At 41.7% G+C, this 57,671-nt stretch carries 47 protein-coding genes, 1 tRNA gene and 1 pseudogene (2 of these 49 running past the window's edge); 19 read left to right on the plus strand and 30 right to left on the minus strand.

Translation table 11 applies throughout. The annotated features are described in order from the left end of the window. The 3 genes from RMZ43_RS16805 to RMZ43_RS16815 all read right to left on the minus strand — a co-directional run. A protein-coding gene (locus RMZ43_RS16805) for a TonB-dependent receptor plug domain-containing protein (RefSeq protein ID WP_322652504.1) crosses the window boundary here: on the minus strand, positions 1-641 show its start. Its footprint begins 1,453 nt before the window's first position; only the first 641 of its 2,094 coding nucleotides appear in the window; the start codon lies at positions 639-641; its stop codon lies off the left edge, out of view. A gap of 216 nt (positions 642-857) precedes the next feature. After that, positions 858-1,403 carry a hypothetical protein gene (locus tag RMZ43_RS16810; protein ID WP_322652505.1) on the minus strand — a complete coding sequence of 182 codons (546 nt, stop codon included), beginning with the start codon at positions 1,401-1,403 and terminating at the stop codon, positions 858-860. A 12-nt stretch (positions 1,404-1,415) separates the two neighbouring features. Then, positions 1,416-2,285, minus strand: coding sequence for a hypothetical protein (locus RMZ43_RS16815; protein WP_322647188.1), 870 nt, complete (start codon positions 2,283-2,285; stop codon positions 1,416-1,418). 321 nt (positions 2,286-2,606) lie between these two features. On the opposite strand from RMZ43_RS16815, the pseudogene RMZ43_RS16820 reads away from it, so the two are divergent. Next, positions 2,607-3,313, plus strand: a pseudogene (locus RMZ43_RS16820) (Uma2 family endonuclease). An 11-nt stretch (positions 3,314-3,324) separates the two neighbouring features. Here the strand turns inward: RMZ43_RS16820 and RMZ43_RS16825 are convergent. The 4 genes from RMZ43_RS16825 to RMZ43_RS16840 all read right to left on the minus strand — a co-directional run bounded on the left by RMZ43_RS16825 (position 3,325) and on the right by RMZ43_RS16840 (position 7,341). Then, positions 3,325-4,248, minus strand: a complete 924-nt coding sequence (locus RMZ43_RS16825) for a tetratricopeptide repeat protein (RefSeq protein ID WP_322652506.1) — start codon at positions 4,246-4,248, stop codon at positions 3,325-3,327. A gap of 189 nt (positions 4,249-4,437) precedes the next feature. Beyond that, complete coding sequence (gene petJ / locus RMZ43_RS16830) at positions 4,438-4,773, minus strand: cytochrome c6 PetJ (protein ID WP_322652507.1); 336 nt, start codon at positions 4,771-4,773, stop codon at positions 4,438-4,440. Positions 4,774-5,207: 434 nt separating this feature from the next. Next, positions 5,208-5,714 (minus strand): GNAT family N-acetyltransferase, encoded by a 507-nt coding sequence (locus tag RMZ43_RS16835; protein WP_322647191.1) that lies wholly within the window; start codon positions 5,712-5,714, stop codon positions 5,208-5,210. 454 nt (positions 5,715-6,168) lie between these two features. Beyond that, positions 6,169-7,341 (minus strand): RpoD/SigA family RNA polymerase sigma factor, encoded by a 1,173-nt coding sequence (locus RMZ43_RS16840; protein WP_322647192.1) that lies wholly within the window; start codon positions 7,339-7,341, stop codon positions 6,169-6,171. A 799-nt stretch (positions 7,342-8,140) separates the two neighbouring features. Here RMZ43_RS16840 and priA point away from each other — a divergent pair. Beyond that, positions 8,141-10,807, plus strand: coding sequence for a primosomal protein N' (priA, locus tag RMZ43_RS16845; protein ID WP_322652508.1), 2,667 nt, complete (start codon positions 8,141-8,143; stop codon positions 10,805-10,807). Positions 10,808-10,943: 136 nt separating this feature from the next. Here the strand turns inward: priA and RMZ43_RS16850 are convergent, their stop codons facing one another. Beyond that, the gene (locus tag RMZ43_RS16850) at positions 10,944-11,618 is read right to left on the minus strand and encodes a response regulator transcription factor (RefSeq protein WP_322647194.1); all 675 of its coding nucleotides are present in this window, start codon (positions 11,616-11,618) and stop codon (positions 10,944-10,946) included. A 97-nt stretch (positions 11,619-11,715) separates the two neighbouring features. Beyond that, positions 11,716-12,819, minus strand: coding sequence for a sensor histidine kinase (locus RMZ43_RS16855; protein ID WP_322652509.1), 1,104 nt, complete (start codon positions 12,817-12,819; stop codon positions 11,716-11,718). An 885-nt stretch (positions 12,820-13,704) separates the two neighbouring features. On the opposite strand from RMZ43_RS16855, the gene kdpA reads away from it, so the two are divergent. The 4 genes from kdpA to RMZ43_RS16875 all read left to right on the plus strand — a co-directional run bounded on the left by kdpA (position 13,705) and on the right by RMZ43_RS16875 (position 20,014). Further along, positions 13,705-15,390 carry a potassium-transporting ATPase subunit KdpA gene (gene kdpA, locus RMZ43_RS16860; protein WP_322652510.1) on the plus strand — a complete coding sequence of 562 codons (1,686 nt, stop codon included), beginning with the start codon at positions 13,705-13,707 and terminating at the stop codon, positions 15,388-15,390. Positions 15,391-15,953: 563 nt separating this feature from the next. Beyond that, complete coding sequence (kdpB, locus tag RMZ43_RS16865) at positions 15,954-18,059, plus strand: potassium-transporting ATPase subunit KdpB (protein WP_322652522.1); 2,106 nt, start codon at positions 15,954-15,956, stop codon at positions 18,057-18,059. A gap of 43 nt (positions 18,060-18,102) precedes the next feature. Then, complete coding sequence (gene kdpC, locus RMZ43_RS16870; protein WP_322652511.1) at positions 18,103-18,702, plus strand: K(+)-transporting ATPase subunit C; 600 nt, start codon at positions 18,103-18,105, stop codon at positions 18,700-18,702. A 154-nt stretch (positions 18,703-18,856) separates the two neighbouring features. After that, positions 18,857-20,014 (plus strand): universal stress protein, encoded by a 1,158-nt coding sequence (locus RMZ43_RS16875; RefSeq protein ID WP_322652512.1) that lies wholly within the window; start codon positions 18,857-18,859, stop codon positions 20,012-20,014. A 4-nt stretch (positions 20,015-20,018) separates the two neighbouring features. Here the strand turns inward: RMZ43_RS16875 and RMZ43_RS16880 are convergent, their stop codons facing one another. The 3 genes from RMZ43_RS16880 to RMZ43_RS16890 all read right to left on the minus strand — a co-directional run bounded on the left by RMZ43_RS16880 (position 20,019) and on the right by RMZ43_RS16890 (position 24,347). Beyond that, complete coding sequence (locus tag RMZ43_RS16880) at positions 20,019-21,515, minus strand: carotenoid oxygenase family protein (protein WP_322652513.1); 1,497 nt, start codon at positions 21,513-21,515, stop codon at positions 20,019-20,021. A 133-nt stretch (positions 21,516-21,648) separates the two neighbouring features. After that, entirely contained in the window at positions 21,649-23,064 is a 1,416-nt protein-coding gene (locus RMZ43_RS16885) for a folate/biopterin family MFS transporter (RefSeq protein WP_322647200.1), read from the minus strand. A 488-nt stretch (positions 23,065-23,552) separates the two neighbouring features. Continuing rightward, complete coding sequence (locus tag RMZ43_RS16890) at positions 23,553-24,347, minus strand: hypothetical protein (protein WP_322652514.1); 795 nt, start codon at positions 24,345-24,347, stop codon at positions 23,553-23,555. A gap of 586 nt (positions 24,348-24,933) precedes the next feature. On the opposite strand from RMZ43_RS16890, the gene RMZ43_RS16895 reads away from it, so the two are divergent. From RMZ43_RS16895 to RMZ43_RS16910, 4 genes are all read left to right on the plus strand, one after another. Next, on the plus strand, positions 24,934-26,190 hold the full coding sequence (locus RMZ43_RS16895) for an anhydro-N-acetylmuramic acid kinase (protein WP_322652515.1): 1,257 nt from the start codon (positions 24,934-24,936) through the stop codon (positions 26,188-26,190). A gap of 134 nt (positions 26,191-26,324) precedes the next feature. Next, positions 26,325-26,771, plus strand: a complete 447-nt coding sequence (locus RMZ43_RS16900) for a hypothetical protein (protein WP_322652516.1) — start codon at positions 26,325-26,327, stop codon at positions 26,769-26,771. 219 nt (positions 26,772-26,990) lie between these two features. Beyond that, entirely contained in the window at positions 26,991-28,004 is a 1,014-nt protein-coding gene (locus RMZ43_RS16905; RefSeq protein ID WP_322647204.1) for a glycosyltransferase family 2 protein, read from the plus strand. Positions 28,005-29,155: 1,151 nt separating this feature from the next. Continuing rightward, on the plus strand, positions 29,156-30,709 hold the full coding sequence (locus RMZ43_RS16910) for a serine/threonine-protein kinase (protein WP_322647205.1): 1,554 nt from the start codon (positions 29,156-29,158) through the stop codon (positions 30,707-30,709). Between the two features lie 463 nt (positions 30,710-31,172). On the opposite strand, the gene RMZ43_RS16915 is transcribed toward RMZ43_RS16910, so the two are convergent. The 5 genes from RMZ43_RS16915 to abc-f form a co-directional block, all read right to left on the minus strand. Next, on the minus strand, positions 31,173-31,370 hold the full coding sequence (locus tag RMZ43_RS16915; RefSeq protein ID WP_190732564.1) for an NblA/ycf18 family protein: 198 nt from the start codon (positions 31,368-31,370) through the stop codon (positions 31,173-31,175). Positions 31,371-32,026: 656 nt separating this feature from the next. After that, the gene (locus tag RMZ43_RS16920) at positions 32,027-32,752 is read right to left on the minus strand and encodes a Stp1/IreP family PP2C-type Ser/Thr phosphatase (protein ID WP_322652517.1); all 726 of its coding nucleotides are present in this window, start codon (positions 32,750-32,752) and stop codon (positions 32,027-32,029) included. A gap of 26 nt (positions 32,753-32,778) precedes the next feature. Further along, on the minus strand, positions 32,779-34,464 hold the full coding sequence (locus RMZ43_RS16925) for an ABC1 kinase family protein (protein WP_322647207.1): 1,686 nt from the start codon (positions 34,462-34,464) through the stop codon (positions 32,779-32,781). Between the two features lie 194 nt (positions 34,465-34,658). Continuing rightward, positions 34,659-34,985, minus strand: a complete 327-nt coding sequence (locus RMZ43_RS16930) for a DUF6825 family protein (RefSeq protein WP_322647208.1) — start codon at positions 34,983-34,985, stop codon at positions 34,659-34,661. A 151-nt stretch (positions 34,986-35,136) separates the two neighbouring features. Then, positions 35,137-36,789, minus strand: a complete 1,653-nt coding sequence (gene abc-f / locus RMZ43_RS16935) for a ribosomal protection-like ABC-F family protein (protein ID WP_322652518.1) — start codon at positions 36,787-36,789, stop codon at positions 35,137-35,139. A gap of 522 nt (positions 36,790-37,311) precedes the next feature. Between abc-f and RMZ43_RS16940 the strand changes: the two genes are divergently transcribed. Next, on the plus strand, positions 37,312-38,013 hold the full coding sequence (locus RMZ43_RS16940) for a Uma2 family endonuclease (RefSeq protein ID WP_322652519.1): 702 nt from the start codon (positions 37,312-37,314) through the stop codon (positions 38,011-38,013). Positions 38,014-38,025: 12 nt separating this feature from the next. Here the strand turns inward: RMZ43_RS16940 and RMZ43_RS16945 are convergent, their stop codons facing one another. Continuing rightward, a complete protein-coding gene (locus RMZ43_RS16945; RefSeq protein WP_322652523.1) occupies positions 38,026-40,752 on the minus strand; it encodes a CBS domain-containing protein in 2,727 nt (908 codons plus the stop codon). Positions 40,753-41,324: 572 nt separating this feature from the next. Here RMZ43_RS16945 and psbZ point away from each other — a divergent pair. The 6 genes from psbZ to RMZ43_RS16975 all read left to right on the plus strand — a co-directional run bounded on the left by psbZ (position 41,325) and on the right by RMZ43_RS16975 (position 46,695). Continuing rightward, positions 41,325-41,513 (plus strand): photosystem II reaction center protein PsbZ, encoded by a 189-nt coding sequence (psbZ, locus tag RMZ43_RS16950; RefSeq protein WP_109008404.1) that lies wholly within the window; start codon positions 41,325-41,327, stop codon positions 41,511-41,513. 188 nt (positions 41,514-41,701) lie between these two features. Further along, positions 41,702-42,280 carry a 6,7-dimethyl-8-ribityllumazine synthase gene (gene ribH, locus RMZ43_RS16955; protein WP_251959137.1) on the plus strand — a complete coding sequence of 193 codons (579 nt, stop codon included), beginning with the start codon at positions 41,702-41,704 and terminating at the stop codon, positions 42,278-42,280. Positions 42,281-42,434: 154 nt separating this feature from the next. Further along, positions 42,435-42,506, plus strand: a tRNA-Gly gene (locus tag RMZ43_RS16960). 659 nt (positions 42,507-43,165) lie between these two features. Then, positions 43,166-43,573, plus strand: a complete 408-nt coding sequence (locus RMZ43_RS16965; RefSeq protein WP_100901502.1) for a hypothetical protein — start codon at positions 43,166-43,168, stop codon at positions 43,571-43,573. Between the two features lie 4 nt (positions 43,574-43,577). Then, on the plus strand, positions 43,578-44,843 hold the full coding sequence (locus RMZ43_RS16970; protein WP_322647212.1) for a glutamate-5-semialdehyde dehydrogenase: 1,266 nt from the start codon (positions 43,578-43,580) through the stop codon (positions 44,841-44,843). Positions 44,844-45,123: 280 nt separating this feature from the next. Further along, a complete protein-coding gene (locus RMZ43_RS16975) occupies positions 45,124-46,695 on the plus strand; it encodes an alkaline phosphatase D family protein (protein WP_322652520.1) in 1,572 nt (523 codons plus the stop codon). 46 nt (positions 46,696-46,741) lie between these two features. Here the strand turns inward: RMZ43_RS16975 and RMZ43_RS16980 are convergent, their stop codons facing one another. Beyond that, positions 46,742-46,894 carry a hypothetical protein gene (locus RMZ43_RS16980; RefSeq protein ID WP_322647214.1) on the minus strand — a complete coding sequence of 51 codons (153 nt, stop codon included), beginning with the start codon at positions 46,892-46,894 and terminating at the stop codon, positions 46,742-46,744. A gap of 592 nt (positions 46,895-47,486) precedes the next feature. Between RMZ43_RS16980 and RMZ43_RS16985 the strand changes: the two genes are divergently transcribed. Further along, positions 47,487-48,338 (plus strand): universal stress protein, encoded by an 852-nt coding sequence (locus RMZ43_RS16985; protein WP_322647215.1) that lies wholly within the window; start codon positions 47,487-47,489, stop codon positions 48,336-48,338. A gap of 80 nt (positions 48,339-48,418) precedes the next feature. Here the strand turns inward: RMZ43_RS16985 and psbM are convergent, their stop codons facing one another. The 5 genes from psbM to RMZ43_RS17010 all read right to left on the minus strand — a co-directional run bounded on the left by psbM (position 48,419) and on the right by RMZ43_RS17010 (position 51,431). Then, positions 48,419-48,535: a photosystem II reaction center protein PsbM gene (gene psbM, locus RMZ43_RS16990; RefSeq protein ID WP_138497365.1), complete on the minus strand. Its 117-nt coding sequence runs from the start codon at positions 48,533-48,535 to the stop codon at positions 48,419-48,421. A gap of 161 nt (positions 48,536-48,696) precedes the next feature. Further along, a complete protein-coding gene (locus RMZ43_RS16995; RefSeq protein WP_322647216.1) occupies positions 48,697-48,993 on the minus strand; it encodes a 2Fe-2S iron-sulfur cluster-binding protein in 297 nt (98 codons plus the stop codon). A 185-nt stretch (positions 48,994-49,178) separates the two neighbouring features. Further along, a complete protein-coding gene (locus RMZ43_RS17000) occupies positions 49,179-49,316 on the minus strand; it encodes a photosystem II reaction center protein K (protein ID WP_006195022.1) in 138 nt (45 codons plus the stop codon). A 122-nt stretch (positions 49,317-49,438) separates the two neighbouring features. After that, positions 49,439-50,542 carry a tRNA guanosine(34) transglycosylase Tgt gene (tgt, locus tag RMZ43_RS17005; protein ID WP_322647217.1) on the minus strand — a complete coding sequence of 368 codons (1,104 nt, stop codon included), beginning with the start codon at positions 50,540-50,542 and terminating at the stop codon, positions 49,439-49,441. Between the two features lie 436 nt (positions 50,543-50,978). Further along, on the minus strand, positions 50,979-51,431 hold the full coding sequence (locus RMZ43_RS17010; RefSeq protein ID WP_322647218.1) for a hypothetical protein: 453 nt from the start codon (positions 51,429-51,431) through the stop codon (positions 50,979-50,981). Positions 51,432-51,818: 387 nt separating this feature from the next. Here RMZ43_RS17010 and cobS point away from each other — a divergent pair, with 387 nt between their 5' ends. Then, complete coding sequence (gene cobS, locus RMZ43_RS17015; RefSeq protein ID WP_322656044.1) at positions 51,819-52,592, plus strand: adenosylcobinamide-GDP ribazoletransferase; 774 nt, start codon at positions 51,819-51,821, stop codon at positions 52,590-52,592. 240 nt (positions 52,593-52,832) lie between these two features. Here the strand turns inward: cobS and RMZ43_RS17020 are convergent, their stop codons facing one another. From RMZ43_RS17020 to RMZ43_RS17045, 6 genes are all read right to left on the minus strand, one after another. Then, entirely contained in the window at positions 52,833-53,288 is a 456-nt protein-coding gene (locus tag RMZ43_RS17020) for a PPC domain-containing protein (protein WP_322647220.1), read from the minus strand. Positions 53,289-53,376: 88 nt separating this feature from the next. Next, positions 53,377-54,054, minus strand: coding sequence for a ComF family protein (locus RMZ43_RS17025; RefSeq protein WP_322647221.1), 678 nt, complete (start codon positions 54,052-54,054; stop codon positions 53,377-53,379). 30 nt (positions 54,055-54,084) lie between these two features. Continuing rightward, positions 54,085-54,576 (minus strand): GNAT family N-acetyltransferase, encoded by a 492-nt coding sequence (locus RMZ43_RS17030; protein ID WP_322647222.1) that lies wholly within the window; start codon positions 54,574-54,576, stop codon positions 54,085-54,087. Between the two features lie 237 nt (positions 54,577-54,813). Next, positions 54,814-56,130, minus strand: coding sequence for an alkaline phosphatase PhoX (locus RMZ43_RS17035; RefSeq protein WP_322656045.1), 1,317 nt, complete (start codon positions 56,128-56,130; stop codon positions 54,814-54,816). A 678-nt stretch (positions 56,131-56,808) separates the two neighbouring features. Beyond that, a complete protein-coding gene (locus tag RMZ43_RS17040) occupies positions 56,809-57,213 on the minus strand; it encodes a VOC family protein (protein ID WP_322656046.1) in 405 nt (134 codons plus the stop codon). A gap of 18 nt (positions 57,214-57,231) precedes the next feature. After that, positions 57,232-57,671, minus strand: partial view of a tRNA-(ms[2]io[6]A)-hydroxylase gene (locus RMZ43_RS17045; protein ID WP_322656047.1) — the 3' portion only. The gene runs 157 nt beyond the window's last position; 440 of the gene's 597 nt are visible here — the last part of the coding sequence; its start codon lies beyond the right edge, outside the window; its stop codon occupies positions 57,232-57,234.

Here is a 57,671-nt window from a genome sequence, read left to right on the forward strand (position 1 = left end):
TAACCTTCCTTGGTGATAATATTTACAACTCCTCCAAAAGTTGAAGAACCATATAAAGCGGAGGCTGTGCCACTATATAATTCTACTCGTTCAATAGCCTCTACAGGAATGCTATTTAGGTCAGTTCCACCATGATAAGTGTTGACATTATTGTTAATTGATCTGCCATTAATCAAAAATACAGACTGATTAATTGAGGCTCCCCGATAGTATGTACCTGTGTGAATATCTGCACCATGACCTACATCATTGATAGCAAAACCAGGCATTCTTTTTAAAATATCAGCTAAACTTGTAGCGCCTTGCTTTTGAATTTCTTCTTTATCAATTACGTAAGTTGGAGTAGATTGAGGTAAGTTGTCTGGTTCTGCGATGACTTCTATAGAAATGTCTGCATCATCGCTCGGAGTTTGCTCTGTTTCTGGCTGATCTGGATTAACTTCACTCGGTGCAGATTGTTGAGTTAATAATTCAGCATTAGTGACGGGTAGCTCAATTTCACTCAAACTCGGAATATCTAAAATAATTTCGGTTGATTCATCAGTATTTATTTGCTCAATTTCACTTTCAGCAGCAAAGCCAGGAGACGCTATCAGTAAACTCGGTAAAGCAACTGTTAGCAACAAAAAATCCTTTTTCACGTTCTCTTTCACACCAACTAAAAATAGCCACCACGTAGTATTGTTGCTGTAATAGTAAAATCATGTCAAAAGACACGCTGTCATATTTCTACGGTTAGATTCCCGATTTCTCTGAGAGTTCGGGTAATTTTGTTGTTCAAAAATAATCAAGTAGGGCTATAGCAGTTTTTAATTGCGTGAATTATGTCCAATTTTTATAGATACAACTTTATAGTTTTAAAAACAATTTTTACTCGCAAGTCTAATGAGAAAACGCAGAGCTTCATTTACTGCTTCCGAATTGGGAAACATTTCTGCAACATCAGGCTCTAAAAAAATTATCAACTTTTCAATATCATTTAAATAATTTTCAGCATTATTTGTATAAATCTGATTTGATTGAGTTTTATGTTGTTTTATACTGATTTGATAAGATGGAGCATTTAATTTATTAACAAGTGATTCCCAACTACTAACTTTCAGGTTAAAGTGAGCCTTTGCATTCCGTAATGTTTTAAACTGTTGCTTTAGAATATCAATAGTATAAATATGCTTTTGAGATACCTGGCTTTCTAGATTAAGGTCTGACTCAACCATATCAACTACTTCAGTAATAAGTCGATCATGGTTTTCGGCAATTTGAGCAGCAGCCCCTAAAATTTTAGAAGTTACTTTTATTTGTATATCAGTCTCTTGTTTAAGGCGATCGGCAATACTGCGAATTTGATCTCCCAACCTCGCTTTACCTTGTTTTTGCGTCGTTGGAAGTGATTTTTTACTCATGAGTATGCTTATTTATTCAGAAAGTATATCTTTAATAGCCAGCCAGATGCGTTTAAACTTTTGTACCAAACCCATAGGATTGTTGGTTGTTTCTTCTTCTACCGAATCAACTAGAGATTGAATCCGATCCATACGCTCTGCTACAACGTAAAGACTGTTTACTGCTTCATCTTTACTTTCTAACGATTCACGCAGTAAAACAACCATCTGGGCAATTTCCCGTTTTAGTCGTTCATTCTCGGTTTTTCGGCGAGTTTCCCAGCCCTTAATACTAGCTTTGGAACGTCGCTCATGCTTGAGTTCTGCTTTAGTTTCATTGTATAAACCTAAATACATTTCTCGTTCAGAGTTTACTACCTCATATTTGGTAAGTAATTCAGTCCCCCTCGCTTTTTCTTCGTTATAGAGGCATAGCGTTTGTTGATGACTTTGTTGTTCATCAACATAGAACTGATAATTTAGAGTGGCTCGCTCTTTTAGCTCATTAGCTTCGAGTTGGCAAGTTTGGATCTCTTGCTGGTGAGCATGAACTAGTTGGGATATTTTCGCTTTTTCTTCGTTGTAAAGGTAGAGCGTCTTTTGATGATTTTCTTGCTCATCAATATAAAAGCGAGAATTTTGAGCGATACGCTCTTTTAGATCATTAGCCTCGATTTGGTAAGTTTGAATCTTTTGCTGAACATGAACTAGCTGTGATGCAGCTTCTTTTGCACGTTGTTCTGCTTCATCGCGTTGAGATGCAACTTCTGCAAAATTGGCGCGAACAGTCATCAATGAAAGTTTAAGCTCATGATAAGAAACTGGTTCTTTCTGCCGTGAGCGAGGATGATTAACAGCATTGTCATAATTAGAATCTTTCCGATCTCCTCTCTTCATTGTCATAGTTTAAGTTCCTATATGAACATTTGTCATATTGAAGTATAAATATTGACTTTAGCCGAGATGAATTAATTTAAGTGTGATCTCGGTTCTACTGGTAATATGATCTCAATCTGTCTTGAAATATCTTTTATTCTGTCTCAAGCGCTCAAATTCCTAGACGTGCGCTCTCCAAGAGGTAAAGATATTCGGCTTCATAAGCAAGCTAGGCTCCAAAAGGTGAAGGGGAATAAGCTTCAAAGTCCCTTACCTTGTAGCAATTACGAATTACGTTAGCATTGAGAAAATTGGAAGCTTTGCAAACACAATAGAAGACAATAAATTATGGTTCAAACTTTACGCAAACTAGTTACATTCGATGAATTCGTTGCTAAATATCCTGACAACACTGGAAAACGTTATGAATTACATGATGGAGTAATAGTTGAAATGTCCCAACCAACAGGCGACCATGAAGAGGTAGTTGGATTTTTAGCCTTTGAAGTTACTAGAGAGTGTATTCGTTTAAATCTCCCCTACTTCATACCCAAAACGGCATTAGTCAAACCGCCTGAAAATGAATCTGCTTACTCACCAGATGTGCTGATATTAAATCGCCCCAATTTGGTAAATGAACCTCTGTGGAGAAAAGAATCTACTGTAAGCCAAGCAGAATCAATACCTTTAGTAGTTGAGGTAGTGAGTCAGTGCGTTGCGCGGGTTCCCCGCGTTGAAGCATCTGACGAACCCGTAGGGTGAGTAGTAATTGGCGTGATGATTATTTAAAAAAAGCTGCTGACTATGAGACTGTATGCATTCCAGAATACTGGATTGTAGACTATGCGGCTTTAGGCGGTAGACGATTTATTGGCAACCCTAAACAACCAACTGTTTCGCTCTACACCTTAGTTGATGGAGAATACCAAGTCAGCCAGTTTCGAGGTAGCGATGCCTGCGGCAACCCCTCCGGGGAACGCATTATCTCACCTCTGTTCCCCGAATTAAATTTAACTCCCGAACAGATTTTTAAAGCCAGTGGATACCCTGTATAACTCTTACAGTTTTAGAAAAGAGCGATTTCCGTTATAGACGAAATTTGTTGTCGCAAACTCTTCAGTAAATCTAGAGTTTTTTCGTAGGCAACTTTTTTGCCTTGCTGTTCATAGTATTCAGATGCTTTTTGTAAATCAGACATCGCTCCTAAATGATATCCTAAGCGATAGTTAGCTACTCCTCGATTAACATAAGCTTGGGCATTACTTGGGTTAAGTCTGATGACTTGAGAAAAATCACGTACTGCACCAAAATTATCTCCATTTCTGCCGCAAGCACAAGCCCGGTTAAAGTAAGCTCTATAATCATTAGCATTGAAACGAATTGCTAAATTAAAGTCGAGCATGGCTGCTTGGATATCTTGCAAGGCAAAATGCGCTAAACCTCTGTCATTATAGATATCTGCAAGCATTAAACTGCTGATTGGGGGAATTTGAGTTAAAGCTAAATTAAAGTCAAGAATTGCCTCCGAGTCTTTCCCATCCCCAGCACGGGCTAACCCTCGGTTGTAGTAAGCTCGAAAATCGGATGGCTTAAGTGCGATCGCTCGATTAAGATCGACAATGGCAGCTGGATAATCCCCTTGTCTGTAGTGTGCTACTCCCCGGTTTAGATAAGCCTCTGAGTTATCCGGTGCAAAATTTATGGCTTGAGTACAATCTGTAACAGCTTGATGGTAATCTTGTAATTGGAGATAAGCCAGACAGCGATCGCTATAAGCTACAGCAAAATCTTTCTCAACGTCAATTGCCTGGTTAAAATTCTCTATAGCTTCCTGGTAATTACCCTGCCGCATCTTATCTACACCCAATTTTAAGAAGTGACTTGCTGTAATTTCGGTAATTAAGATGGGTGCTGAATGTGCAGATAAAGTCAGGAAAGTAAGCGGTAAAACAATAACTACACTGAGAAATAATCGCCACAAATAACTCATAATACCAAATGAGGATAGGGAGTATTGTTTGATATTCTTGGAACAGTCTTTTTGTAAAAACCTTAATCCAAAATTCAAAATCTAAAATCCAATATTGGTATATGCATCCTATTTAACAATTTCGGCAGACTTAAAATTAGCGGGACAAAAAGCCCCGCAAATTCTTAATTATTGAAGTTAGATTTTAGTCTACTTCCAGTCCTTATCTGCTTGTGAAAGCACATAAGCTGTTACATCTTCAATCTGGTTAGCTTTTAAACGATTACCGAAAGCAGGCATGGCATTTTTACCTTTTGTAACTTGGGCGATAATCGCTTCTGCTGAGTACATACCATACTTTTCTAAAGCTTCCTTCTTCAGGTTCTTCGGAGCTTGAACCAGATTTTTACCTCCCGCATGACAAGAGGCACAATTAGCACTAAATACTTTAGCTCCACTAACAGCATCTGCTGCCAAAGCTGGACTACTGAAGGCAAAGGTGAAGATTGCTATGCCTAACAGCATCACTGTAATAATTTTTTTCATGTCGTGTTCTGTCTCTCTCCAATAACAGCTTATTCGCTACGATATCCTTCATAATTGTCAGTTGATGTGCTGCTATAGTCAAATGACAAGCTGTCAAACTTCGCTATCAAGTTTTTTGATACTGCACTAAACCCTCTTAACTTTTTCTTTCTTTCTTTGTGTTCTTTGCGTCCTTTGTGGTTCGTTTTTCTTTCTTGTATTTAAGTATGGTTTAAATTATCCAAAGAAATGTAGACGCAAAGCGGCTTGCCGCAGGTTACTACAGAGACACAGAAAACACAGAGTAATAAGAAAAAGAGAGTTTTTCCGCTACTTTTTTGAGTATTTTTTATTTGGAAGTTCCTTAAAAATAAGGACTAAAGTCCTTATTACAAACTGCTTACCGCTATTATTAGGAATTACGTTAGCAAGGTAAGAGCATCATTCTCAATTTATCAATTGTGAATTATTTGAACAGCCCCTAACTGAGTAAGCGCATCTCCTGTAACACGACAAATTCGCCAATCATCTAATATAGATGCTCCCATACTACGGTAGAATTCTTGGGCTGATTCGTTCCAATCCAGCACACTCCACTCTAAGCGCCCGCAATCACGTTCTATAGCTATCTGAGCTAATTTAGTCAGGAGAGCCTTACCAATACCTTGCCTACGATATTCTGGTAAAACAAATAAGTCTTCCAGATAGATTCCTGGCTTAGTCAAAAATGTTGAATAATTATGAAAAAATAAGGCAAAACCAACAGCTTGACCCGCAGATTCTGCTAAAATCGCTTCTATATATTTGCGCGATCCAAATAAATGCTCCTTAAGTTCCAAAGCATTGCCAGTGACAGCGTGAGATAATTTCTCATACTCAGCCAGCCCCTGAATTAATTTAAACAGTACGCTGTAATCAGTTGGTTCAGCAAAACGCACAATTAAATTGCTATGCAAAGTCATTAGTCTATAGTCTATAGTTCATAGTCCATAGTTTATAGGCAACTGTGCAAGTTTTTTTGACTAATGATTAAAGAAAAGCCGAAAAAAGGTACAAAACGCCCTGTTTTTGCAATTTGCAAGATCCTAGCTCGCCTTCATTCATTAGATATCTTGATTTAATAAAGAGCAACTTTTTTAAGGTGTGTTACGGGCATTTGTCCTAGCGAACCTAAAATCTAGGATGGTACGTTATCGCGTACAATAACGCAACACCATGTTGCTACAACGGATAGCGCAGCGTTAGCGAGTCAGACGCTCCTACGTCGCTCTAAGCGAAGCCATGCCGCAGGCTTTACGCTACGCTATCGAGCGTCGGGAACCTCCGCAACGCACTGGCTCTCCTACTAGATTTAAAGTTTTGCACTTTATTTGATCCGTGTTCGTTAAGGAAGCTAATTTAGCTTCGTATATGCAATTAAATCAACCAACCTTTTAAACGTTTGGCTATGTGGGGACGGCGCAATTTTCGCATGGCTTTGCTTTGAATTTGTCGCACTCGCTCACGAGAAAGATTGAACATGTTACCAACTTCTTCTAAAGTACAGGGTTCGCTGGTTGTCAAACCATACCGTAGAGAAATTACATCTTTTTCTCGTGGCGTTAACACGTCACCCAAGACTTCCCAAATCTCCTGACGCATCATGTTTTCATTCATTTTTGCTTCTGGAGACAGGTTATCTTCATCTTCTAGCAAATCCATCAATTCCGTGTCTTCTTCTTTACCGACACGGTGGTTGAGCGAAAGTGCTTGACGGCGTAGCTGTTGTAGCTGGCGTAGTTGTTGCACACTAATTTCTAAAGTTTCTGCCATTTCTCCTTCGGTAGGATTACGACAAAGTTTTTGCTTGAGTTCTCGTTGTGCTTTTTTCAGCTTGTTAAGCTTTTCAACAATATGAATAGGTAGGCGGATTGTCCGCGCATCGTTAGCTATAGCTCTGGTAATCGCTTGTCTAATCCACCAATAGGCGTAAGTCGAAAACTTATATCCTTTATCTGGATCAAACTTTTCTGTAGCGCGATTTAAACCCATTGCTCCTTCTTGAATTAAATCTAGGAAAGGCACTCCCCGATTCAGGTATCGTTTAGCAATAGAAACTACCAATCTAAGATTAGAGCGAATCATTTTGCGTTTCGCTACTCTACCTTGATACAAGCGATTTTCTAATTGCTTTTCCGTCATTTCTAGCTCAGAAGCTACCTCTACCTTGCTAGGTTCCTGTCCTAGTTTTAATTCTAAGGTTGCTTGTAATTCCCTAACTTCTTCTAAAAACCTAACTCGCCGCGCTAACTCTACCTCTTCATCAGCTTTTAGAAGTGGATAACGCGCCATTTCTTTAAAAAACGCGCCGACGGCATCATCATGCTCGGTTTTATTGTATCCCGAAGGGCGGGCCGCAGCCATCTCATCCCCATCGCGTTCGTCTGATTCCAGATTTTCTACTACAATTGGAGGCTCTTCATCTGCCACTGCTTCTAAAATATCGAGTAATGGTTCTTCAATATCAGCAGTATTCTCCAGTATTTCCATTTCTCCTAATTCAACAATATTCATAGTTTCCTTTAGGGATTGTTGCTTTGTTTGGTACATAATTTAGTTACAGCTACTCGTTTGAGGCTTGGTAGTTTTCCCTAAGGGACGAATGCACCCGTTTATATAGCTAAATTCAGGCTTATGCTAATTTTTCTTCAGGAATGAAAATCGGCATCTACCTAACACATATACGTTACAGTTAGATACAACCTATAACTAAACTGGCCTTCGCACCCAACAAAACTTTCTTCTCAGGCTCTCAATTGATTATATTCTTCATTTTTTTCTTAATTACCAAATATGTCAAACCCCCTCAAACTTTCTCAACCTTAACAAATATAGGAATCTCAGCTAACCTTCTAAATATCTTAAACTTTCATATATTTTTATAAATATTTTTAATGTTTATCCGTTGGAAATCACAGGATAAATTAAAAACTTGGTGCTGGAGTTATGCATTTCTGATTTCAATTTACCCAGATGAGAGAAATTATAATAATGGCAGTTTAACTTTAAGATATTCTTATTTGTATAAAAGCATCTCATATACAGAAAGGGTTGAATATCTATCGATAGGCGGAAAAAGGCTACTCCCTATTTAGTAGATGGAGCAACTGTTGCAGGAAGGTTTGACATGCTTTTATTTGTATAGTGGGTACCAAATATTTATTGCATGTATAGTTGATACGAATTTGTCTAGTAGATTACATAAGAGGAAACTTATCAAGTATTATGAAGGATAACAGTATTGGGAAATACCATTTAAGTCTAACAAAATAAAAAATTAGACTTAATTAAGCTAGGCTATTTTTGACCAGCTATGTAAGGGAAATATCTAATTATAAAGCCAGAAACTATGTATATTAATGACGTAAAATTATCTCCTTTATTGGTAGCCCAAGCTAGTGAATCATACCAGTCAGGTATAACTGTTAATAGGTGGGTTGAAGTATTGGTAGACTGTCCAGGAAGTACAGGACTATTTACTTATCGATTGCCAGCCCAGTTAGAAATAAAACCAGGGGATATTTTGAGCGTGCCATTTGGAGCACAACAATTAGGAGCGATCGCAATTCGGTTACTGGCACAACCAAATGTCGATTTACCACCAGAAAAAATCCGGGAAGTAGAAGATATTGTCAGCGTAGGATTTTTCCCAAGTGCTTATTGGGAATTACTCAATCGAGTCGCTGCATATTACTATACGCCCCTAATTCAAGTAATCCGGGTTGCTCTGCCACCAGGGTTACTGGGGCGATCGCAGCGTCGCATCCGCCTTGTTGGAGGTAGAGGGGCAGGGGGTAAAGAGGCAGGGGGCAGGGGGACTCGGGGCCCCCACGGAGTGGGGATTGGGGGAGAGGGGGCAGGGGGGAGTAGTTATTTGCTGGCATCTTCTGATCCTTTAGCTTTTTTGACTCCTACTGCACGGCAAGTTTGGGAACTTTTGCAAGTGCAACCGGCGGGGGACTACAGTTTTGTCTACCTGCAACAAAAAGTTAAATCTGCCTATCGGGGAATTCGGGAATTGCTGCGATTTGGTTTAGTAGAAAGCTATTTAGAACCGCCGCGACTAACTCGACCAAAGCTGCAAAAAGCAGTCACGCTTACAGGTATAATTGACCACGAATTAACTACTCGCCAAAGAGAGATTTTGGAAGTGCTGCGGCGGCATAATGGCGAGTTGTGGCAAAATGAATTACTACAAATTTGTAATGCTAGTTCTTCTATCCTCAAGACGTTGACACAAAAGGGTTACATCGTCATCGAAGAACGGGAAGTATTGCGAACCGAACAGGGGCCAGCATTAGCAGGCGATGGGGCTAAATCTTTAACTATTGCTCAAGCTAGCGCCTTAGAAACAATCCAGACACTAGATGGGTTTGCTGAAGTTTTATTGCATGGGGTGACAGGTTCAGGAAAAACAGAAGTATATTTGCAAGCGATCGCACCTCTCCTCAACCAAGGCAAATCCGCCCTTGTTTTAGTCCCAGAAATTGGACTGACACCCCAGCTAACCGATCGTTTTCGCGCCCGTTTTGGTAATAAAGTCAGCGTTTATCACAGCGCCCTCTCCGATGGTGAACGTTACGACACTTGGCGACAAATGCTCACCGGAGAACCTCAAGTTGTCATTGGTACGCGCAGTGCAGTTTTCGCCCCTTTGCCTAACCTGGGTTTAATTATTTTAGATGAAGAACACGACAGCAGCTTTAAACAAGACTCCCCTATACCCACCTACCACGCCCGTACCGTCGCCCAATGGCGAGCAGAATTAGAAAATTGCCCCTTGGTGTTGGGTTCTGCTACGCCCTCGTTGGAGAGTTGGGTAAGGGTGAGGGGGCAGGGGGCAGGGGGCAGGGGGCAGGGGAGCAGGGGAGCAGGGAGAGAATTCATAACTCCTCACTCCTCACTCCTCACTCCTAACTCTTCACTCAACACTCATTATTTAAGTTTGCCCGAACGGATCAACTCTCGGCCTCTACCGCCGGTGGAAATAGTGGATATGCGACAAGAGTTGCAGCAGGGAAATCGTTCTATATTTAGTAGATCGCTGCAAGAAGCTTTGCAAGAGTTGCAAGAGAGAAAACAGCAGGGAATTTTATTTATTCATCGGCGGGGACACAGTACTTTTGTATCTTGCCGCAGTTGTGGATATGTATTGGAATGTCCGCACTGTGATGTGTCGTTAGCGTATCACCACAGCGAAGAAAAAGCGCCGGAATTATTGCGCTGCCATTATTGTAATTATGCGCGATCGCATCCCAAATTTTGCCCTGATTGTAGTTCCCCTTACCTAAAATTTTTCGGTAGCGGTACTCAGCGAGTAACACAGGAACTAGCGCGACAGTTCCCAGAGTTACGCTTGATTCGTTTTGATAGCGATACCACCCGCAACAAAGGCTCACACCGTACCCTACTCACTCAATTTGCCAACGGCGAAGCAGATTTATTAGTAGGTACGCAAATGCTCACCAAAGGATTGGATTTACCCCAAGTAACACTTGTGGGCGTTGTCGCTGCCGATGGATTGCTAAATTTATCAGATTATCGCGCCAGTGAACGGGCATTTCAAACCTTGACTCAAGTAGCTGGACGTGCTGGTAGAGGCGACGATCCGGGGAGGGTGATTGTACAAACTTATACTACAGAGCATCAGGTAATTGCAGCAGTGCGATCGCACGATTATCACTCTTTCTCCCAAGCTGAATTAGAACAACGCCAAGCTCTCAATTATCCCCCTTATGGGCGGTTAATTTTATTGCGCTTAAGTAGTCTCGATCCTATTCAAGTGCAAAATACCGCGCAAATAATTGCCACAACCTTGAGTACAGAAGAAGAATTTGAGATATTAGGCCCAGCACCAGCAAGTATTTTGCGGGTAGCTAATCGTTATCGCTGGCAGATATTGATTAAATTTGCCCCCGATGCATTACCACAATTGCCAGATTGGGAAGAAGTGCGATCGCTTTGCCCTTTATCTGTGAGTTTAACTATTGATGTAGACCCATTAAATATTATGTGATTTTCTTGGGCTAAAAGATTGAGAAATCTGATTTATATAAAATAGTCCATTGATAGGTTTGTAGTAAGCACTTCAGTGCTTGAATATTTGAGGACTAAAGTCCTCACTACAAACGTATTTAAGATTGAATTTTAATCTAATTAATCAACAATTCTGGTGCTACCAATCCTTTTTGGATAGCTAAAACTGCGGCTTGAGTGCGATCGCGTACTTCTAGTTTCTGTAAAATAGTGTGGACATGAACCCGCACTGTACCAGGGGCAATGTAGAGAATTTCAGCAATTTCTTGATTACTTTTGCCAGTTGCTACGAGTGCTAAAATTTCTTGCTCCCGCTTTGTTAGAGGATTTTCTAAGGATTCCTCAGTTTTTGCAGGCAGCATAAAAGTAGAATTGCCCTCAAAAGCTGCTCTAATTTCTGTTGTTGCTGTTTGATCCCACCAAGAAGCCCCTGCTGCAACCGATCGCACTGCTAATATTAAAGACTCAGCCGGAATACCTTTGAGGCAGTAACCTTGGGCCCCGGCGGCAATTAACCGCGAAATCAGGGGTTTTTCAGAACGAGAGGTTAAAACAAGAATTGGTAAATTTGGGTGCTTCTGCTTGATTTGGCGACAAGCCTCAATCCCGCCAATCCCCGGTAAACCTATATCCAGCAAGACCAAATCCAAGGGATAGCGATTTGCTAATTCTACAGCTTGTTCTCCATCTTCTGCCTCTGCGACAATCTCCAAAGTGGTTTCTTGTTGCAACCGCATCCGCAGACCAAGCCGAAATAATTCATCATCTTCAACGAGTAAGATTTTTGTCATTTGTCATTAGTCATTGGTCATTGGTCATTGGTCATTGGTCAGAAGTTAGCAATTATTATTCTCCCCCTGCCTCCCCTGCTCCCCCTGCCTCCCGCCCTCATCTCCCCGGTGGTGGACAAGCTGGGAGGCGGAAACCAAACAGTGCGCCTCGCGGTGAGCGATTCTCTGCCCAAATTGTACCCCCATGAGCAGTAATAATTTGCCTAGTTAAATAAAGCCCTAGTCCAGATCCTGAAACATGGCGATCGCTATGTCCTTGATAAAATCTTTCAAACAAGTGGGGTAACTCTTCTTCGGTAATGCCGGAACCAGTATCGAGTATTTTTACTACTTGATCGCTAGCATAACTTTCAAGTACTACTTCTACTTTACCGCCACGAGGGGTATGGTTTATACCATTACTCAGGAGATTGGTGAAGACTCGCCCCAGTTGCAAAGGATCGCCGTTTACCCAAAGAAAGCTGCGAAAATCTGATTCGCCATAGTGGAGAGAAATATAAACCTGGCGTGTTTTGGCTAGTTCAGTCAGGGTGGCGATTACCTCCTCGGCTACACTTGCCAAATTAACAGGTAATGACTGTAGTTTCAGCCCTTCGGCATCATTGCGGTATACATCTAAAAGTGTTTGGACTAATTGCAGTGTACTCCGATGACTACGAGCCATTGTTTGTAAGACTTTTGCTTGCATTGGCGTAATTTCACCAAATTGCTCATTTTGCAAATATTTCAGCGTTTCAATTGCTCCTAATAGGGGTGTTTTTAAATCATGGGTTAGGGTAGAAACAAAATCTTCACGCATGGTAGCTAGTTGTTCTTGGGAGCGTAATTGTGCTTGCGTATAAGCGATCGCTTCTTCATTGCGGTGGTTGCGATCGCTTAACCAACCAGTCACCACCAACGCCAATACTGCAATCAGCCTATTAGCCAACGTTGGGAGATAAAGTATTTCTCTTCCGGGAACAAGCAAGTCTAATAATGTTAATCCTGTAGCTGCAAGAGTGATACCCAACACAGCACCCCGATTCAATCGTGAATTTGCTAACAAAATCGTTCCTGTGTAGAGGTAGCCAAATACGTACTCTGGTGGTGTTGAAAATTCCAACACTATCACGATCGCAAAGGCGATCGCTATTAGCCCATAAGTCTCCCCACGCTCGTTTATAGCTTCTTTCATAGCTACTAATCGATTTAATATCTTCATTTCTCATTTACTAAAAAATCGTTATCCTACAATCTTTACAATTATTTAATTCAGCGATTATGATTTATCTGCAATCTATATCTGCAAATGTTAACTTGACCATTAACCCGAAAATTCTATCTTGTCCAGATGCAAAAACCGCGACTAGGGGCTAATAGGGCTATTTCGTTCTAGACATAAATTGCCCAGAACTAAACCTCTTTTATAGCTAAAGTCCGTTAAATCAATTCGCAATGGGCAACTCTTGGAGACGCTAAAAGCGAACGCCCCGCTACGTTCGCAAAGCGTCTCGTAGAGAAGAGAGCAATTACGTTTTGTGTTAGCGAGTCTGCGAGCATCCGGGGATTTAAATTTAGGCGTTCAATTCGCGCTGCCCTTCAAAGGGACTTAAACCCCCAAAGTTCGTTAAAACGGGCTATAACCTTTTCTCAGTCGTCTTTAGACGACTTTCGCTATTAGACTCAGAATTCATTCTGAGGCGGGCTAGTTGAGAATGAAATAGCCTTGGTTAACTGAAGATTGGGGGCTAAGTAGTTACCCATAAAGGGTGGAGTATTTACTACAACCTTCCCAAACTGTAATTCCTTTCCTAAAATTCTCTGGAATATTTATATTTTTTGAAAGTAGCAAACTTCGATAATGTATTGTATAAACAAATAATCCTAACTAGCGAGATAAATGAATTAATCATAAAAAATTAAATATTCTTAACAATAAATTGAATAAGTATCTGGATAGTAATAACTGAAAAAAGTAAATCCAGATTTAAAAATGACGGTGACATAAAATATCACCAAATCCCTCAAAATCAAATACCCCAACAGTTAATCTGTTATTTCTAAGAATTGGCTTGCTAGCACTTAAATTTAATTGAGCGCGAAATATATGGGACAAGGTTTTTTGCAAATTGGCTTAACGCTGTGTATTGTCATAGCAATCACTCCGTCACTAGGTAAATACATAGCGCGTGTCTTCTTGGGAGAAAGAACACTGCTTGATTTTCTAATGAACCCGATAGAGCGAAGTATGTTCGTACTAGCAGGTGTCCGCAGGAAAGATGATATGACGGGTTTGCAGTATATCCGGGCTGTAGTTTTTAGTAACTTGCTCATGGGTATTTCAGTGTATTTCCTGATATATTTTCAGAGACTCTTACCCTGGAATCCTAACGGCTTCGGTGCTATCAAATGGGATGTATTACTGCACACAACCATTTCCTTCGTAACCAATACCGGCCAGCAACACTATGCTGGTGAGACAACTTTAAGCTATTTTAGCCAGGTAGCGGCTTTAGGATTTTTGATGTTCACCTCCGCAGCTACCGGGTTAGCCGTGGGAATTGCTTTTATTCGTGGGTTGACGGGTAGAAAGTTAGGAAACTTTTACGTCGATCTTGTCCGTGGAATTACGCGAATATTGCTGCCAATTTCGATTATTGGAGCGATCGCCTTGCTTATAGCAGGTGTACCACAAACATTAAAAGAGACTTTAGTTCTGAGAACCTTAGAAGGTGGAACGCAATATATTGCCAGAGGCCCGGTAGCATCTTTTGAAATGATCAAACTTTTGGGCGACAACGGCGGAGGCTTTTTTGCCGTAAACTCAGCCCATCCTTTTGAAAATCCCAATGGTGCTTCTAACTTGATAGAAATGATCGCCATGATTTCTATACCAGCAGCCTTGATTTACACCTACGGTATATTTGCCAACAACATTAAGCAAGCTTGGCTACTTTTTTGGATGGTGTTTGTGATTTTTGTAGTTCTGGTAGGAGTAGCAGCCGTAGGAGAACTCCAAGGTAATCCCCTTGTTAATAACGCTTTTGGATTAGAACAGCCCAATTTAGAGGGTAAAGAAGTTCGATTTGGCTGGGCACAAACGGCATTTTGGGCAGTTATGACTACCGCTACTATGTCTGGTGCTGTGAATGGGATGCACGATTCTTTAATGCCGCAAGGAATATTTTCGACACTCTTCAACTTGTTTATTCAGGTTATCTGGGGTGGCCAGGGAACAGGAACAGCTTACCTATTTATTTACTTAATTCTCACAGTATTCCTAACCGGACTAATGGCAGGGCGCACCCCAGAATTTTTAGGACGCAAAATTGAAAAGCGAGAAATCGTTCTCGCCAGCGTCATGCTGTTAATTCACCCAATTCTAGTTTTGATTCCCAGTGCGATCGCCTTGGCTTATCCCATCTCCCTATCTGGAATTAGCAACAGTGGCTATCACGGTATTTCTCAAGTAGTTTATGAATATGCCTCAGCAGCAGCAAATAATGGCTCCGGCTTAGAAGGGTTGAAGGATAATACCATCTGGTGGAACTTGAGTACAATAGTTAGCTTAATTGGAGGACGCTACATTCCGATAATTGCCATCCTTTTGTTAGCTGACGGCATGTCTCGCAAACAACCAGTTCCAGAAACCCCTGGTACTCTAAGAACGGACTCTCTAGTATTTACTAGTATCACTGCTGGAGTGACAATAGTTTTGGGAGTATTGACTTTCTTTCCCGTTCTGGCTTTAGGCCCCATAGCCGAGAGTATGAAACTAGCATCTGGCAGTTAAAAAATTTATGACAAAAGAGACGCGATTAATCGCGTCTGTACAGGAGTTATGAGTTATAAGTTTGGAATAGTAAGAGAATACTAAAAAATAAATTATCCGGTTTCGTCGGTTTCATAGGGTGTGTTAGCTATCGCGTAGCGCACTCTACAGATTGGATCTGTTTTTTATTGGAAGTTCTTAATAACTCCCAATACTTCTCGGTTAAGTAGATTTTTAGTTTGGGTTGAAAGAAACCCAATAAAGCCCTAAAAATGTTGGTTTACTCTGTGGGATGTTGCTACATTCCTCAACCCAACCTACCAAGTAGTGCTTTTTTAAACTTAACCGAGCAGTATTGTAATAATTCCTAACTCTAGCCCTGTCAAGGTGATATGTAGCTTAAATTTCATATTCTCTCAAACAAAATCTTCGCTTGTTCTTTTAGAATTTTGAAAATTCCGAGTTCAAAGGCTCAAGTGCCGAGTTCAGAAGCTCGTAATGAATACAAGATTTAGCTTGACAGCGATACTCCTAACTTTTGTACAGACGCGATTCATCAGCGTCTGTAACTCCTAACTTTATTTATAAATCAAGTGGCAACTAACTTCAAAGCTAGACGGCCAAATCCTCGTTCTGGCGATCGCCGCCAAGCACGTAAAAAGGCCAGGACAATTAATAAGTGGCTGTACTTAAGGGCAATAAAAGATGCTTTTGTCAAGCTCAACCCTAAGTATGCAATCAAAAATCCAGTGATGTTTGTAGTTTGGGTAGGGACAATCATCATCCTATTGCTAACAATTGATCCCAACCTATTTGGCCCAACCCTGCAAAAGAACCCGCAAGTTTTTAACGGCTTGTTATCGGGGATTTTATTTTTTACAGTTTGGTTTGCCAATTTTGCTGAAGCAATCGCCCAAGGGCGGGGTAAAGCCCAAGCCGATGCCTTGCGATTAACGAGATCAGAAGCGATCGCTAAAAAAATTGCTGCCGACGGCACAATTAATGAAGTTTCATCCACCAGCCTTAAACAGGGCGATAACATCTACGTCATGGCTGGCGATATCATTCCCGCCGATGGTGAAGTAATTATGGGTGTCGCCTCAGTGGATGAATCGGCAATTACTGGGGAATCCGCACCAGTATTAAAAGAATCAGGTTCCGACGTTGCCAGTTCCGTCACTGGTGGAACGCGGATTATCTCAGATGAATTAATTATCCGCATCACTAATGACCCAGGTAAAGGCTTTATTGACCGGATGATTGCCTTGGTAGAAGGGGCAGAACGCAGCAAAACACCTAATGAAATTGCTCTGACAGTATTGCTGGCAGTTCTCAGCTTAGTATTTTTGTTAGTCGTAGTAACTCTACCCGCACTTGCTTACTATGTCAACAGTCCAGTTAGCGTGCCAGTTTTAATTGCCCTATTAGTAGCATTAATTCCTACAACCATTGGCGGCTTACTAAGTACCATCGGCATTGCTGGGATGGATCGAGTTGCCCAATTTAACGTCATTGCCACTTCAGGACGAGCAGTCGAAGCTTGTGGAGATATCAATACTTTAGTTCTTGATAAAACAGGTACAATTACTCTCGGCAACCGTTTGGCGGAAGAATTTATTCCCATCAACGGTCATTCAATGTCAGAAATTGCTAATGTTGCCTGGGCGGCTAGTGTATTTGACAATACATCAGAAGGTAAATCCATTGTCCGACTGGCAGAAAAGTTAGGCGCAAGGTTTGATTTCGACTTCAACCAGGCAGAAGGAGTTGATTTTTCTGGCAAAACACGCATGAGTGGTACAAACTTGCCTGGTGGATATGAGGCGAGAAAGGGAGCAGTAGAAGCCATTAAAGCATTCATCCGTTCCCGCAACGGACGCGATACACCAGAATTGGATGCTACCTACGAACGAGTTTCTCGCCTGGGAGGTACATCCCTAGCAGTTAGCTTAGATAACGAAATCTATGGGGTTATTTATCTCAAAGATATAGTTAAGCCTGGTATCCGCGATCGCTTTCTTGCACTGCGACGGATGGGAGTAGATACCATCATGGTAACTGGAGACAACCAGATTACAGCTTCTGTCATTGCTAAAGAAGCTGGAGTTGATGACTTTATCGCCGAAGCCACACCAGAAGACAAAATCAGCGTCATTAAGAAAGAACAAGCAGTAGGTAAACTAGTTGCCATGACAGGAGATGGGACTAATGATGCCCTAGCATTAGCCCAAGCTAACGTCGGCGTTGCTATGAATACAGGGACACAAGCTGCCAAAGAAGCCGCCAACATGGTAGATTTGGACTCCGATCCCACAAAACTGATCGATATAGTTAGCATTGGCAAACAATTGTTGATTACTCGCGGGGCATTGACCACATTTTCTATCGCTAATGATATTGCTAAATACTTTGCGATTATCCCAGTGATATTTGTCGCTGCTAATTTACAAAGCTTAAATATTATGAATTTGACTAGCCCTAATTCTGCTGTTTTATCAGCACTGATTTATAATGCTTTGATTATTCCCGCTTTGATTCCGTTGGCATTGAAGGGTGTGCGGTTTAGGCCGCTGAGAGCTAATCAGCTACTGGAACGCAATATCTTAATTTATGGCTTAGGTGGGGTGATTGCGCCGTTTATCGCCATTAAGTTGATAGATTTACTGATTACAATTGTGGGCTTGGCTTAAAGACAGTAAAAAATAAAATATTAGCAGCAATTGGAAAACTTTTATGGCTATTATTCGAGAAACTATTAGAGCAATTTTTATAACTCTAATGCTTTGGTTGTTAACTGCAATCATCTATCCTCTGATAATCCTTGTAGTGGGTCAAGTTTTTTTGCCCTACCAAGCTAATGGCAGCATTATGCCGAATCAAAATTATGAACCAATTGGTTCGGCTTTGATTGGTCAGTTGTTCACATCTGATCGATATTTCCATTCTCGTCCCAGTACTGTTAGATATAGCCAAGGCAAAAAAGCCAAGCCAACTGGCATCTCTGGAGCCAGCAATCTCGCTGCTAGCAATCCAGAACTATTAAAACGGATTCTAGAACAGGCAAACCAGTTGCGAGACGAAAATCTTCAACCGATCGCTGATATGATTTATACCTCTGGTTCTGGTTTAGACCCGCATATTTCCTTGAAAGCAGCACGGCAGCAATTGACGCGGGTTGCTGGTGCGCGGGGAGTAAAAGAAAATGAGATCCTACGTTTAATTAATAGATATACTGATGGCAGGTTTTTATGGATTTTTGGCGAGCCAGGAGTCAATGTTCTCAGATTGAATTATGCTCTTGACTTGCAAGATTTTTCTCGTCAGCCAAATTAGTAAATTGGGCATTGGGCATGGGAAAAAGGACTTGGGGACTCTTGAGAATTGGGGACAAGGGGAAAGACTTGTTGGAAGCTCTAAACTTTTGTCACCTTGTCCCCCTGTCCCCCCTGCTCCCTCATCTCCCCCACTCCCCACTCCCTATTTTCAAATGTCAGATAAAAGTAACGCTAGTTCGGCTGGTACTGCACCTTTAAATTCTGCAAGTTATTCGCATTATCCAAGACGGCGGCGGGGCAAGCATAAAATATTTATTGGCATGGCTCCAGGAGTAGGCAAAACCTACCGGATGCTGGAAGAGGGACATGCACTTAAACACGAAGGGCTTGATGTCGTTGTTGGGCTTTTAGAAACCCACGGACGCAAGGACACAGATGAGAAGGCAGAGGGGCTGGAGATTGTACCCCGTAAGCAATATCTTCGCGGTGAGTTGACGCTAACGGATATGGATACAGATGCAATTTTAAAGCGATCGCCCCAATTAGCCCTAATCGATGAACTTGCCCATACAAATGTCCCTGGTTCCCCACGCGAAAAACGCTACGAAGATGTAGAAGTAGTTTTGGCAGCAGGTATTGATGTCTACTCCACAATGAATGTGCAACATTTGGAAAGTCTCAATGACTTAGTAGCTAGAATTACAGGCGTGGTAGTCCGTGAGCGTGTTCCTGATAGGATTTTGGATGAAGCAGATGAAATAGTGGTAGTGGATGTTACACCAGAAACCCTGCAAGAAAGGTTATTAGAAGGGAAGATTTACGCACCAGAAAAAATTCAACAATCCCTGGATAATTTTTTTCAACGGCGTAACCTGATTGCTTTGCGGGAGTTGGCTTTGCGGGAAGTGGCAGACAATGTGGAAGAAAATGCGAACGCTACTACCCCCAATGGGCAATTTTGTAATATTCACGAGCGGGTTTTGGTGTGTATATCTACTTATCCCAACTCAGTACAGCTGTTACGCCGGGGTGCGAGGCTAGCTAACTACATGAACGCGCCGCTTTATACCTTATTTGTCGCCGATCCAGAACGTTTTCTCACCAAAGAGGAAAGCTTGCACATCCACACTTGTGAGAAACTCTGTAAAGAATTTGAAGGTAGTTTTATTCGTGTTACCAACAGTAACGTAGCAAATGCGATCGCCCAAACCGCCGAGAAATATCGGATTACCCAAATTGTAATCGGAGAGAGTCAGCGATCGCGCTGGCAAATGTTACTCAAAGGATCTTTGACACAAAAATTAGTCCGTTTGCTCAAAAATATAGATTTGCATATCATTGCTAGCGAAAAAATGGTTTCACCCAAATAGGCAATCAAATTTCCCCAAAAACCTCAGAAGTAAAGCTTCCATGCAAACCATAGGGGATATGATGCTTGAGATGTAGGCGAGCAATTACGCCTTTAGAGAAATCATTAGCATCCAAAATTACCAAATCTGAGCGATGATGGGCAGCATCATAAACCAAAGCTAATACCCAACCATCATCTTCTTTTTCAGAACCTGGGCGCGGGACAAAAATCGGTTCACCAATAAAACCACGGGGTGCAGCACTCCAAATTTGTCTTTCTCCAGATTCTAAATCAATTTTCAACAATGCTTGTAAGGGAGCATTACCAGTTTCTGCATGAGCCGCACCTATATATAGATATCGATAAGGGCGTCCCACATTCGCCGGATGTATACTGGGAAATTCACAACATCGGCTCTCAATCAATTCCTCCCCGACTGTCCCATCTTTTAGATTCAGACAAAATCGCCAAAGTTGCCCAGGAGAAATTGCCTCAAAATCAACTTGTCGAAAATCGCTTTCGGGTTCCACTTCTGGCAAATTTTGGTAACAAATAGAGTCAATCAAAACTTCGTCTCCTACCTCAAAAGCATTAACATGGTGGAAGACAAAACCAGACTTAGTTTCCAGAAATTTTATCTCTTCTTGCCCTTCTTTAGGAAAGCGGGGAATAATTATGATTTGAGTTGGCTGATTTGGCTGAAATTTGATACATTCTCCCGCCGCACGTATTCCCAAAGCGAAAGGTATGGGATTAAAGGTGACAGGATTTTGAAAGAATATGCAGTAATTGGGAGTAATAACAAAATCGTGAATGAAACAGAAACCTGGAACACTATGAGCGTGCTGTCTGATAATTTCACCTGCTAAGTTTAGCTCAAAAATAGTAATTGTGGTAGATAATCCCGGCTTAATTGAAAAGTTTACCAGGCAAGGTGCGCCCCCATCTTGGTCACAATTGTTTTCCACGCGGGGATGTGCAGCGAAAGCTTCACCTGCTGATAAAGCACCATTAAAATATTCATTTTCTAGCGTTTCAAGAGTGTAAGGATCGAGGCGATATGGTTCCGCCGCTTCCCAGAGGGCTAGCAGTTTACCACCCCAATAGATAACATTTGTATTGGCGATATTTTTGATTTTAAAGTCAAAAATATTAGCTAGCCAACCGCCAGGCTTCTGAGTGCCAAAAGTACCGCGATAGAGAATTTTTCCCGCCTTTTGTTCTGCCAAATAGCCAGTTGTGCGGACAAAGCGGTTGCGAAAATGAGCGCGACCATTGGTAATGGTAATTTTGCTAATCATCCCATCCCCATCAAACGGGTGATGAAGAGGTTGCCCATTCACATCAAGCAAACCAGGGCCATTTCTAAACAGCGTACCTTGTAATTCTTTGGGAATTTGCCCTTCTATATCATCAATCCAATAATCAAACTCTTGAGGGAGAGATTGATATCCTCCTTGCCAGTCTGCACGGGTGTAGGATTTTTCTTTAACTCGGCTTTCTTGACTTTTCAAATACATATACTTTGTTTTTTCTTGTTATTTTGCAAAAAAATTGGTAGCCGCTCGAAATAATTTACTTGCAGCTTTATTCCGCTAGTTACTACAACGCGATCGCAGCGCACTATCTCGAATTAGCGTGAAATTTATTACATTATTCGACTATTTTCGACTCTGGTTCTCTCAGTACCAACTCAGACATCAAATCTGGCAAAAACGCTTGTTCCTCATCTTTTGATGTCTCAGTTTCTTCCTCAGCAGCCGGTAGCCAGTTGATAAATGGTAGGGGTAACAACGTGCTGAGGTTAGTAATTAGCACCAATAGCCAAAGTGATTCAAAATTCGTGGCGGTGATGCCCAGCCAATAGGTGATTAATGCCCCGAATGCATGAGAAACCGTTCCTGCTGAATTAAAGACCGACATTAACAAGGCAAATAATGTCGCTTCCACACCAGAGGGACAAAGCCTTGCTGTTAGCACCATCACTTGCATAAAGGCAATTTTCCCCATCACAGTGAGAATTAGACTATCACCCAAACTAAACCAGTGGTCATCTATACCTAACCGCCTGTTTGTGTGAGTCACTAACAACAGCATCGTCATCCCTAAAATTGAGGAAAGGACGGTACTCCAAGCAAAAATCACACGAAAAGGGATGCTTTTGAGGAAACGTTGAAAAATCCAAACACCTGCTAGAGAAGCGAAACTTGTCACCAAATGCACCCGCCCCAAAAATTCTGGTTCAAAGTGAAGTTCGTTGGTAGAGAAGTAGAAAAAGGCTGAGTCAGCATTTGGGGTAGCTTGCCAGATGAAGATAAACGCTGTTGGTAGCCAAATACTTTTTTGGCTAATGGCTTGGCGTAGCTGCCCCAATTGATGTTTGATTGGTAAAGGGTTTGTCTGATTACTATCTTGAGGATCTTTGTTAACGGGAGACTCAGCAATTAACCAAGCGGCCCCTGAGACGATGAGAGGGAATAAGGCGGTAATTCCAAAGACAGTACGGGTAGTAAAGTATTGAAGCAGCAGACCACTAAAGTATGCTGTTATTAAACCTCCGATCGCAGAAGCACCCCAGCACAAAGATTGTAATGAACCGGCTTTTGCTTGCGATTCGCCTCTAGCTCGTTCCACAACTAGCGAGTCAACTATGACATCACTCATGGCGACACTAAGAGAACCAAGAGCGATCGCTAATGTAGCTGCCCAGCTAGTATGAACTATTGTGGCAAGACTCGCCCAAGATGCAGTTCCCAGTATCCCCGATAAAATCAAATAAGGACGCCGACGATAGCCAAATATAGGCAAGCCATCAGAGATGAAACCAAACACCGGCTTGATCATCCAAGGTAGGAAAACAATTCCCAACAGCGCCGACACCTCAACTGGACTCAGCAGCAGTTCATCTTTAAGGAAAAAGCTAACGGCTAGACGCGATAATCCTAAAATTCCTTGGACAAAATAAACAGTAAGAATTGCAATTAATTCTGCATTAGGTTCATTACCCAAGAAGATTTTTTGTGTTATTGAGTCTTTGACCTTGGACAAGCCAGATGATTGAAGCACCATTCGATAAATATTTTTTAAGTTTTATCTACTTTTCTATCATATCGATTCTTCAGAAGTATGCTTTAGGATCAGCTTTATCCCCAGTTAAGCCTATAGGCTGGGTGATAACGACACCTGCAAGTTGAAGCAGGAGGTAATCCGGGCATTGTCTGAGTGTTGTAGAGTGGCTGCTCATAAAATAGATAGCAAAAGAATTAGGGCGAGTTTACCTAAGTAAGCTCACCCTAACTTGTATCTAATATTTACTTATTGCTGGAACTTCTGAAATCCTCCCTACGACACACTATGCGAAGTCGAGCCTGGGAGTACGACACAGAGAAAATCAGGCAAATCTTACTGAGTTACAACTGGTATCTTTAATAAGATTGCTTTAAAACGGTGGTATGAAAGTGGCGATCGCTTGAGATTGACATTCCCGCAAATTTGATCAGAAGTGCAAAAGATGCTTAATGTGAACCATAAATTGTCTTATTTGCAAGCCGCTAGACTTATGACAATTCTAAAACTGACTTTTTCTTGACTCGACGAGTCATAACTGAAGCAGCACCCACAAAACCAATCACAAAAACTCCTAATACAGAAGAAGACTCAGGAACTGCTGTAATGACATTACCTGTGATACTCTTGTAGCCAGTGGCGACTGTGTGATTGTCTGATTCAAAACCAGTTCCGCCAATATTGGTGAATTTAACCTGGTCAAAAGTTCCGGCAACATCATAGAAGTTGATGAACGCATAGGGTTCTCCAGAATTTTGATTTTTGAATGCTGAATTAGGATTACCGTAGTAGCTGGTTTTATTTGGTAGCTTTGCGATATAACTAACCACATCAGCAGTGGTAATTCTTTCTACAAGATTACCTTTTGAATAAAATTCAAGTACGTTATTAGCGTCTCCCGCAGACCACCAAAGTCCAAAGTAACTTTGTGCGGTTGTTAAATTTAAGGTAGAAACCGTTTGCTGACCACCCGATCTGCTCGTATCTACGTCAAAATATTTGCCTGTTCCATCAGCACCACCATATTGGTCTTTATCCACGATTAAAGTATTCGTATAGCTACCAACATTAGTCCATTGAAAGCCTGTTGCACTGTAACCTGTTGCTAGTGTTGAAGCATCAAAATTTTGTACATTATAATTAAGAAGATTTGAGTAATTTGCAGCTTGTTTGCCTGCCTCTTCTATTGATATGGAAAAAGACGCAGCCATTACAGGGCGGGTAACAGTAGCCAAAGACAAAACAACACCAGAAGCGATCGCGGACTTAATTAAAAGACTTTTCATTTTACAAATCTTTCTCGTTTTAAAATCTTTCGTGTTCATGCCCATTGTGCGATGTGCTTCTAGATTCCAACATCAGAGGGATTACTACTTTTTCTATTTGATTATACTTAGGCAAATAATGTAACATATACTGCTGATTTGAAAGTGTAATCACTGTGATTATTTGCTATGATGTTTATCACTTTATGTAGAAAGCGCAAAGTTATCAGTGGTAAATTATAAACAAACTTTATTTATAAAAAGTGCGATTTTGTGATTTGCAGGCAGTTCATCTTTTTAGGGTTCTAGATAAAGAAGGCATGAGGCGTTGTGCTATACCAATTTATTAAAAACCTGTGCATATTCCTTGGCTGAATAGTTTTTCAACCTTACGCTCAAGATTATCTTGGTTTTTATTTAAAGTAATAAATTTAATTCTTCTTTCTGGTTCAAAGAAATAGCATTTTCTTTGACGGGTAGCTGTAGCCTGCTTCTCAACCCTTCCCTAACCATTTGTGTTTCTCTAGTCAACTATGCCACCTGAGTTTTTTTGACATGGGTAGTAAGATGAATTAAACTACGTCTTGCAACAAAACAGTCTTGATCAATGCATCCAACTGAAGAAGCTGCTGTCTCTACTCGCGTTATCGGTTTAATTAGTGGCACATCCGTAGATGGTATAGACGCTGCGTTGGTTGAGATATCTGGTACAGAATTGGATCTTAAAATTGAGTTGCTAGCCGGGGCAACATATCCTTATCCAGCCGAACTCAGAGAAAGAATCTTGGCAGTTGGTGCTAATTCTGCCATCTCAATGGCAGAATTAGCAGAAATAGATGATGCGATCGCCCAAGTCTTCGCCCAAGCCGCCCAAAATATTCAAATTAGTCATCAGCCAGCTACTCTCATTGGCTCCCACGGTCAAACAGTTTATCACCGACCACCTGCGGATAGGGGAATCAGAAACAAAACTACTCCCCACTCCCCACTCTCTAGTACAGACGCGATTAATCGTGTCTCTGCCCACTCCCCACTAGGTTACAGTCTCCAATTAGGGCGCGGTGAATTAATCACTCATATTACGGGCATTACAACAGTGAGCAACTTTCGCGTTGCTGATATCGCTATTGGTGGTCATGGTGCGCCTCTCGTGCCCAGAGTAGATGCCTATTTACTCAGCCATCCTGAAGAAGGGCGTTGTATTCAAAATATTGGTGGTATTGGTAATGTTGCTTATATTCCACCTCGGTATGGCGACTGGCTCTCAAAAATTCGCGCTTGGGATACTGGCCCAGGAAATAGTCTGTTGGATCTAGCAGTGGAGCATTTAAGCGCTGGTGCTAAAACTTACGATGAAGATGGCAATTGGGCAGCAAGTGGTACTCCTTGCGATCCATTGGTAGAACAATGGCTCAATCAAGACTATTTTCATCTGCCCCCGCCTAAATCCACTGGTCGAGAGTTATTTGGTGTAGCTTACTTGCATCAGTGTTTAGAAGATGCCCAAGCATATCAACTCAGTGCTGCCGATTTACTAGCAACTCTCACGGAACTTACAGCTGCTTCAATTGTTCATAGTTACCGTACTTTTTTGCCAGAAATGCCACAAAGGGTACTATTATGTGGCGGTGGTAGTCGCAATCTCTATTTGAAACGTCGATTAGAGTTGTTGTTGCCATCAATACCAGTCTTGACTACAGATGAAGTTGGTTTAAGTGCAGATTTTAAAGAAGCGATCGCCTTTGCAGTTTTAGCCTACTGGCGACTTTTGGGTATTCCTGGCAACCTGCCTACTGCGACTGGGGCACCTCAAGAAGTGCTTTTGGGAGAAATTCACCAAAGTCAGTACTCAGTGCTGAGATAGGAACAATAAACAAGATCAAAAATTTCTTCATTCTGCACTGGCTCAATACCCCGCTATCGCTAACGCAACTTAGCACTGCTATAACTGTAGTCTTGGCGGCACTCGATCAAGACAGGGAATAGGGAATATAGAAGGTGGCTCATACTTTTTTATTGGAACCAGGACGCTGGACAATGCAAGGAAATTGGTTGGAACGTAATGGTATGCCAATCAGTGTCAAGGGTATGACCTTAGTAGCTTGGAATCGAGATAACTGGTTTACTATGGCTACAAAACTGATATTTCCTGGTAGCGAGCGCTCAGAAATCTCTCTGCAATATAAAGGGCGGCTGCATGAGGGAGAGCGTCAGTATACTTTTTTACTCCAGCATAATATTTTGGGGCAGATTGAAGGTGAAGGCTGGATTGGTTTAGATACTATTGTGCAGCGTTATTGGGTAATAGGCGATCGTCAGCGTCGTAGTGGCTTTGAAACCCTGCACCGAATTTCGGAAGATAGATATTACCTCAGTAGTGGCATTTTGGCTGGTCATTTTTTAACTAACACAATGGAAGCTAGCCTAGAGCGTCAGTCAACCTAAAGTAGCGCTGTTGTCTGTCTAGGCTGGAAGCCTGCCGCTCAAACAATGCTAATCTATTGCTGCTTCTGCTTCTTCAAAGCCTAATATCTCATGCTAGACCTCAACGAGTCATCATTTATTCTCACTGACCTACTGAGTTGTATACTAAATAAGAAATTATCAAATTATCTTTAGACTTTTAGTATTTTTACCGAACCGTGTAGTCTGGAGTCCAGTTTCATGAATCCTAAAGTCTCTGTAATTATCCCTGCTTACAATACTGAAGCTTATCTTGCGAAAGCAATAGAGTCAGTTTTAGAGCAAACGCTCACAGATATTGAAGTTATCATAGTCGATGATGCTTCAACTGATAAAACTGTAGAAGTCGCTAAAAGTTTTACTGACCCACGTCTCAAAGTAATAGTTAATCAACAAAACCTTGGGGCTGCTGCTGCGCGTAATCGTGCCCTTAGAGCAGCCCAAGGAGAATGGATTGCTGTGCTTGATTCAGATGATTGGTATGCTCCTGAAAGATTGGAAAAGCTTGTTTCACTGGCAAACGAAAAAAATGCAGATATGATTGCTGACGATCTTTATTTAATCAAAGATGGCGAAACATCTCCTTGGAGTACATTGATTCAAGAAAGTGAAGAAAGTATAGATAAAATTTTCCAAATTGATATCGTCTATTTTGTAGAAACTGATGTCTATGGACAACCAGGATTGCATCTTGGGATCAGCAAGCCTCTATTCAAACGAGAATTTATGGTTAAGCACGGCATTGAGTACGATGATGCCATCAGGATGGGTCAAGATTTTTGGATTGATATGAAATGCTTAATCAAAGGTGCTCGCTTTTTCCTTGAGCCAAAACCCTATTATTACTACCGCTCACGCCCCGGATCTCTTGTACATAAAAGCCAATTGTCACGTCTAAATCAATATTTGAACGCTAGTAATTCTTTCATGCAACAAGAAGTTGTGAAAAACAATCCAGCTTTAATGCGTGCTATGTCTTATAATAATTCAGTCTATAAAAAACATATAGCTTACCTTCAAGTTGTAGAGCCTCTCAAGGAAGGGAAATGGTTAAAAGCATTAACAGAAATGGGTAAAAATCCGTACTTCTTTTATGATTTTATTTCCCGATTAAACAATATTATCGAACGCCGAATTCAATACTATGTAATGGGTAATAAATCAGTTTTTGACATTTCTTATAACATACAGAGAGAACGAAAAACTAGCAATTAGTATTATCATATTTGTTTAAATAAATAATCCATCTTTGTGTAGTCAGAATCAGCTTGAAGGTCAAAAACCTGGTAAGGTAATAAGTATGTTTAATTATTCCTACTTATAAAATAAACGCAGAGTACAGCCTTGCTGGAGGTAGGAGGAAACTACTAAATTAAGCAAAACTTTAGTTGTTGTAGACTACTGCTCACTAAAATAACCTGAGTCTGACGAACCTCTCCTGCCCTTGAATTTTAGTTTAAGTCCTCCCTCTCCCACTGGGATAGGGACGATTTTGGGTAGTAAAACTTATTAGAGGTCTTTTGAGCAAGGCTAATTAGGTTGACACTATATGAGCCGTCGAATTCACGTTAAAACAACAGTCATAAATCGTAATAAGCTAGAGCATTATTTATAAGGCATGAGGGTTTGGAGCTTATGAAAGCTGCCCAGCACGACTTCATGTCGTCCCTGAAGACGTTATTGATATTCAAAACTCCACACTCATTACTGAGTTCTTAGAACTCTATGGTGATTGTAGTACTACCTAATTAAATTTTTTGGTAGATCCTAGAGTTATCTATTTAGTCAAAATTGGGCAAACTAAAATTACACCACAATGAAAGTGCAAAATGGTACAAAGCCTCATTATAAATCTACCCTTTCTGCTTGTTTGATCTTACATGTTGCACCAGTTGTAAGAACTGCCTCGGTTGCAAACGGCTAGATCATGCTTTCAATCTCTAAAAGAGGACTGAAAAAAGCTAGTACAGCAAGCGCGGAAATAAATATACCCTTCGGGTGACGCTCCTACGTCGCTACCGCTACGCTAACACCAGTCGCCTGTGGAGGAGCCAGTGCGGTCTTGGGGTCTCCCCAAGTGGAGCATCTGGCGTTGGAAACCCTCCCGCAGCGCTGGTTCACCATTTCAAATGGCGCAAGAAGCTCAGAATACAATTTCTTTGACTTTTGAGAGCCATAACGCTAAGAGCGTAGCTTACTTCCCCGTAGGGCTATAAGTCGGCACTGCAAGGGCGCAATGGCTCCTTTTGACTTCTGCCTTGCGGTATCAGCCTAGAAAGTGATTTATAGGCACAATAATCAAATATCAGTTTGAATGTACTTTTCCTTCTAAACACTTACAACCTGCTTTTGGATTCAAATTCTCTATGTCAGACCCCAACATTGGTCGCTTACTCAGCAAACGCTACCAACTCCAGGAGTTAATCGGTACTGGAGCAATGGGTCGGGTTTATCGTGCTAAAGATACTTTGTTAGGAGGTGTACCTGTTGCGGTTAAGTTTCTAGCGCTATCAATCCAAAATGAAAAGATGCAATTGCAAGACCGCTTTGAGCGAGAAGCAAAAACCTGTGCTTTACTAGGGCAAAAAAGCATTCACATTGTCCGAGTCATGGACTATGGCGTAGATGACAATAATACCCCGTTCTACGTCATGGAATACCTACAAGGACAAAGCCTGAACAATATTATTCGCAAGCAACGATTGCCTTTACCAAGATTTTTGAGTATGGTGCGTCAACTCAGCCTGGGGTTACAGTGCGCTCATGATGGCATCCCAGTTGAGGGTCATATTTACCCAATTATCCACCGCGATATTAAGCCAAGCAATATGCTGGTAATTCAAGATCCCAGTTTTGGAGAATTGGTCAAGGTTTTAGATTTTGGTATTGCTAAATTATTACAGTCAGATGGCGACCATACAAAATTCTATTTGGGGACATTGGCTTATTCTTCTCCCGAACAGATGGAGGGTAAAGAATTAGACAATCGTTCTGATATTTATAGTTTGGGCGTCATGATGTTTGAGATGCTCACAGGCAAAATGCCACTGGCGCCATCAACTCACTCTTTTGGAGCGTGGTATAAAATACATCACTATCAAAAACCACGTTCTTTTGCTGAGGTTGCGCCCGGATTAGAATTACCAAAAGAAATCGAAAATTTGGTGATGAGTTGTCTAGCTAAAGTACCACGCGATCGCCCCCAAAATATCACTGAAATCCTTAAGGTTTTAGCATCTCTAGAACAGCCTGAGCATACACGCAAAATTAAGCAAGACATCCAGGCGCTAGTTCCTGCCACTAAAGTAAGCAATGAGTTTGAACAAAAGACAAAAGGTGATTCGCGGATATCCTCAGCAAACGATGAAATCGCTCGTGCTATTTCCTGGCCCCAAAATAAACCACTTGCCGATATTGTTTTTCCCCAGTCCATTAATAACAATGGGGAGCTTTTACCCGCTCTGTGGGTGATGCTACCGCAAGAGGAAATTCAAAAGCGCTTACTCTGTACCCGCTATAACCAATTTCTTTTTATCTCTATTCCCCATCCCATGCTGCTATGGATTACTGTCATCTACAACCGCAAACATGGCGCTAAATGGTTACCTTACTACCTTGATCTTAAAACCAGTCTTGGTCAAGAAATTGCCCGGTTACTACAGCACACAGGTTATTATCGTCTGTTGTTCTTTGCACGAGAAACACCAAATCGCTGTACCCATATCTTACATTCCAGCATCGCTTCCGCCCAGCGCCAACGTTTGCAAGAGTGGCTTGCAATGAGCAATACATTGATCTCTTCTGCCGACTCGCAAATTAGTAAAAGCTTACTCAAAAGTGAGTATGAAAAGATTAAGCCTCAAATTCTCGCAAAACTGGAAAGTATTGATACAGATTCTCCATACGATCTTTCCAACTAGGAATAATTTCTTTATGTTACATGTCTTATATGTAATTAAAGGGTGTTTCTTGAATAATGTAAACTTTTATAAACAAAATATGTATAAAGATGTAAGTTCTAGTTATATGTATAAAGAGTGAAAAAACTAGCTGCCAAATCACGGCTATTTAAATTCTCTCTCAATCTTTCTGTGTATATATTCCGGGAGATTGTAGATTTACGCAGGTTAATTTTCATATTAGACGAACCAAAAGAAAGTCTGTCTAAAGCCAAAAGTAGATTTTTCCTACAAGATTTAAGTAAGTTTAGACTCTAGCAGATGTATCGTCGAAAAGTTTACTCATTGTTAGTTTTTGGAATTTAATTTTTGTCCAACGTTTAGAAAATTGTTTATCGAAGTTGACGCCCCGACATCCCCAGCTCTTTTCCTCCTTGGAACCAAGCAAGAGAAGGAGGTCGCCCACTGCGACAGTAGAACGACTCTATGCCATAGTGGAACCTGAATCTAAGCCCCACTGGTGCTTAAGAAGCTCTTGATAAGTTGCCTCGCGCACGACCATTTGCTCATAGAGCTTTACTAAAAAGTCTTTAGCTTGATCGTGGCTCATGTTTTGTACCTGAGTAGCAAATGAGCAGATGCTGAATTGCTGTTCTAAGGAAAGTTTCGTTGGTTGGTTCATAATTAACTCCGAAAAAACAAAGAATAAAGGTGATATCGCTTACAGAAGTCCAAATTGGATGATATTTGGACTGATATCTGTCCAACATTTGTTCCTCCGTATTACGAAAGATAACAAGTGTTTGACACATTGCCCACATCCAAAGTGTGGAACTTTTCTGCTCTGATATCTTGCACCTAATCCTAGTGATATACTACCCAAGTCAGCCAAGCCATATTCCGGAAAATATTCTCTGTTGGTCTTGGATAAATATGACTACCTCTTGACTGCTTTTTGCTTTGCATAAATCTCCTTTGAGGAGATAAGCAAATTTTGTCCTAAATCCTACATAGTTATCCTTGTTTGAGAAAAACTAAGATTTTGTCTCCTCCCAATATGGAAGAAGCTTTGGAGGGTTGGGACTTTCAGGAGGTTGGAGAATGGATGGTAATAAGCGTGAATTATAGTTGCTCTACCTTATTAGGTGCAAGATGTAAATCTACCAATTTATGCAAATTTAGCCTCTTTTAAATCACTTTAGAGGCTAAAAATATTTGTATCAAATTGTAAAAAGTAAAAATGCTCATGCTGAACAAATTGCTGAGTATATCTACCAGATTTGTCATTTGTCCTTTGTCCCTTGTCCAAGTAACTCTTGACCAATGACCAATAACTATTTAGTCGAGTGAGACGATGACAACTGTAATGTTATCGTGCCCTCCGTGGTCTTTGGCAGCCTCAACTAGAGAGATGGCGGCTTTATCAAGCCAAGGGCTGTCTTGGAGGCAGCTAGCAATCTTCTGTTCGACAAGTTCTTCTGTGAGACCATCACTACATAACAGCAAGCGATCGCCAGCTTTGACATCTAGTGGTTGTACATCAATTTGATGCAAGTCTTCACGCCCTAAACAGCGCGATAATACATGACGAAAAGGATGCGATCGTGCTTCATCTAAGGTGATATCACCGATTTTGATTGCCCGTGCTACCCAAGTGTGGTCTTCTGTGACTTGTTCTAAGTGCGAGTCTCGGAAGCGATACAGGCGCGAATCGCCAACATGAGCGCACCAGGGTGTTTCTGGGGCGCGAAAAATTACCGCTACAACCGTTGTACCCATGTCGGCGCGTTCGGGATGATTTTGCTGATCGTGCAAAATCGCTTCATTGGCACCCCACAAAGCTTGCTCTAGTAATTCTTGGGAAGATTTAGAAGATTCCCAATTTGCCAGCAAATACGCCTGAATTTCTCCAGTGGCAATGCGGCTTGCTTCTTCACCTCCGGCATGACCACCCATTCCATCGGCGACAACGAAAAATCGTCCCTCTGGGTCGATATAGTAAGCATCTTGATTATTAGAACGAATAAGTCCCGGATCGCTAAAACCCGTGAAATTAAGTTTCATAAATTATTTTTGCAACCAACCAACAATTAATACATACGATCGTAACGGTCAAGGCGTAAAAGTAGTCTGATCAGGATCACTGAAAGCCCTGCTGCAATTAAACCAGGTGCGAGTGCCCACCATACATAATTGGTAACTACTAAGATCGTAGCTGAAAGGGTGAAAGCACTGATTAACAGAGCATAGCTTATTGAGAGCTGAATACTGCTCTGTCGGCGCAATAGGCGTTCAGTTTCGATAGACCGAACGCGCAGGCGCATGTCTCCCCGTTCTAGCTTCTCTAAGGTATCCTCTAATCTACGTGGCAGACCAAACGCGGTACTACCTACCTGAGCTGCTTGACGACTTAATTCGTTAATAAAGCTATTCCCCTCAGAACCATTCATATCGGTCATAAGCTGCATTGCATACGGTTTGGCAACTTCCATAAAGTTAAACTCTGGATCTAAACCTTTGCCTACCCCTTCTAAGGTAGAAAAGGCTCGCATCACAAAAGTGAAGGTTGCTGGAAATCTAAATGGCTGATTATAAGCGATTTCGTAAAGGTCGTCACTAATTGCTGCCACTGATTGGTTTTCAAAGGGCTTATCCATGAAATGATCCAGCATGTACTGGACGGAACGCCGGACTGGGCCCATGTCATCGGTTGGGGCGATCGCGCCTAAATCGATCAGAGATTGAACAACGCGATCGCCATCTTTTTGGGCTATGCCAAACAGTGTTTGCATGAGTCCTTCACGGACATTTGACTTAATCCGCCCCATCATGCCGAAATCGTAGAATATCAAAGCACCAGTTGTACTAATGGCAATATTGCCTGGATGAGGATCGGCATGGAAAAAGCCACTGTTGAGTAATTGTAGTAAATAGGCTTGAGCGCCTTGACGAGCGATCGCCTTTCGATCTAAACCTGCTGCTTCTAAAGCTTCGTATTGGCTAATTTTAATTCCAGGGAGATATTCTAAAGTCAACACTCTAGACGAAGCGTAACGCCAGTATACTTTTGGGACGTTCACCCAATCGTAACCGCGAAAGTTCCGGCGAAAAGTATCAGCATTACGACCTTCGTTGAGATAATCAATTTCTTCCCAAAGAATGCGACAACATTCTTCATAAATACCTAACCAATCTCGTCCCCGTCCCCATTCGGGATGGTTTTGAAAATAGCGGGTAATTCCCTTAAGAATTTGTAGATCTATTTCAAATAACTTCTTTAGTCCAGGACGTTGCACCTTGACAACAACCGATTCCCCACTATGTAGCACAGCTTTGTGTACTTGCCCTAAGCTAGCAGCAGCCAAAGGAATCGGTTCAAAATTATGAAAGAGTTCAGGAATTTTCTTGCCTAGTTCTTTCTCAATGGTTGCTTCTACTTGCTCATAGCTAAATGCCGGTACTTTGTCTTGTAACTTGGCTAGTTCTTCTACATATTCACCAGGGAATATATCAGCACGGGTAGAAAACAATTGCCCTACTTTGATGAAGGTTGGGCCTAAATCCAGCAGGGTATTGCGAATCCATACCGCTTGGGTTTTGCGTCTTGCGGCTTGCTTTGCCTCAGTCACACCACCCGGATAACTCCAAGATTTGTTGTATCGCCAAAGTTTGAACAATAAGGTCAAAACAAAAGACCAAATGTCCACAAAACGCCGTCTGCTAGAGTATTGTTCCCGATTCCAACGGTATGATTTATCTGAATAACCTTGTTCCATATACTTTGTTTACCGTTGGTTTGCAACCGAATTCCTTGAAAGAAAAGACACCTGATTCCTAAACTTTTTTTTAATGTCCTTTGTCATTTGTCATTTGTACATAATAATTTTTGACCAATACAACTCTTGGAGAGGCTGCGCTAACGGCAAAGCTCTGTACAAGTGACTAATGACCAATGACTAATGACTAAAATTTATGCCGAAGTTCTACGATAATGTTGCAATTCTGTTCGTAACAGGGCAATTTCTGCTCGTAATTCATCAATATCTGCTTGTAAGTCACCAGAATCAGAACTGCCTTGTCCAGTACCTGTAGTACTTTGGCCACCATTAGCAGCTTCTGCTGCCCGATTTGCCCGCTCTAGAACTTCGTCTGTAAACTGGCGCAGATGCTCTCTAGCTTCTGCATCAAATTTGCCCAGATCGCTCAAAGCATCGGTCAAGGCGACCTCTAAACGCTCATTAACTACTTCAGCTACTGCTCTGCCTACGAAAAAGGCTTGCACAAGGGGGTTACTCATAAATTTTTGTTACGTTGCACCGCAAGAGAATTATAACTTGCCCGTATGCTTTACGGCTTCTGTTGTAGAGTTAGAAATTTACGTGGCAGGATGGGCGACTTTCAGCCTTAGTGAATAGAATTTGCAAAGTTTACGGACATTTAAGCAAGAGCTACAACGATCTTGGGTCAGAGATTTCGAGTAATTCCCAATAATATTGCTCTGGTGTATTGGGTAAATAGGTTGTCATTTGCAAGGCTTGTTCTCTCAACTTAAAACTTTGAGTAATGTTAGTTCGGCTAAGGAAGTCTAGATCGTGGGAAATTACCCAAAGTGCGCCTTGATAGTCATTAATACTTACTACCATTTGTTCAACAGTTTCAATATCCAGGTTATTAGTTGGCTCATCGAGAATCAGCAAATCGATTTCTGAGATACTGATCATAGCGATTGCTAATCTTGCCAATTCACCCCCACTCAATACAGAGGCGCTTTTGTGAACGTCATCATATTTAAACAGAAAGTGTCCTAGTTGTTGACGCAAAAGCTGATAGCTGAGATCAGGATTGGCAGCTTGCATATTTTCCAAAAGTGTGTATCGTCGATTTACCAATTCGTAGGTTTGATCGAGATATACAGCTTTTATCGCTGGTGCAAGCAAAACCTCACCTGAGTCCAAAACTGTGGTTTGGTTTTCCATCCCCAAAATTGCTTTTACCAGACTCGATTTACCAGAACCGTTTGCACCGATAATGGCTATGCGATCGCCAGATGATACATGCAATTGAATATTTTGAATTAATAGACGTTCTGATACCCTAAGATTTGCACCTTGGATATTAATTAGATTTCGGCGCTTTTGATTTTTTTCTTCTAACTGAATACTAGTTATTTTCGTAGTTTTGACCTTCGTCTCTGCAACCTTTTGATTAGCCTTTGCTACTGCTGCTTCATGTTTCTTTTTCGCAGTTCCAGTAGACACCTCAGCTTTGGTTTTCATCAGCCCTGCTGCCATTTTATCAATACTGCCATTAAGAAACTTGGCGCGACCGTTGCGGCTAGATTGGGCTGCACGTTGCTGGTCTTGCATAGCTGTGGCTTGGGTACGTTTGAGTTCCTTTCTGGCGACTTCGTGCGATCGCAATGCTGCCTCTAATTCTATTTCTTTCTGTTCTCGATACTGAGAAAAATTACCTCCATATACTTTTAAACCAACAGGTGTAAGTTCCCAAGTAAAATTTGTAACTTGGTCTAAGAAAAAAGGTTTGTGTGAGACAATTACATACGCACCATTAAGATTCAAGAGAAATTGCCTTAAACTTTCTAACGCTTGTAAATCCATGTGGTTGGTTGGCTCATCTAGCAACAGCAAATTTGGTTCTTGAGCTAAACCAATCGCTAAAAATAGTTTTGTGAGTTCTCCTCCACTCAAGTTAGTAATTGGTAGAGACAAATCAATATTTGTATCAAATTGTTTTTGTAAAATATCCTCAATTTTCCACCATTCATCAGAGGTGGAAATCAAAAAATTCAGTACTGTATCTGCTGTAATTTCTTGTCTAATAGTGCTGATTTGCGGCAAATAGTAGACAACACCATTACGTAAAACTGAACCAGCGCTGGGGTTAATTTGACCTGCAAGTATCTTGAGTAGGGTTGATTTTCCTACACCGTTGTGACCTACTAAAGCGATGCGTTGACGCAAATGCGTCTTGCCGAAGGCATCGCCTGCTTCGATACTCACCTGAATTTTTTGAAACAAAGTTCTGTCCAAGCTGAGTTCGTAGGCTAAATTCTCAGCTAATAATATTGATTTTTTCGGCATTCTTCTCAAACCTCAATTCGCAAACTTCCACCCGTATATTCATAACAATTACGGGTAAATTAAACACAAAAACTTAGCCACAGACACTTGCCAAGCGGTTCAATCTAGATACGAGTGATAACAATATTTTTAGTACATGACTATGTGAAGTAACCCTGTCAAACTAGTTTGCGTTTATTCTTGGTTGACATTTGTTGCTTTGGCGCAACAGGTGTTTGGTACTACTTCATTTGTGCTATCTCGTTGGAATTATGATGAGGTTTGATATTGACTACAGTCTAGCATGAAGGAATTTCGTAAGGCTAGCGATCGCGTAGCGTACCGTAGGTAATCGCTTTTTTTATCTGTGCCCTCTGCACCTCTGTAGTTAATAAAAATTTTCCACCGCACAGACGCAGATAACGCAGAGGGAAGAGGTTTAGGAGGAATTCTGATAAAAATGCCTCGTACCTATAACTAAGCGATCGCTAACTACAACACTGCTAAAATAAATTAATAACTACTTGATGCCCTATCCATTCTATGACCATAGCTCAAGAATTAGATGATCAAAAAGGCATCTGCCAAGATATTATATTTCCCCCCGGTGATCTATATAGTGACGAGCCTCCTTTGGAAAGCGAACTTCATTTAGAGCAGATCATGCTCTTACTCAAATGCCTAAAATGGTTGTGGCGAGATAGAAATGATTTCTACGCGGCGGGAAACCTGACTATCTACTATAGTCCACGCCAACTTAAATCAGAATATTTCCGGGGCCCTGACTTTTTTGTAGTACTGGGAACTGAACGCAAAACCCGTAAAAGTTGGGTAGTTTGGGAAGAAGATGGCAAATATCCGAATGTAATTCTGGAAATTTTGTCTAACTCAACAGCTAAGACTGACAAAGATTTAAAGAAAACAATTTATCAAGATACCTTCCGCACACCCGATTATTTTTGGTTTGACCCTTACACACAAGAATTTGCTGGATTTCATTTAGTAGATGGAGAATATCAACCTCTAGAAGCTTCTGAGCAAGGACATTTGTGGAGTCATCAGCTAGGGTTATATTTAGGAGTTTATGAAGGTTTATTACGGTTTTTTACGCGAGATGGGCAACTAGTACCAACACCGGAAGAAACGGCAGAACAAGCCGAACAAAAGGCAGAACAAGCCGAACAAAAAGCAGAACGTTTAGCAGCAAAACTGCGGGAGTTAAATATAGATCCAGATACAATTTAGACCAGAGCTATTTCATTTAGGATAGTGTTGTGCTAAAAACTCCTCAGCTTCAGTCCTATCTTTAATTACTCCATCTAAGGTAGCAGCAACTATATCATCTAATATTTGGCGATACTGGGGCCCTGGTGTGTAACCCAGTTTCTTTAAATCATTGCCATTCAATAGTGGCTGCACATTAGCCAAAACAGTTAAATATTCCCAAATCTGATGTCTAAGCGATCGCGGACTTTGCAAAGCAATTAAAATCAGCATTGGTAAATCGTACTGTCGCAACAACTGCACTACTTGACTGGGACTGTGACACTTAGGCAAAGATTCCATCACCTCAGTTTGGGCAAAAGCCAAGTTTTGCAAGCGTTTAATAGTATCCTCTTGCAGTTGCAGATTCTTTGCGACTTTCGCCCGATATTGTGGTGCTAGATGGGCGATTAACGCTTCTAAGCGCATTTCCCAATGGATGAGAGTTTGTTCTGCATCAAATCGCCGCAAGCAGCGTTCTAGCAAACGTAATTGTCGCAGGAGTTCTGTATCTAGGTTGAGCGTAGGATGGATACATTGCAATGCCCCTAAATTATCGAGTAACTGCAAAGCCGATTTCCAGTAAGGGGCTTGTAGGATATGTTTTAATTCTGTTTTCAGGCGAGTTTGTAGGGCTGGAGTTTTGCTATTCTCTTGAGCAGTGCGATCGTAAACGCCACTGTTGATGGCATAGCGGATAAACTCTTCAGTTTGCGGTTCAATTTGAAATCCGAAGCGCACAGCAAAGCGCACGCCACGATAAATCCGGGTGGGGTCTTCAATAAAGCTGTTGGGGTGTAAAACCCGAATTTGCCTAGCTTGTAAATCTAGTAATCCGCCAAAGAAATCGAGTAATTCACCAGCACGGGGAGTAGTGAGGCGCAAGGCGATCGCATTGATGGTAAAATCTCGACGATACAAGTCTTGACGAATAGAACTCGCCTCAACTTCAGGATTAGCCGCCGGATAAGGATAAAATTCTGTTCTAGCGGTGGCAATATCTACCCATAGAGAATCTAATTCTGGGTCTTTGTGCCACAGCAAAGCCGCAGTTTGAAAAGCCCCGTGGATTTCTAAACGAGCAGCAGGGTAAAGTTGTTGGAGTGCCTTTGCTAATTCCACACCAGCACCAACATCTGCTGATTTGTGAAAGCCATCAACCACAAGATCAATATCTTTAATCATCAAAGTGCCTGATGTTGCATTGGCTAACAGTAAATCACGCACCGCGCCCCCGACAAGATAAAGATGCCAACCCAGTTTTTCTGCCTCTTGCGACGCTGTGGTGAGTAATTGCCACAATTGCGGTGCAAGACGATTTTGCAACTCAGTGCTAAGAGGAATTTTGAATTTTGTTAGCGTAGCGTTAGGGTCATTTTGAATTTTGAATTTTTGTCCGTCTTCGTCTTCATCCCTTTCTTGATGTAATTCCCGCAACACATCAGTACGAGTGACCAGACCAACTAACTGTTCATTCTCCAATACTGGCAAGCGTCCGATATCATAAGTCACCATCAGCGACTCAATTTCTGGCAGTGTTGTATCTGGTGCGATCGTTTTAAGATTTGTGGTCATGTAGCCTTTAACTGGCGCATGACTAAATCCGTGGTGCAGCGCAACATCAAGATCCCGGCGTGAAATAATGCCTACTAGTTGTCCTTGGGCATCAACTACAGATAAACCAGAGTGTCCATAGCGTAATAAAATACGCTGGGCTTCGGCAATTGTGGTTTCAGGTAGAATCGTGCGAACAGGAGAGGACATTAAGTCCCTAGCAGTGAGGGGATGGGGAATTTGTGCTTTTACGCCGTCAAGGAGTTGTTTTAATATTGCCTCTGAATCAACTCCTCTTAGATTTAGCGATGCGGCTTGTGAATGACCACCGCCACCTAGAAGTTGAAATAATACATTAAGATTCGTTTTAGGAATGTGCGATCGCCCAATTACAGTTAAGCGTGAATCCTCTTCACCTAAAGGATACTCATTAGCCAACAGTAGGGCATCAATTTCGGTTAATTCCACAAGTTCTGATGCCAAACTCGATAATCCAGGCACAAAATTTTTAGTTCTTAGAGTTACCCAAGCAACTGTATATCCATGTAGACAAAAATATTCTAAGTTTTCCAGCGATTCAGTTAATAATTGCTGCAATTGCACAGATAAACCAGGGTCACGGTAGGTGGAAATTACCGATAAACTCGCACCTTGTTGCATCAACCAAGCCAAAGCTAGGGCATCTCGTGGTGTGGACTGATCATAAGTCAAAGAGCCAGTGTCAACATGGATACCCAAGGCCATCACAGTTGCTTCGGTAGGAGTTAGGGAAATTTCCTGTTGTTGCAATTGCTCAACGATTAAAGTTGTGGTTGCTCCTACTGAGGAAATATATGATTCGGTAGCCGGAATATCTGACTCTTGTCCTAAGTGATGGTCATAAATTATAATTTCTCCAATATGGGGTAAATCTAACCACTCAGCAGCTTTCCCCAAGCGATCGCGCTGTTGCGTATCCACCACAGTCAGAGAACGAATTTTTCCTGGATTCACCGAACGGCGTTCAATTAGTGGATATTCGTCCCGATGCAATGCTAAAAAATCCCTTACAGGAGGGTGAGAACCGCCACTTAGAACAATTTTACTTCCTGGTAACAGGCGCGTTAACCCTACCGCAGCCCCTAGTGCGTCAAAATCTGCTGTTGTGTGGCAAAGAATTAAATCCATAGTATTGAGAGCCATTGGTCATTAGTGCTTAGACAAAGGACAAACGACTAAAATATTGTAATTTTTGGTAACTGAGAAATAATAAAAAAGTATCAGTGTTGCCCTTTAGCTAAAATGGACAGGAGCTTCACCCTTTAACCCTCATAGTCAGCGCCCTAATTGTCGAAATATTCTGAAATACGCGATCGCGGCGTTGTATGATTTAAGAGTTACTCGCCACCACGGTCATTGATACACCTCGCTTACTGCCCTCTAGGAAACCTACGTGAAACGTTGGACAACGGGAAACAAGTAGGCATCCTTTCAAAGAATGCAAATTTACCATTGGTTGACACATCAGTGCAAAAGTCATAAGCAATTCATCCTGTGTCGTAAAATTTGTGGGGTACGAAAGGAAGAAAAAATCAAATTTTTGACCGTGGGGGATCACAGGTACATAAAACCAAAGCTTCTGGCCAGAAGCTCCTGGAAATGTCCTATGCAATAGCAGGAGTCACCCTCGTTGCCCACACTGTACACCTTACTGTTAGTGTAAGACATATCACTATTTCGCTGTATTGGGAGAAGCAAAAATGACCATAATATTCCAATTCGCTTTGATAAGCCTAGTTCTATTGTCTTTTGTCCTGGTTGTTGGCGTTCCCGTAGCTTATGCTACTCCCCAAAATTGGGTTGAATCTAAAAAACTGCTCTGGGTTGGTTCCGCCGCTTGGATTGCTTTGGTATTTTTAGTCGGTTTGTTAAACTTTTTTGTCGTGTAGGCGACGGCTTCACTCTGGCGCAGGCACATAATATAAGAACTAGAGGGGCAGAAAAGCTAAGGTCAAATACCAAAGGAGAAAAGGAGAAATTTTTTCCGATTTCCTTTTTTTAACCGTGCTTTACTGCTCCTCTACATTTAAATAAGAAATGTATATTGGCCAGAACTATAGTTGATTAAGAGGCAGTCATGGCAGTTTTCGAGGGAACTTTTACCCAAACGGAGCCTTTGCGTTTTGCAGTGGTGATTGGTCGATTTAATGACCTAGTTACCGGAAAGCTGCTAGAGGGATGTCAAGATTGCTTGAAACGCCACGGTGTAGATCCTAACCCCCAAGGTAATCAGGTAGACTATGTTTGGGTTCCGGGAAGTTTTGAGGTACCTTTAGTAGCTCGCCAACTAGCACTTTCCCATCGTTATGATGCTGTAATTTGTCTAGGTGCAGTCATTCGAGGACAAACACCCCATTTTGATTATGTATCCGCCGAAGTTTCTAAAGGCATTGCTGCCGCCAGCTTTCAAACTGGAGTGCCAGTAATTTTTGGCATTTTGACAGTAGACACTATGCAGCAAGCCTTAGAACGGGCAGGCATCAAAGGTAATCATGGCTGGGATTATGCCCTGAATGCCCTAGAAATGGCAAGCCTGATGCGGCAACTGCGTTCTAACCTGGCAGAGCCATATTCTCGTAATAACCAGTCTTTACCAGCCTCTTTTCAAAGTGCCAGCATCGGCAATTTAACTGCGGAGTCAGAAGAACTCGGCTAAATGAGTCATTAGTCATTTGTCCTTTGTTATTCACCAATGACCATTCATTGTAGAGACGTGATTAATCGCGTCTCTACAATGAATGACCAAATAACTAAATTAAGGGGTTGACAATTAAGAATAAATTTGAGATATTAGTATATGGCAATTGATTGCGGGTATAGCTCAGTGGTAGAGCGTCACCTTGCCAAGGTGAATGTCGCGCGTTCGAATCGCGTTACCCGCTTCCAACTAAAACCTCTTGAAGTTAAAAACTACAAGAGGTTTAGTGTTTTTAAGGTGCATTAAATCAGTAAACAGTTAATCATTGGAAGTAGTCGGAGATTTGATCCCGACTAAAGCACACCACTTATATTTGTGGGGGACTCTGACTCCCAACAGGCAAATTAACTGATAACTGATAACTGTTGAAGTCTTGGGCGATTCACACTACACTCTGTGAATCACTCCCAATGTGGGCAAATCGAGCAAACAAATTGTCTACTGTCTCAATTTGCATATCGCCCACAAAAAGAAACACCCACTTGCTAAGAAATATAAAACCCAGCTTTAGACTGGTGTAGATATAGATTAGCTTGGCTACAATCTTTGTGTGTCCTTACAATAAATGCTCAAAAATGCAAACACATTATCTTTAAAACGACAAATGAAGAGAGGGAAATTTTTAGATAAGATTGCCAGCTATGGGGAAAGATTACAAACAGAGAACCTCGTACTGATATGGTAATTAGGATATTTAGAGTCTGCTGTATCTACTGTTTGCAATGATGGCAATGTTTGAGTCGCCTGTTTATTTTCATAACAAGAGAAGCCTTATCAGGCATTTACCAAGAAATCATAATTCTCACAGTTCGTGTAAAACACGCTCAAGTTACTAGAACGCTTGTGCAATCTCAAAAACCCGAAAAAATAGACTTCAATACCGAATACCCCTGTCCCTGTCGTCGCCGGGGTCAGTTAATTCCGATTACGCTGACAGAAGCATTTGGTTGCGATCGCTGTCAGCAAATCTTTGTAGTAGAAGATAATGGTCATGTCCTAGAACAGCTTTCTACCACCTATCCCTACAAACGGGCTTGGCGTTGGATGGGAAATAGTTGGCATGTTGTCCATCCGCGCTTGGGAGAAAGCTATCTGCCTATAGCACTTGGCATTATTTTCGTGCTAGTGATTATATGGCTGCCATTAGCACTACGATTGGCAAATAGTTCCAGCATTGTTGCTTGGGCAATGGTGGCGGTGCTATTGGCTATTCTGCCAGCGCTAATGGTCTGGCTTACCTACAGACGTTAACTCAATGACTGTTGAAGTTTTGGATGATTACCCCGAACCAATTACTAGTGCCCAACGCGCCTATCATGCTTCCCTAAAGTTGGGGATCACAAAGGGAGCAGACCGGAGTCGTGCAGTACTAGCAATGGCACAAGCCCTTGAGCGCTCATTTGACGATATTCTAGAAGCCAATACCTTGGATTTAGAAGCCAGTCGGGAAATGGCAGTGCCTGAGTTGATACTAGACTGGCTGAAGCTGACTCCCACAAGGTTAGAGATGACCGTGGACATTTTGCAACGGTTGGGGGAATTATCAGATCCACTGCGGCGCGTCAGAACGGCTGATTATCAACTGGAAGATTCCCAGAGTTATACCCAGTTAATGCCCTTGGGAGTGATTGGATTTATTTATGAGGCGTTTCCAGATTTAGGAGCGATCGCAGCAGGTTTTTGTATCAAAACTGGCAATAGTATCATTCTCAAAGGCAGTACTGAAGCTAGCCATTCCAACGCGGTCATCGCTGAGGTACTGCAAAGTGCGATCGCTCAGGTTGGTCTAGTTCCTGGCTGTCTAGAATTGATCACAGCAGAACACGGTACTTCAATTCGGGATTTAGTCACCCAAGACCAGTACGTGAATCTAGTGATTCCCTACGGACGTTCTAGTTTGGTACAGCAGGTAGTACGACAGTCAACTTGCCCAGTCTTAAAGTCAGCGATGGGTAACTGTTATCTTTACTGGTCGCTAAATAGCAGTTTAGAAATGGTGCGCTTGATGATTCTTAATAGCCATCAGAGCGAACCAGACCAAGTTAATGCCATTGAAAAAGTACTCATTCATCGCCAAACCTTACCATCGTCTTTAGCCGTTCTGTGGAACAGCTTGAAGGAAAAAGGCTTTGAAATTAAAGGGGATGCAGAACTAGTAAAAGCCTTTCCCCAGTTGCAGTTAGTGAAGGAGAGCGAATGGGGAAACCCTTATTTAACTAGGACAGTAGCTTTTAAATTGGTGGATAGTTTAGAAGTTGCGATCGCCTGGATTAATGAACACAGTAGTGGTCATGCCGACTCTATCGTTACTGAATCTTACCAAGAAAGTCGGCAGTTTGCTTTAGGAGTTAACAGTGCTTCTACTTACATCAACACTTCCCCGCGTTTTTCCCGCAACCCCTCGCGGGGAGATTCAGTGTTTCTTGGCATGTCTAACCAAAAAGGTCATCGTCGGGGATTTATCAGCCTGGAAACCTTGACTACCGTTAAGCACATTGTTCAAGGAAATGGCAGGTTTTAAATAATTCGTAATTCGTAATTCGTAATTAGAAAAGGGTTTGATAAGAGTGCAGGTAGTCCTACAGTTCTGTTTTGGTTGGGGTATAAATCCCTTATTCGTAATGCCCCAATCCAATTTTAAACTTAACAAAATCTTAATTACTGCTTGATTTTGGGTTGTTAGGCTCCTTTTGTTTGGTTGATCAGCAATTAGGAGACAAGTCAAATCAAGCTACTGTTTGTGGTTTTCATAAGTGACCCTCCTAAATGCCAACTGTATTTACATCTAGATAGGGGTGAATATGGAACTTATGGATGGTATGCACTTGCTAGCAAATCGTTGCAGAAGGCGGAGTTTTTTGCTGGGTGCAGGATTCTTAAGCGGGTTAACAATCGCTAGCCAATGGCATCCGGTATTGGCTAACTCCAGGTTTTCTGGCTATCCGTTCAGTCTTGGTGTTGCTTCTGGCGATCCTTTGCCGGATGGTGTTGTTATCTGGACACGACTGGCTCCAAATCCACTTTCTAGAGGTGGAATGCCACTTGTAAATGTACCAGTGCGGTGGCAAGTTGCCCTTGATGAAAACATGAGGCAGATTGTGCGGCGAGGAACAGTGCTGGCAACACCAGAGTTAGCCCACTCAGTTCACGTTGATGTCCGTGGACTAGACCCTGATCGTTGGTATTGGTATCAATTTGAAGCAGGTAAGGAAGTTAGCCCTATTGGACGGACTCGCACAGCACCAGCATTTTATGGCTCTATCTCACAACTGAACTTTGCTTTTGTCTCCTGTCAAGACTGGCAAAATGGCTACTATACGGCTTATCGGCATTTAGCTGAGGAAGACCTCGACCTTGTGGTTCATCTAGGTGATTATATTTACGAATACGGGCCACAACCTGGTGGACCCCGCCAGCATAATAGTCCAGAAATCATTACTCTTGACGATTACCGAGGCCGCCACGCCCTATACAAAACTGACTTGAATCTCCAAGCGGCTCATGCTGCTTTTCCGTGGATTGTCACTTGGGATGATCATGAAGTTGATAACAACTACGCTAACTTAATGCCCGAAGATAACCAAACCCAAGAAGCTTTTAAAAAACGGCGAGCTAATGCGTATCAAGCTTATTATGAACACATGCCTCTACGTCGGTTTTCATTGCCAAACGGGCCAGACGCGCTACTTTATCGGCGCTTGACTTTTGGTAATTTAGCTGAGTTTAATGTCCTAGATACGAGGCAGTACCGCACCAACCAACCTTGTGATGATGGACTTAAGCCTCGCTGTCCTGAAGCTTTTGATACAAATGCTACCATGACTGGCTCAGAACAAGAGCAGTGGTTACGAAAAGGGTTAGATCAGTCGCGATCGCGCTGGAATGTGATTGCTCAACAGACCATGCTTGGCCAGTACAATTTTAATAGCAATCCGGGTGCAGGTGTATTTAATGTGGATCAGTGGGACGGCTACGTGGCTGCACGTAATCGACTCTTGAGCTTTCTAAACCAGCGCCAACCTTCTAATCCAGTGGTGATTACCGGAGACATCCATTCTAGTTGGGTACATGATCTGAAGCTTGATTTTAATAACCCAAACTCACCGACGGTAGGCACTGAGTTCGTAGGAACCTCAATTACCTCTGACTTTCCTGCCTCATTCATCGCTCCAGTTCAAGCTTCCCTACCCAATAATCTCCATACTAAGTTTTTTGATGGTGCTTTCCGGGGATACGTGCGCTGCAAGCTTACCCCACAACGCTGGCAAAGCGATTACCGTGTTGTATCAAGCATCATTGATTTGAATGCCTCTATAAAAACCCTAGCTTCATTTGTAGTCCAAAACGGACAACCAGGAGCGCATCTAAGTTAACGGAAGTTCGATAAACCCTCCCTGAGTCCAACTAAAGTTCAAGCCTCTACCTCTCCGACTCGGAGCTACGGTGTACACACAAGTCGTAAAATTCCACCTGACACTTGGTTTCGTCCTCTAGCAATAGGATTGTGCGATCGCTCACAAAACCTGTCCGCAGCAAGGAGGAACGACGAACGCAAGAGCGTGTTGTAGACAAGCAATCGCTTTAACTTACCGGATTATGTGATTACTTCGCTCCGTTATCACTGCGCTCGTAATGACAATTTAAGGGGTCTATAACGCCTGAAACCCTTTCAGATAGTACTTGTGTGTACACCGTAGCCGACTCGGAGAGGGACGATTTTACATAGTAAAACATTCTTAGAGGTCTTTATAGACCTCAACAAATAAATTCTCTTAACCCAAGCGTATCGGCTTACAGCAAATAAATCTTTTTGAAGAGTTATTTTGGCATTTCTTTGCAATACTTAACTAACTTCTAATTAAAAAAAGTGAATATAGATAAAAAATGATAACTAGCATCATAATTGATTAAGTTATCCAAGCTAAATTGAGACTATGCTTAATAATTGCAGTCTAGTTGATCATCTTAAGTAAATAGGTGCAAATGAACTTAAATATTTGTTGAGCTTTTTGTACTTTGTCATTTGTTTGAGTGTTAAATACTAAGAAAGAAAGTTTATTTGTGCCAAGTTACTAACTAGGTTGTTGAGCAAGGCAGTAAAAATCTGACCTGAGGCAAGTAATAACAGCGATAACTAAAGTAAACTTAACAACAATCACGTAAAATGATAGAAAAAATTTTGCTGGCTGTATCGGGATTGGGACATGCAGAAGAAATGCTCAAGACCCTAAGAGAAATTCCTTCAATTCAATCTGCAAAAGTGACGATTTTGCATGTTGTTCAGGCACAAAATACTGCTGCTACCATGACAACTAAATGGGAAAATGGCGGTAAAATTTTAGCTAATGCTATTCAAACTTTGAACTTAGATCCTAGCCAGGTTTCTTCAATTTTACGCGAAGGCGATCCGAAAGATGTAGTTTGCCAAGTAGCTGATGAAATCGACGCTGACTTGATTATTATGGGTTCACGCGGACTTAAGCGGCTGCAATCAATTTTATCGAACTCAGTCAGCCAGTATGTTTTTCAGCTATCTTCTCGCCCCATGTTGCTGGTAAAAGATGATATTTATGTCAAAAGAATTAAGCGCATTATGGTGGCAATAGACAACTCTGATTCTGCAAAGAACTGTTTGAAATTGGCACTGTTTTTACTGCGAGATATTCCGGGCGGCGAATTAGTTTTGGCAAATGTTGCTACAGATTTAGGCGGGAAGAAATCGGAAATAACTGAAGTTAGTTCAGATAAAAATCCAGTTTTGGCAGCCGCAGTTGCAGAAGCTAAAAACCAGGGCATTCAATCTCGTTGTTATATCAGCAGTGGCAAACCTGGTGAAGAAATTTGTCGGTTGGCAGAGCAGTTAAATATAGATTTATTATTGCTCGGTTCTCCAGATCGTCGCCCATCTATCGCTAAGAGTTTTGTTGATATAGACCGACTTATCGGATCTTCCTTGTCTGACTATGTTCGAGTTAATGCCACTTGTCCGGTATTGTTGGCGCGGACGATCGCTTAAAGGCAAAATAGAGTTAGCGGTTGATAAATAAAAACCCCTACACTACTAATGCAGGGGTTCTTTATTTGATACACAAACTCTTAACTATCTTTTCCACCTTCGCGGCTAGCAGTTTGGATGTACAGAATTAATAAAAACACAGTGGGGACTAGTACGAACAAAATGCTCGCTACGAACCCCAGGTCATTAACTTGCATGGCAAGAAAACCTCTCTTAAATTTCCAGTCAACAACATTTAGGATAGCATCATCGACGACACAGTTATACCAATTCCAAATTCAAAATCAGGAAACTCAATTTTGGTAAGTATTTTGACTACTGACTGAATACAAATTGAAGCAATGACACATTTAACAACTTAAGGCTTTGTGACTACACTGACTGAGCCATTCACCAAAGTTTGACAGGCAAGGCGGTAATTTTCCGGCTTTTTTTTGAATTTGCGGTTTTCTACGTCTGTACGGGGGGAAAGATTTTCTAGTCCTTCGACTATCTCGACAACGCAAGTACCACACTGACCACTACCACCGCAATTGGTCATCTTGCCAATGAATTTATATATATCAACGTTATTTTGCATTGCTTTGAGCCGGAGATTGGCACCATCTGCCGCCACTACTTCTTTATTCTCTTTAACGAATTTGATATTACCCATAACTGATTCCTCCTTGACTCTAAGCTTGGCTTTCAAGGCTTCATATTGACATGGCTTGATTCATATCTTATTAATTATATTAAATCATTACAAAATATTAATAAACATTAACTTTATCAAATAGAGTGAGACAAAAAAATAGAACAGGTATAGTACCTGTTCTATAAATTGAAAAATAGGTTAACTTACCTAAATCCCACCGCTGCTTGCCAAACGAAAGCAAGCAACAAGAAGAATACGGGGATGACTGGGAGAACGTCCACCAAAGGATCAAAGATTTGGTATGCTTCAGGCAGTTTTGCTAATAAAAGTGCTGCTTCCATGTTTGTTTAAATCCAACTATCCAACACAGCGTTCATAATTGAGAAGTATCTTAACATGGTTTGGTCGTTGGTCATTGGTCATTAGTTATTTGTCCTCTATCTCCCACTCCCTACTCCATCATTCAATTTAGCCAGTGACCAAATTCTGTAACAAAGCGATCGCTTAATATTGCTTCTCTAATATGCTGAGTAAAGCGAATTAGTTCGGTAATGTTGTGAATGCTCAACAAGGTATAAGCTAAAATTTCTTGCGATCGCACTAAATGAGATACATAAGCACGGCTAAAATTTTGACAAGTGTAGCAAGGACAAGTTTCATCTAATGGGGTGAAATCTTCACGAAACTTAGCATTTTTTAAATTCCAGCGTTCACCCTGCACTATTGCTGTCCCATGTCTCGCCCAACGGGTGGGAATGACGCAATCAAATAAATCTACACCAGATGCGATCGCGATCGCCATTTCCCGATAAGTACCGACACCCATCAAATAACGCGGCTTTTCAGGCGGTAGAAGCGGTGCTGTAACTTTTACAATCTCAGCCATCATTTCTGGCGGTTCTCCCACACTCACGCCACCAATGGCATATCCGGGCAAATCTAACTTAGCCAAAGCTTCCGCCGCACGACAACGCAAATCCAAATATACGCCTCCTTGCACAATCCCAAACAACGCCTGTTCACTGCGTTGATGAGCCGTTATGCAGCGTTCTAACCAGCGATAAGTTCGCTCAGTTGCAGTTTCAACCTCTTGCCGAGTCGCTGGGTAAGGCGGACACTCATCAAAGGCCATAATCACATCAGCCCCCAAAGTATTTTGAATCTCAATGGATAGCTCTGGTGTCAAGTTAATAATTCGTCCATCATGAGGTGAGCGAAAAGTAACGCCTTCTTCAGTAATTTTCCGCATCTCGCTTAAGCTGAACACCTGAAACCCACCCGAATCTGTGAGCATTGGGCCATTCCAACCCATAAATTTGTGCAACCCACCGCCCCCAGCCACGATCGCTTCTCCTGGTTGTAAGTGAAGATGATAAGTATTGGATAAGATCATTTGCGCCCCAGTCTCTCGTAGCTGAGATGGGGTAATAGTTTTGACATTTGCCAGTGTTCCCACTGGCATAAATCTGGGGGTTTCTACAACACCATGAGGAGTGAAAAAGACTCCTGCTCTAGCTTTGGTTTGGCTACAGCAAGCAAGACATTCAAAGGAAAAATTCGCACTCATACCATTTTGGATTTTAGATTTTAGAGTTTGGATTGTGAAACGCTAATTGGTAAAAAGTTTCACAAATCCATAACTAGCAGCCTTGAAGAAGGCAGAAGGCAGAAGGCAGAGGGCAGAAGGAACAAGACACTTATAGGATCAAACTCCTCCTATCTTGGAGCTACTAAACAAGAGTTTAGTAGGGGTCTTAAACCGCTTCGCTTTAGTCACGGGCAAAATGTAGGAGTAGGAGTTAGAATTCCCTTCACCATAGCTGCTTTCTGGCTCCTGCCCTCTGCCTTTCCTGGTAAAACCAAATGGTATTAGGGCAGATTAATATTATTTGGCTAAATTATGCACAAACATAAAGACTGGCAATTGAGTTTTCGTGAACACTTAAGCGTTCACTACTAACCTAGTTACCAACTTTAGGAGTATATACTGTGCTAATTGTTATTTAAAAAGAATCAGAACAGTCATCGTCAATTTCCGCATCCCATCTAGCAGAGAGGACTTGCTCCATCATCGCTTCTATAGCGCTGACATTGAAGGTTCGCTCTCGTCGCTCTTGTAGGGGGGTTGAGCGGGGAATCAACCGCAGACACACTCCATCTTGCATCAAATCAAAATAGGTTTCTTGTTGCGACGACTGTTTGAGTTCCAAGTAATCAAAACTACAAACATTCAGATATAGCGCGTGGTTTGCCACTAAGGTAGACCTTTGCGGATTGGCGAAAACTTCCATCACATCCCCTTCACCCTCGCTCAGTACCTTATCTTCTTGGGTGTAGATGTAGTGGACTCGACCTAAGTCGGTCAGCAATCGCCGGATGTCGAGCTTATTCACAATGATGCCCGTGTTAATAATGCACGGAGCTGGTATCCTGATGTCGGGTAGATGGTGACTCATAGGAAAATAGCGATTGAGCTAAGGAGAGTGACAACATAGCTAAACTGTCATAAGCGAATAGCTTGTTTACTTCCTACATTTAAAAAAATATCAATTTTGTGGAACAATCGTCTAAATAATTTAGAGTAAGTTTTTAATTAACGAATACAAAACACAAATTTTGATCCTTGATGGAACTTGATGGAATTTTAATTTCCTTAATCATTACGTTTTTTTGTATAAAAAAACTTTGATTATTTATTTACCACTTAGACCAGCATAACAAAATTTTCAAAAAGAATCTCTAATAGAAGTAAATCTTATTTAAAGTTTTAAAGTATGCTCATGTTGATTGTACTTAACCCAAGTCTATTATCCAGCAATTAACCAAATATTAATGTTACTACGATGACGAAACAGCAACAGTGGTGGAAAAAGTTGCTGTTAAAGTTGGCAGCTAGTATTATATTTTACACTACTATTCCAGTACCGTATTTGGAGGGATTAGATTTTCGGAGAGTGGCACGTCTTGCTGTGGTTGTAGGCTTGATAATTGGGGGAATTTTAGGGTTACTGGATACGGCGATGGATTATCTGGGTATGCCAGTGTTAACTCGTAGTACTTTAGTAGTCAGCATTTGGATTGCCATAACTGGAGGACTGCACTTAGATGGGGCAATGGATACTGCCGATGGTTTGGCAGTGGGCGATCCAAATCGGCGGCTGGAAGTGATGACAGATAGTGCTACAGGTGCATTTGGAGCAATGGCAGCGATCGCCTTGGTGCTACTGAAAATAGCAGCTTTGACGGATATGCCAGAAAACCGTTGGTTGTTGCTGATGGCTGCTTGTGGCTGGGGACGTTGCGGACAACAGATAGCCATCGCACGATATCCTTATCTGAAACCAACTGGTAAAGGTGCGTTTCACAAAGAAGCTATTCGTTCTTATAAAGATTTGTTACCAGGATTGTTGTTGCTGCTAGGTTTGAGTGGTTTAGTTTGGTTAATAGATAAACAACAACTATTTCTCGCACTGACAATGATAATTGCTGGAAGTGCGATCGCCACTTTAACTGGTGCGTGGTTCAACCACAAATTAGGCGGACACACAGGAGACACCTACGGCGCAGTCGTTGAGTGGACTGAAGCTTTATTTCTCTGTGTATTGACTGTTTTTTAAGATGTGGGGGAGTAGGGAGTGGGGGATGAGGGAGCAGGGGGAGATGAGGGAGTGAGGGACAAGAATTAATAACCAATGCCCAATGCCCAACAATACGGTTCAGTTAACGCTAAAATTCTTTGTCAAAGTCAATTTTTTGAACGAACCGCCAAGGACGCCAAGGACGCAAAGAAAAAAAGAAATGCTTAACTGAACTGTATTGCAATGCCCAATGCCCAATGCCAATGACTAATGACTACTTTACTTAATCGGTTGCAGCTTTGTTATCTTAAGTTTAAAAGCCCCAACTCCAGTTTCCCCAAAAGAGCGGACACGAATCACATAATTCCCAGTCTCTACGATGCGAGTAAATAGTAGGGAATTACTACTACCATCAGGGCCATCATCATTTTCTGCCAAAGTCGATCCATCAGGTGCTAGGAGGGTTATAATGCTGTCAAAGTTTTCGGATGACAGGTCAACTGCTAAATTATCGCCCTTCTGTAACTTCACTGTGTAATCACGGGCAAACCCACCTTGACCTGTAGGAATGTCTTTGTTTGAGAGGGTATCGGAAAATTCAGTACTGTTAGATAAAGGAATTGGACTATACAACTTATTTTGAGCAAAAGCTGCGCTTGTACTTATACCTATTGCCAGCAATGTGGCAGGAATAATGATGAGTTGTTTTAAACCTGCCGCAAAAACTTTATTCATACATTTCAAGCAATTTTTTCTACAAAGATAGGGGAATTCGGTCAATTTATGTACTTAATCTGCTAAAGCTTGCCCATTGCTTATTGATTTATCCGTCTTTGACGGCAGTGGCTACTGCGACTAATCCTAAGACCATAATTCCATACTGACGAAGTGTTTCCACAGCAGACCTAGCAGTAGCACCAGTAGTATAAATATCGTCTACTAACAGCACTGGGACATTTGGGGGACGATGGCGAAATTCTTGGCCAACAGCAAAAGCGTTAACCAAGTTTTTTTCTCGTTTAGATACCGATAAACCAAATTGCGCTTCAGTTTCTCGCACTCTTGCTAAACCGTTTAGTTTCAATTTTAAGCCAGTTATTTCGCAGAAGCTTTGGGCTATGAGTGCGGCTTGATTGTATTTACGTTGCTTTTGCTTGCTAGGGTGGAGTGGGATGGGAACTACCACAGGCTGCCTATCTTGCTTCGGTGAATTTAACAACCATGCTTCTCCTAACCAGTGACCCAAAGGACGAGCTATTTGGGGTTGATTTTCATATTTCATCGCTGCGATCGCTCGTTTTACTGGGCCACCATACTCTCCCCAGCCAAATACTGGTATTGGCTCTTGCCACAAAGAAATCGGGTCTTGACGTTGACATTTTTGCAGTTGTCTAGCGCAATTTTGACAGAATTCTTGCGAGGTTGCACGTTGGCACAGAGGACAATGAGATTGGAGAAAAAGATTGAGTAAGCCTGTAAGATTTTTAATCCAAGTGTGCATTTAGGGTTGTCCTTTGTCATTAGTCATTGGTCATTTGTTTTTGAGCAATGATTTAACGTACACGCGATCGCATCTTGTTGTTTCTACGCCTGTTGCTGGAGTGTAGCCGTTGCTTTCATATAGCTTGACTGCTTCCACTAAAACGCTGGCGGTTTCAATCCAAATTTGCTCAAAACCACGCTCTGCGATCGCTGCTTCTAGCTGTTGTAACAAATATTTCCCTAATCCTAAACCCCTGATGCTGGGCAAAAGATACATTTTGCGGATTTCTACAGCTTTTTTGCCTCGGTGTATAGGGTAATATGCCCCAGTACCAACTAGCTGGCTTTGGTGTTCAATTACCCAAAACTCTCCCCCAGTTGCTAAATAATATTCCTCTACTCGCAGCACATCTCGGTCAGCGCCCTTTGGTTCCCAACCCAGACCGTATTCTGATAATACATAACTGATGACTTGAGCGGCTCTGGTGCGATCGCTTTGCACCCAATCACGAATTAAAAAATCTTGATAATAGTTTTTCATTACCATTTGCTGGTCAAGTTTACACAGAAAAATTTTCCGCATCTATATCCCAATTTACTCAGCAAATAGCGATTCTTGCAGAGTCCATTTTAAGCGGTACTCTCAAGGTGTCAATAAACAGATAAAAGGAGAGGAATTGTCTTCCCCTCCCTTTGTCTTCTTATCAACGATAATTCAGCGATATAGTAGCGATGCGGCGGGTTACGCCTGCGCTGACATTGATGTTACGACTTGATATTAGCCTCTATTACTGTTCCAAGGACCCCAGATAGCTAAAGTGATACCAGGGGTTTGAATGTTAACGAACAAAGTACGACCATCAGGTGAGAAGCAGGCTCCAGCAAACTCACCAGTTTCGAGGGCATTACGCGCAAATTTGTAGATTTCACCACTGGGAGTAACACCTATCAAGAAATTGTCACCGTCTCCGTCCTCACAGAGGATCAGATCGCCGAAAGGTGCTACGACAATATTATCGGGCATGTCGAGTTCATTTTTAGATTCAGACTCGACAAACAATTCGATTTTCTCTTCACCCGGAATGTAACGCCAGACCTGACCACCGCCTACAGGGCCACCATCTGTAGCAGTGAAGTAAAATTCTCCTTTGCCATTGTTGTCGTCATAATAGATGCCTTCCCCACGGCTAAACTGGGCTGCACCTAAGTTGAAGCCTTGCATTCTGACATTATCTGTAGTTGTTGGGTTGGGGTCAGGAATGTTCACCCAATCTACAGCTAACTTCTGTCCTACAACGAAACCGGTCTTAGTGTTAACTTTTGGTCTACCTACGATTCTCAGAGCTTGAAGAATGCCTCCTTCTTTTAACTGACCAGGAACTGTTGGGATAAAGCGGTAGAAGAGGCTATCTCCTCTATCTTCAGTTTGATAGACATATCCAGTTTTGGGATCTACAGCTACAGCTTCATGATTAAACCGTCCCATAGCAACGAGAGGCACTGGGTCTACAGGAGAGGTGGCGCTAGCTGGAACCTCAAAGTTATAACCATGTAACTTTTTGACTCCATTACTTGCACTCGGTCTAGTTGTATCTTCTTCACAGCTAATCCATGAACCCCAAGGAGTTCGGCCACCCGCACAGTTACGAATGGTTCCACCAAGAGAGCTAAACTGTTTGATCAACTCGCGATTGGGCCCAACAATCAGGGTTGTAGTGCCACCTCTGCATATAGGATCGTAGGGATTCGGCACTTCTACTCCTGGTACACGAGTGCCACTACTATTACTAAGTTCGTGATTGCGAATCAGGATTGTTGTGTTTTGGGGGCCAGGAAAGGCTGCCATTCCATCATGATTACTAGGCTCTAGGTTGCCATCGCTCATGGGAGTGCCTGTACGAGATATAACTCGATACTGAAATCCTCTTGGTACTTCTAAAATTCCATCAGCACCTGGAAAAAGTTCCCCATATCCTCTACCAAGTTTTTTACCAAAGGCTTTTCTGGCAAGAAGACCTTCTAAAGGAGACACCATCAAAGTGCCTACAGCAGTTGTACCTGCTATTGCAAAGAATTTACGTCTTGAAAATGTCATGAGGATGGTTTGGTTACTTACAAATAATGCTTGAAGAAAAAATATTTTATTTTGATTAAATTTGGGTAATGCTTTATTTAATTTAGGGTTAGTTAATAAAAGATGAATTTTTTATATATAATTTGCTCAAAACAAGCCAAATTCATGTTTACAAGGTTTATATAAGCCTAATATCTAAAGCCTGTGGCTATATAAACCAATCCTGCGATCGCAGACTTTGTTCTTTTAATTGCACCCTTTTAAAGGTAAAAATAAAATAAAGCTTTTTATAAATTATATTAAGTTTGCTATATTATTCAGAACAAAAAATAACCAGAGGATATCTGGATTAGTTGAAATCTAAATAATACAATTTACTTAAAAGACCAAAAAAGACTATTGTTAATAACAGCAATAGCTATTCCTGAATCTGGTGCAATTTCTAGACTGTTGGTATTTGTTTTTCTGAGTATAATCCTGAAAAAAAATTCAGCATCTACATAGATAGTGAACCTGAATAATGGAAGCGAGCCTGATTATAACCGTAATTGTCCATTATTTTAGCTTTCATGACTAAGGCAACTGGAAGGCACGCTTAAAATTGCCCAAAATTTGTAGGATTATTCTGAAAACCCGCCTTTTGTTAGGAGCGGGTGAAAAGCCCGGATAATTTAGTTCTTGGAAATCACTCAGGTTGAGTTAACTGACAATTCCTAGATTGTTGTAGATTTCGATGAGATTGCCATCAGGATCGCGAAAATGAGCTGTGCGGATTCCCCAACTGGGGCGATCTTGTGGTTGAGTTACAACGAGCGCATTCTGATTTTTTACCTGCTCATAGACCTCATCCACGTTATCGACTGCGAAAATCAAGACAATTTTATCTCGATTGGCAACATAAGAAGGCTGTTCGACTCTTGGAACTACTTGAGCCATTAATTCTTGTTTGAACAAACCTAGCTTGAGATATCCGGTATTAAACTCAGCATATCCGCTATCTTCATCGCCCCAATCTACATCAAATTTCAGCAGATCCCGGTAGAACAGAAAAGAATTTTTGTAGTTGGAGACAAGCAGTCTCAGGTGTGTTAGCTGAAGCTTCATATCTGTTACCTTGGTCTACTAACTGTGAATTCTAGGTTCTGGGTGCAAAGTCGCCAGCAACTCACTTTCGACAATTGCTAATTCATCAAGCCGTTGCATGACAATTTCTTTATCGAAGTAAGTAGCAGCTAATACCCAATATATACCGTAGTGACGCGCTTCGGATGCCATTAGTCCACGATAAAATTTTGCTAACTCTGGCTCTGGACAGTGAGCAGCTAATAATCCCAGGCGTTCGTGAGAGCGAGCTTCTATTAAACCAGTGATTAGTAAGGAATCCAGAAATCGCTCAGGTTCTTTGGGGCGGACAACAGCTTTTAAACCCGCACCGTAGGGAGGCGGTGGTAGGGGAGCTAAGGGAATATTCCGGCGTTCTAACCATTGGTTAACTAGCTCAAAGTGTTCTAGTTCTTCACGGGCAATCGCAGTTAGTTCCCGAACCATTTTAGTATTAGAAG

This window comes from Nostoc sp. CmiVER01, from assembly GCF_034531135.2.
GTDB lineage: Bacteria > Cyanobacteriota > Cyanobacteriia > Cyanobacteriales > Nostocaceae > Nostoc.

Bases quoted from the DNA above. Each gene is read 5' to 3' on its own strand.
- RMZ43_RS16810 (WP_322652505.1), bottom strand. From the start codon at position 1,403: ATGAGTAAAAAATCACTTCCAACGACGCAAAAACAAGGTAAAGCGAGG.
- RMZ43_RS16815 (WP_322647188.1), bottom strand. From the start codon at position 2,285: ATGACAATGAAGAGAGGAGATCGGAAAGATTCTAATTATGACAATGCT.
- RMZ43_RS16825 (WP_322652506.1), bottom strand. From the start codon at position 4,248: ATGAGTTATTTGTGGCGATTATTTCTCAGTGTAGTTATTGTTTTACCG.
- petJ (WP_322652507.1), bottom strand. From the start codon at position 4,773: ATGAAAAAAATTATTACAGTGATGCTGTTAGGCATAGCAATCTTCACC.
- RMZ43_RS16835 (WP_322647191.1), bottom strand. From the start codon at position 5,714: ATGACTTTGCATAGCAATTTAATTGTGCGTTTTGCTGAACCAACTGAT.
- RMZ43_RS16840 (WP_322647192.1), bottom strand. From the start codon at position 7,341: ATGTACCAAACAAAGCAACAATCCCTAAAGGAAACTATGAATATTGTT.
- priA (WP_322652508.1), top strand. From the start codon at position 8,141: ATGTATATTAATGACGTAAAATTATCTCCTTTATTGGTAGCCCAAGCT.
- RMZ43_RS16850 (WP_322647194.1), bottom strand. From the start codon at position 11,618: ATGACAAAAATCTTACTCGTTGAAGATGATGAATTATTTCGGCTTGGT.
- RMZ43_RS16855 (WP_322652509.1), bottom strand. From the start codon at position 12,819: ATGAAGATATTAAATCGATTAGTAGCTATGAAAGAAGCTATAAACGAG.
- kdpA (WP_322652510.1), top strand. From the start codon at position 13,705: ATGGGACAAGGTTTTTTGCAAATTGGCTTAACGCTGTGTATTGTCATA.
- kdpC (WP_322652511.1), top strand. From the start codon at position 18,103: ATGGCTATTATTCGAGAAACTATTAGAGCAATTTTTATAACTCTAATG.
- RMZ43_RS16875 (WP_322652512.1), top strand. From the start codon at position 18,857: ATGTCAGATAAAAGTAACGCTAGTTCGGCTGGTACTGCACCTTTAAAT.
- RMZ43_RS16880 (WP_322652513.1), bottom strand. From the start codon at position 21,515: ATGTATTTGAAAAGTCAAGAAAGCCGAGTTAAAGAAAAATCCTACACC.
- RMZ43_RS16885 (WP_322647200.1), bottom strand. From the start codon at position 23,064: ATGGTGCTTCAATCATCTGGCTTGTCCAAGGTCAAAGACTCAATAACA.
- RMZ43_RS16890 (WP_322652514.1), bottom strand. From the start codon at position 24,347: ATGAAAAGTCTTTTAATTAAGTCCGCGATCGCTTCTGGTGTTGTTTTG.
- RMZ43_RS16895 (WP_322652515.1), top strand. From the start codon at position 24,934: ATGCATCCAACTGAAGAAGCTGCTGTCTCTACTCGCGTTATCGGTTTA.
- RMZ43_RS16905 (WP_322647204.1), top strand. From the start codon at position 26,991: ATGAATCCTAAAGTCTCTGTAATTATCCCTGCTTACAATACTGAAGCT.
- RMZ43_RS16910 (WP_322647205.1), top strand. From the start codon at position 29,156: ATGTCAGACCCCAACATTGGTCGCTTACTCAGCAAACGCTACCAACTC.
- RMZ43_RS16915 (WP_190732564.1), bottom strand. From the start codon at position 31,370: ATGAACCAACCAACGAAACTTTCCTTAGAACAGCAATTCAGCATCTGC.
- RMZ43_RS16920 (WP_322652517.1), bottom strand. From the start codon at position 32,752: ATGAAACTTAATTTCACGGGTTTTAGCGATCCGGGACTTATTCGTTCT.
- RMZ43_RS16925 (WP_322647207.1), bottom strand. From the start codon at position 34,464: ATGGAACAAGGTTATTCAGATAAATCATACCGTTGGAATCGGGAACAA.
- RMZ43_RS16930 (WP_322647208.1), bottom strand. From the start codon at position 34,985: ATGAGTAACCCCCTTGTGCAAGCCTTTTTCGTAGGCAGAGCAGTAGCT.
- abc-f (WP_322652518.1), bottom strand. From the start codon at position 36,789: ATGCCGAAAAAATCAATATTATTAGCTGAGAATTTAGCCTACGAACTC.
- RMZ43_RS16940 (WP_322652519.1), top strand. From the start codon at position 37,312: ATGACCATAGCTCAAGAATTAGATGATCAAAAAGGCATCTGCCAAGAT.
- RMZ43_RS16945 (WP_322652523.1), bottom strand. From the start codon at position 40,752: ATGGATTTAATTCTTTGCCACACAACAGCAGATTTTGACGCACTAGGG.
- psbZ (WP_109008404.1), top strand. From the start codon at position 41,325: ATGACCATAATATTCCAATTCGCTTTGATAAGCCTAGTTCTATTGTCT.
- ribH (WP_251959137.1), top strand. From the start codon at position 41,702: ATGGCAGTTTTCGAGGGAACTTTTACCCAAACGGAGCCTTTGCGTTTT.
- RMZ43_RS16970 (WP_322647212.1), top strand. From the start codon at position 43,578: ATGACTGTTGAAGTTTTGGATGATTACCCCGAACCAATTACTAGTGCC.
- RMZ43_RS16975 (WP_322652520.1), top strand. From the start codon at position 45,124: ATGGAACTTATGGATGGTATGCACTTGCTAGCAAATCGTTGCAGAAGG.
- RMZ43_RS16985 (WP_322647215.1), top strand. From the start codon at position 47,487: ATGATAGAAAAAATTTTGCTGGCTGTATCGGGATTGGGACATGCAGAA.
- psbM (WP_138497365.1), bottom strand. From the start codon at position 48,535: ATGCAAGTTAATGACCTGGGGTTCGTAGCGAGCATTTTGTTCGTACTA.
- RMZ43_RS16995 (WP_322647216.1), bottom strand. From the start codon at position 48,993: ATGGGTAATATCAAATTCGTTAAAGAGAATAAAGAAGTAGTGGCGGCA.
- RMZ43_RS17000 (WP_006195022.1), bottom strand. From the start codon at position 49,316: ATGGAAGCAGCACTTTTATTAGCAAAACTGCCTGAAGCATACCAAATC.
- tgt (WP_322647217.1), bottom strand. From the start codon at position 50,542: ATGAGTGCGAATTTTTCCTTTGAATGTCTTGCTTGCTGTAGCCAAACC.
- RMZ43_RS17010 (WP_322647218.1), bottom strand. From the start codon at position 51,431: ATGAGTCACCATCTACCCGACATCAGGATACCAGCTCCGTGCATTATT.
- cobS (WP_322656044.1), top strand. From the start codon at position 51,819: ATGACGAAACAGCAACAGTGGTGGAAAAAGTTGCTGTTAAAGTTGGCA.
- RMZ43_RS17020 (WP_322647220.1), bottom strand. From the start codon at position 53,288: ATGAATAAAGTTTTTGCGGCAGGTTTAAAACAACTCATCATTATTCCT.
- RMZ43_RS17025 (WP_322647221.1), bottom strand. From the start codon at position 54,054: ATGCACACTTGGATTAAAAATCTTACAGGCTTACTCAATCTTTTTCTC.
- RMZ43_RS17030 (WP_322647222.1), bottom strand. From the start codon at position 54,576: ATGAAAAACTATTATCAAGATTTTTTAATTCGTGATTGGGTGCAAAGC.
- RMZ43_RS17035 (WP_322656045.1), bottom strand. From the start codon at position 56,130: ATGACATTTTCAAGACGTAAATTCTTTGCAATAGCAGGTACAACTGCT.
- RMZ43_RS17040 (WP_322656046.1), bottom strand. From the start codon at position 57,213: ATGAAGCTTCAGCTAACACACCTGAGACTGCTTGTCTCCAACTACAAA.